Origin of the sequence: Burkholderia sp. Bp8984, assembly GCF_003853755.1 — a bacterium.
Taxonomy (GTDB): Bacteria; Pseudomonadota; Gammaproteobacteria; order Burkholderiales; family Burkholderiaceae; genus Burkholderia.
The window spans coordinates 1-55,676 of record NZ_QTQN01000010.1; the positions used below are offsets into that span (position 1 = coordinate 1).

The 55,676-nt window shown below is 67.7% G+C and carries 54 protein-coding genes, 1 pseudogene and 1 riboswitch (1 of these 56 running past the window's edge); of the genes and pseudogenes, 22 read left to right on the forward strand and 33 right to left on the reverse strand.

Annotation, left to right across the window (positions count from 1 at the left end):
* From glyA to DID98_RS12595, 3 genes and pseudogenes are all read right to left on the reverse strand, one after another.
* A pseudogene (glyA, locus tag DID98_RS12585) lies at positions 1–164 on the reverse strand (serine hydroxymethyltransferase); the annotation flags it as partial.
* 319 nt (positions 165–483) lie between these two features.
* Entirely contained in the window at positions 484–1,263 is a 780-nt protein-coding gene (locus DID98_RS12590) for an SDR family NAD(P)-dependent oxidoreductase (protein WP_124520784.1), read from the reverse strand.
* A 33-nt stretch (positions 1,264–1,296) separates the two neighbouring features.
* Complete coding sequence (locus DID98_RS12595) at positions 1,297–2,544, reverse strand: D-arabinono-1,4-lactone oxidase (RefSeq protein WP_124570799.1); 1,248 nt, start codon at positions 2,542–2,544, stop codon at positions 1,297–1,299.
* A 256-nt stretch (positions 2,545–2,800) separates the two neighbouring features.
* On the opposite strand from DID98_RS12595, the gene DID98_RS12600 reads away from it, so the two are divergent.
* Positions 2,801–3,805 (forward strand): helix-turn-helix domain-containing protein, encoded by a 1,005-nt coding sequence (locus tag DID98_RS12600; protein ID WP_124520788.1) that lies wholly within the window; start codon positions 2,801–2,803, stop codon positions 3,803–3,805.
* A gap of 177 nt (positions 3,806–3,982) precedes the next feature.
* Here the strand turns inward: DID98_RS12600 and DID98_RS12605 are convergent, their stop codons facing one another.
* From DID98_RS12605 to DID98_RS12655, 10 genes are all read right to left on the reverse strand, one after another.
* Positions 3,983–4,411: a hypothetical protein gene (locus tag DID98_RS12605; protein ID WP_044848324.1), complete on the reverse strand. Its 429-nt coding sequence runs from the start codon at positions 4,409–4,411 to the stop codon at positions 3,983–3,985.
* A 44-nt stretch (positions 4,412–4,455) separates the two neighbouring features.
* Entirely contained in the window at positions 4,456–6,306 is a 1,851-nt protein-coding gene (locus tag DID98_RS12610; RefSeq protein ID WP_124570800.1) for a S10 family serine carboxypeptidase-like protein, read from the reverse strand.
* A gap of 842 nt (positions 6,307–7,148) precedes the next feature.
* Positions 7,149–8,960 carry an ExeM/NucH family extracellular endonuclease gene (locus DID98_RS12620; protein ID WP_124523399.1) on the reverse strand — a complete coding sequence of 604 codons (1,812 nt, stop codon included), beginning with the start codon at positions 8,958–8,960 and terminating at the stop codon, positions 7,149–7,151.
* 213 nt (positions 8,961–9,173) lie between these two features.
* Positions 9,174–10,115: a copper resistance D family protein gene (locus DID98_RS12625; protein WP_124570801.1), complete on the reverse strand. Its 942-nt coding sequence runs from the start codon at positions 10,113–10,115 to the stop codon at positions 9,174–9,176.
* Positions 10,112–10,492: a copper resistance protein CopC gene (locus DID98_RS12630; RefSeq protein ID WP_124570802.1), complete on the reverse strand. Its 381-nt coding sequence runs from the start codon at positions 10,490–10,492 to the stop codon at positions 10,112–10,114. Before DID98_RS12630 ends, DID98_RS12625 begins: the two co-directional genes overlap by 4 nt.
* Before the next feature lie 14 nt (positions 10,493–10,506).
* On the reverse strand, positions 10,507–10,854 hold the full coding sequence (locus tag DID98_RS12635; protein WP_124570803.1) for a copper-binding protein: 348 nt from the start codon (positions 10,852–10,854) through the stop codon (positions 10,507–10,509).
* A 73-nt stretch (positions 10,855–10,927) separates the two neighbouring features.
* Complete coding sequence (locus tag DID98_RS12640) at positions 10,928–12,223, reverse strand: multicopper oxidase family protein (protein ID WP_124570804.1); 1,296 nt, start codon at positions 12,221–12,223, stop codon at positions 10,928–10,930.
* Between the two features lies 1 nt (position 12,224).
* Positions 12,225–13,721, reverse strand: coding sequence for a TolC family protein (locus DID98_RS12645; protein WP_124570805.1), 1,497 nt, complete (start codon positions 13,719–13,721; stop codon positions 12,225–12,227).
* Complete coding sequence (locus DID98_RS12650; RefSeq protein WP_124570806.1) at positions 13,718–14,023, reverse strand: hypothetical protein; 306 nt, start codon at positions 14,021–14,023, stop codon at positions 13,718–13,720. The genes DID98_RS12645 and DID98_RS12650 overlap by 4 nt, the downstream gene beginning before the upstream one ends.
* A gap of 94 nt (positions 14,024–14,117) precedes the next feature.
* Positions 14,118–14,504: a hypothetical protein gene (locus tag DID98_RS12655; protein WP_124570807.1), complete on the reverse strand. Its 387-nt coding sequence runs from the start codon at positions 14,502–14,504 to the stop codon at positions 14,118–14,120.
* Positions 14,505–14,770: 266 nt separating this feature from the next.
* Here DID98_RS12655 and DID98_RS12660 point away from each other — a divergent pair, with 266 nt between their 5' ends.
* From DID98_RS12660 to DID98_RS12670, 3 genes are all read left to right on the forward strand, one after another.
* Positions 14,771–15,442 (forward strand): heavy metal response regulator transcription factor, encoded by a 672-nt coding sequence (locus DID98_RS12660; protein ID WP_044848315.1) that lies wholly within the window; start codon positions 14,771–14,773, stop codon positions 15,440–15,442.
* Positions 15,439–16,854 (forward strand): heavy metal sensor histidine kinase, encoded by a 1,416-nt coding sequence (locus DID98_RS12665; RefSeq protein ID WP_124570808.1) that lies wholly within the window; start codon positions 15,439–15,441, stop codon positions 16,852–16,854. The genes DID98_RS12660 and DID98_RS12665 overlap by 4 nt, the downstream gene beginning before the upstream one ends.
* A 139-nt stretch (positions 16,855–16,993) precedes the next feature.
* Positions 16,994–17,169: riboswitch (yybP-ykoY riboswitch) on the forward strand.
* Between the two features lie 73 nt (positions 17,170–17,242).
* Positions 17,243–18,253: a sodium:calcium antiporter gene (locus DID98_RS12670; RefSeq protein WP_124570809.1), complete on the forward strand. Its 1,011-nt coding sequence runs from the start codon at positions 17,243–17,245 to the stop codon at positions 18,251–18,253.
* 144 nt (positions 18,254–18,397) lie between these two features.
* Here the strand turns inward: DID98_RS12670 and DID98_RS12675 are convergent, their stop codons facing one another.
* The 6 genes from DID98_RS12675 to gstA all read right to left on the reverse strand — a co-directional run bounded on the left by DID98_RS12675 (position 18,398) and on the right by gstA (position 25,972).
* Positions 18,398–18,766, reverse strand: a complete 369-nt coding sequence (locus tag DID98_RS12675) for a copper-binding protein (protein WP_124487019.1) — start codon at positions 18,764–18,766, stop codon at positions 18,398–18,400.
* Positions 18,763–21,969: an efflux RND transporter permease subunit gene (locus tag DID98_RS12680; protein ID WP_124570810.1), complete on the reverse strand. Its 3,207-nt coding sequence runs from the start codon at positions 21,967–21,969 to the stop codon at positions 18,763–18,765. The genes DID98_RS12675 and DID98_RS12680 overlap by 4 nt, the downstream gene beginning before the upstream one ends.
* Positions 21,966–23,480, reverse strand: coding sequence for an efflux RND transporter periplasmic adaptor subunit (locus tag DID98_RS12685; RefSeq protein ID WP_124570811.1), 1,515 nt, complete (start codon positions 23,478–23,480; stop codon positions 21,966–21,968). The genes DID98_RS12680 and DID98_RS12685 overlap by 4 nt, the downstream gene beginning before the upstream one ends.
* An 11-nt stretch (positions 23,481–23,491) precedes the next feature.
* Positions 23,492–24,781, reverse strand: a complete 1,290-nt coding sequence (locus tag DID98_RS12690) for a TolC family protein (protein WP_124520812.1) — start codon at positions 24,779–24,781, stop codon at positions 23,492–23,494.
* A gap of 91 nt (positions 24,782–24,872) precedes the next feature.
* Entirely contained in the window at positions 24,873–25,253 is a 381-nt protein-coding gene (locus tag DID98_RS12695) for a hypothetical protein (RefSeq protein ID WP_124520814.1), read from the reverse strand.
* Positions 25,254–25,339: 86 nt separating this feature from the next.
* Positions 25,340–25,972 carry a glutathione transferase GstA gene (gene gstA / locus DID98_RS12700; protein ID WP_124520816.1) on the reverse strand — a complete coding sequence of 211 codons (633 nt, stop codon included), beginning with the start codon at positions 25,970–25,972 and terminating at the stop codon, positions 25,340–25,342.
* A gap of 135 nt (positions 25,973–26,107) precedes the next feature.
* Between gstA and DID98_RS12705 the strand changes: the two genes are divergently transcribed.
* Complete coding sequence (locus tag DID98_RS12705; RefSeq protein WP_124487024.1) at positions 26,108–26,464, forward strand: helix-turn-helix domain-containing protein; 357 nt, start codon at positions 26,108–26,110, stop codon at positions 26,462–26,464.
* A 21-nt stretch (positions 26,465–26,485) separates the two neighbouring features.
* Positions 26,486–26,854 carry a hypothetical protein gene (locus tag DID98_RS12710; RefSeq protein ID WP_044848306.1) on the forward strand — a complete coding sequence of 123 codons (369 nt, stop codon included), beginning with the start codon at positions 26,486–26,488 and terminating at the stop codon, positions 26,852–26,854.
* A 124-nt stretch (positions 26,855–26,978) separates the two neighbouring features.
* Here DID98_RS12710 and DID98_RS12715 read toward each other — a convergent pair whose 3' ends face one another.
* From DID98_RS12715 to DID98_RS12725, 3 genes are all read right to left on the reverse strand, one after another.
* Positions 26,979–27,899 carry a LysR family transcriptional regulator gene (locus DID98_RS12715; RefSeq protein WP_044848305.1) on the reverse strand — a complete coding sequence of 307 codons (921 nt, stop codon included), beginning with the start codon at positions 27,897–27,899 and terminating at the stop codon, positions 26,979–26,981.
* A 135-nt stretch (positions 27,900–28,034) separates the two neighbouring features.
* Positions 28,035–29,495 (reverse strand): FAD-binding oxidoreductase, encoded by a 1,461-nt coding sequence (locus tag DID98_RS12720; RefSeq protein WP_124520818.1) that lies wholly within the window; start codon positions 29,493–29,495, stop codon positions 28,035–28,037.
* 263 nt (positions 29,496–29,758) lie between these two features.
* Positions 29,759–30,103 carry a cupin domain-containing protein gene (locus DID98_RS12725; RefSeq protein ID WP_124520820.1) on the reverse strand — a complete coding sequence of 115 codons (345 nt, stop codon included), beginning with the start codon at positions 30,101–30,103 and terminating at the stop codon, positions 29,759–29,761.
* Positions 30,104–30,301: 198 nt separating this feature from the next.
* Here DID98_RS12725 and DID98_RS12730 point away from each other — a divergent pair, with 198 nt between their 5' ends.
* From DID98_RS12730 to DID98_RS12740, 3 genes are all read left to right on the forward strand, one after another.
* A complete protein-coding gene (locus DID98_RS12730) occupies positions 30,302–31,210 on the forward strand; it encodes a helix-turn-helix transcriptional regulator (RefSeq protein ID WP_124520822.1) in 909 nt (302 codons plus the stop codon).
* A gap of 168 nt (positions 31,211–31,378) precedes the next feature.
* Positions 31,379–32,329, forward strand: a complete 951-nt coding sequence (gene speB, locus DID98_RS12735; RefSeq protein WP_124570812.1) for an agmatinase — start codon at positions 31,379–31,381, stop codon at positions 32,327–32,329.
* 22 nt (positions 32,330–32,351) lie between these two features.
* A complete protein-coding gene (locus DID98_RS12740) occupies positions 32,352–33,833 on the forward strand; it encodes an aldehyde dehydrogenase family protein (protein WP_124570813.1) in 1,482 nt (493 codons plus the stop codon).
* 126 nt (positions 33,834–33,959) lie between these two features.
* Here DID98_RS12740 and DID98_RS12745 read toward each other — a convergent pair whose 3' ends face one another.
* Positions 33,960–34,364, reverse strand: coding sequence for a nuclear transport factor 2 family protein (locus tag DID98_RS12745; protein ID WP_124570814.1), 405 nt, complete (start codon positions 34,362–34,364; stop codon positions 33,960–33,962).
* 409 nt (positions 34,365–34,773) lie between these two features.
* On the opposite strand from DID98_RS12745, the gene DID98_RS12750 reads away from it, so the two are divergent.
* Positions 34,774–35,364 (forward strand): GNAT family N-acetyltransferase, encoded by a 591-nt coding sequence (locus DID98_RS12750; RefSeq protein ID WP_044848062.1) that lies wholly within the window; start codon positions 34,774–34,776, stop codon positions 35,362–35,364.
* Positions 35,365–35,416: 52 nt separating this feature from the next.
* Here DID98_RS12750 and tam read toward each other — a convergent pair whose 3' ends face one another.
* The 4 genes from tam to DID98_RS12770 form a co-directional block, all read right to left on the reverse strand.
* Complete coding sequence (gene tam, locus DID98_RS12755; RefSeq protein ID WP_124487029.1) at positions 35,417–36,202, reverse strand: trans-aconitate 2-methyltransferase; 786 nt, start codon at positions 36,200–36,202, stop codon at positions 35,417–35,419.
* A gap of 120 nt (positions 36,203–36,322) precedes the next feature.
* On the reverse strand, positions 36,323–36,757 hold the full coding sequence (locus tag DID98_RS12760; RefSeq protein ID WP_124570815.1) for a GNAT family N-acetyltransferase: 435 nt from the start codon (positions 36,755–36,757) through the stop codon (positions 36,323–36,325).
* A gap of 82 nt (positions 36,758–36,839) precedes the next feature.
* The gene (locus tag DID98_RS12765) at positions 36,840–37,040 is read right to left on the reverse strand and encodes a hypothetical protein (RefSeq protein ID WP_124570816.1); all 201 of its coding nucleotides are present in this window, start codon (positions 37,038–37,040) and stop codon (positions 36,840–36,842) included.
* Between the two features lie 35 nt (positions 37,041–37,075).
* On the reverse strand, positions 37,076–38,395 hold the full coding sequence (locus DID98_RS12770; protein WP_124570817.1) for a DUF3422 family protein: 1,320 nt from the start codon (positions 38,393–38,395) through the stop codon (positions 37,076–37,078).
* A gap of 161 nt (positions 38,396–38,556) precedes the next feature.
* Between DID98_RS12770 and DID98_RS12775 the strand changes: the two genes are divergently transcribed.
* Positions 38,557–39,432, forward strand: coding sequence for a LysR family transcriptional regulator (locus tag DID98_RS12775; RefSeq protein ID WP_044848057.1), 876 nt, complete (start codon positions 38,557–38,559; stop codon positions 39,430–39,432).
* Here the strand turns inward: DID98_RS12775 and DID98_RS12780 are convergent, their stop codons facing one another.
* From DID98_RS12780 to DID98_RS12790, 3 genes are all read right to left on the reverse strand, one after another.
* The gene (locus DID98_RS12780) at positions 39,433–39,993 is read right to left on the reverse strand and encodes a hypothetical protein (protein WP_124520832.1); all 561 of its coding nucleotides are present in this window, start codon (positions 39,991–39,993) and stop codon (positions 39,433–39,435) included. It abuts the gene before it with no gap.
* 155 nt (positions 39,994–40,148) lie between these two features.
* Positions 40,149–40,499, reverse strand: a complete 351-nt coding sequence (locus tag DID98_RS12785; protein ID WP_124570818.1) for a hypothetical protein — start codon at positions 40,497–40,499, stop codon at positions 40,149–40,151.
* Positions 40,500–40,716: 217 nt separating this feature from the next.
* A complete protein-coding gene (locus DID98_RS12790; protein ID WP_044848054.1) occupies positions 40,717–41,634 on the reverse strand; it encodes a LysR family transcriptional regulator in 918 nt (305 codons plus the stop codon).
* 326 nt (positions 41,635–41,960) lie between these two features.
* Between DID98_RS12790 and fae the strand changes: the two genes are divergently transcribed.
* From fae to DID98_RS12810, 4 genes are all read left to right on the forward strand, one after another.
* The gene (fae, locus tag DID98_RS12795) at positions 41,961–42,485 is read left to right on the forward strand and encodes a formaldehyde-activating enzyme (protein ID WP_124520836.1); all 525 of its coding nucleotides are present in this window, start codon (positions 41,961–41,963) and stop codon (positions 42,483–42,485) included.
* Between the two features lie 41 nt (positions 42,486–42,526).
* On the forward strand, positions 42,527–43,549 hold the full coding sequence (locus DID98_RS12800) for an aldo/keto reductase (protein WP_124487033.1): 1,023 nt from the start codon (positions 42,527–42,529) through the stop codon (positions 43,547–43,549).
* Positions 43,550–43,587: 38 nt separating this feature from the next.
* Positions 43,588–45,039: an NAD-dependent succinate-semialdehyde dehydrogenase gene (locus DID98_RS12805; RefSeq protein ID WP_044848052.1), complete on the forward strand. Its 1,452-nt coding sequence runs from the start codon at positions 43,588–43,590 to the stop codon at positions 45,037–45,039.
* Positions 45,040–45,198: 159 nt separating this feature from the next.
* Positions 45,199–46,533: an MFS transporter gene (locus DID98_RS12810; protein WP_260426244.1), complete on the forward strand. Its 1,335-nt coding sequence runs from the start codon at positions 45,199–45,201 to the stop codon at positions 46,531–46,533.
* 157 nt (positions 46,534–46,690) lie between these two features.
* Here the strand turns inward: DID98_RS12810 and DID98_RS12815 are convergent, their stop codons facing one another.
* Positions 46,691–46,990 (reverse strand): type II toxin-antitoxin system RelE/ParE family toxin, encoded by a 300-nt coding sequence (locus DID98_RS12815; RefSeq protein WP_044848069.1) that lies wholly within the window; start codon positions 46,988–46,990, stop codon positions 46,691–46,693.
* Entirely contained in the window at positions 46,987–47,244 is a 258-nt protein-coding gene (locus DID98_RS12820) for a type II toxin-antitoxin system ParD family antitoxin (protein ID WP_124521000.1), read from the reverse strand. The genes DID98_RS12815 and DID98_RS12820 overlap by 4 nt, the downstream gene beginning before the upstream one ends.
* Before the next feature lie 221 nt (positions 47,245–47,465).
* On the opposite strand from DID98_RS12820, the gene DID98_RS35795 reads away from it, so the two are divergent.
* The 3 genes from DID98_RS35795 to DID98_RS12830 all read left to right on the forward strand — a co-directional run bounded on the left by DID98_RS35795 (position 47,466) and on the right by DID98_RS12830 (position 49,089).
* Positions 47,466–47,618 carry a hypothetical protein gene (locus DID98_RS35795; protein ID WP_185500415.1) on the forward strand — a complete coding sequence of 51 codons (153 nt, stop codon included), beginning with the start codon at positions 47,466–47,468 and terminating at the stop codon, positions 47,616–47,618.
* 126 nt (positions 47,619–47,744) lie between these two features.
* A complete protein-coding gene (locus tag DID98_RS12825) occupies positions 47,745–48,737 on the forward strand; it encodes a hypothetical protein (protein ID WP_260428066.1) in 993 nt (330 codons plus the stop codon).
* A gap of 85 nt (positions 48,738–48,822) precedes the next feature.
* Positions 48,823–49,089 (forward strand): hypothetical protein, encoded by a 267-nt coding sequence (locus tag DID98_RS12830; protein WP_124487036.1) that lies wholly within the window; start codon positions 48,823–48,825, stop codon positions 49,087–49,089.
* 86 nt (positions 49,090–49,175) lie between these two features.
* Here DID98_RS12830 and DID98_RS12835 read toward each other — a convergent pair whose 3' ends face one another.
* On the reverse strand, positions 49,176–50,051 hold the full coding sequence (locus DID98_RS12835) for a LysR family transcriptional regulator (protein ID WP_044848048.1): 876 nt from the start codon (positions 50,049–50,051) through the stop codon (positions 49,176–49,178).
* A gap of 275 nt (positions 50,052–50,326) precedes the next feature.
* Here DID98_RS12835 and DID98_RS12840 point away from each other — a divergent pair, with 275 nt between their 5' ends.
* The 4 genes from DID98_RS12840 to DID98_RS12855 all read left to right on the forward strand — a co-directional run.
* A complete protein-coding gene (locus tag DID98_RS12840) occupies positions 50,327–51,265 on the forward strand; it encodes a LysR substrate-binding domain-containing protein (protein WP_011356424.1) in 939 nt (312 codons plus the stop codon).
* 341 nt (positions 51,266–51,606) lie between these two features.
* Positions 51,607–53,031 (forward strand): aldehyde dehydrogenase, encoded by a 1,425-nt coding sequence (gene aldA / locus DID98_RS12845; protein WP_124520845.1) that lies wholly within the window; start codon positions 51,607–51,609, stop codon positions 53,029–53,031.
* Positions 53,032–53,158: 127 nt separating this feature from the next.
* A complete protein-coding gene (locus tag DID98_RS12850; protein ID WP_185500414.1) occupies positions 53,159–54,490 on the forward strand; it encodes a nitrate/nitrite transporter in 1,332 nt (443 codons plus the stop codon).
* Positions 54,487–55,676 carry the 5' portion of a mandelate racemase/muconate lactonizing enzyme family protein gene (locus tag DID98_RS12855; RefSeq protein ID WP_124570819.1) on the forward strand. It continues 28 nt past the right edge of the window, so the window shows 1,190 of its 1,218 coding nt (coding positions 1–1,190); the start codon lies at positions 54,487–54,489; its stop codon lies off the right edge, out of view. The genes DID98_RS12850 and DID98_RS12855 overlap by 4 nt, the downstream gene beginning before the upstream one ends.

Consider the following 55,676-nt stretch of genomic DNA (forward strand, 5'->3'; position numbering starts at 1 on the left):
TTGTTCGTGAGCTGCGAACCCTGTGCGGCCATCACGGCCGGGCTCGTGTAGTTTTCCGACGCGATCAGCTCGATGTGGTCTTCCTGGCGGCGGTTCTCGTCCTGAATGGCAGTCCAGAGTTCCGGATCGACGTTGGCGACGGTGCTGGTAGTGCGATTGAACATGATGATTGATCAAAAGAGAGTGATGGATTGACCCTGGTAGGCCGGACTTGCCCGGACCCGCGAAGTCGAGCGCCGGACCGGCGCTCGATGACGTCGACAACCATGCCGCCCCGCGACGCCGGCTGAACGGTGATTCGGCATTGCCATTCCAGCAGACGCAAATTCGTTCAGATAGAAGGATTACGACAATCCGCTAGGACACATCGCGCGGCGAACCGGCAAAAAAAATCGAAGGTCCGCATCGCTGCGGAACCTTCGACAGAACCTGCCGTTCCTGGGGGCTCGCGCCTGCCCTTCGGCTTCCCGCGAATATCGGGGCCTAAACCGCGGAGAAACAGTTGTCGACGAACAGATGGGTGCCGTTGACGAAGCTCGATTCGTCCGACGCCAGGAACAGTGCGGCCGCCGCCACTTCCGACGGCTCGCACAGCCGGCCTTGCTGCACTGCGATAGCCGCTTCGGTCGCGTCCACGCCCATCGCCTGCAGATCCCTCAGTTCGCGCATCCCGTGCGGGGTGCGGATGAACCCGGGCGCGAGCGCATTGCAGCGGATGCCGCGATCGCGGTATTCGACGGCGATCGCGCGCGCGAACATGTGGCATGCACCCTTGGTCGCGTCATACAGCACTTCGCCGGGCGTCGCGCAAACGGCCGAGATCGACGACGTGCAGACGATGCTGCCGCGCCCTTTTTCCAGCATCTGCGGCAGCACCGCCTGCGTCATCAGGAACATGCTCTTCACGTTCACGCCCATCAGCCAGTCCCATTCCGACTCCTCGATGTCGAGGAACGGTTTGACGATCAGCGTACCCGCGTGATTGAACAGGATGTCCGCGTTGCCGAACTGCTTGCAGGCCGCATCGACTGCGTTCCGCACGTCCGACTGCTTCGACACGTCGGCGCCGAGGCCGATCGCCTGCAAGCCGGCATCGCGCAGCCGCGACGCGAGCGTGTCGGCCGCGTCGCCGTCGCGGTCGATGATCGCCACCTTCGCCCCCTGCGCGGCGAACAGTTCCGATGCGGCGGCGCCGCACCCGCCCGCGCCGCCGCTCACGATGGCGACCTTGCCGGCCAGGCGCCCGTCGATCTTGACATTCATGAGTCGTTCTCCAGTCTGGTTCGTTCGGACCGCTCAGCTGAACAGCGTCCGAAGATGATCGTTGAGGAAATGGCCTTCAGGGTCCACGCTGCGGCGCAGTTCGCGGAACGCCTCGGCCTTCGGGAACCAGCGGTCCACGTCGTCGCGGTTCGTGAAGTGCAGCTTGCCCCAGTGCGGACGCGAGCCGTAGTCGCGCAGGATGTCGTCGACGTCCTTCAGGAACGGCCAGTAGTCGATGCCGTTCGGACCGCCCGAGCACGAAATCGTCACGCTGTCCTGATGATTGAACGGGCTGATCCACGCCGGATCGCCCTTCGTGAAGCGGTACTCGACCGGGAAGATGCAGTCGCGGTGCTTCGTGAGGATCAGCTCGCGCACGCGACGCAGCGCCTCCTTGCCGTGTTCGGCGGGCACCGCGTATTCGAGCTCGTGGAAGTTCGCGACGTAATGAATCGCGTAGACCTCGGAGCTGTACGCGATCTTCTCGTGCTCGCCTTCGTAGAACGTGCGCTCGTCGGTGATGTCCATCACCTTGATCTCGCACACGTCGTAGTCCTTCTTCGAATTCGACACCTTCGTGGTATCGGGCAGGCAGTACAGGTGACGGCTTTCGGACGTCGGGCACCAGAAGAACCCGAAATGGCGATGCTTCGCCGCGAGGTCGTCGTACTGTTCCATCAGCGCCTCGAAGTCCTCGCGCCACACGCGGTCGTGCAGCCAGAACGCGTCGGTCACCTGCAGCGTCAACTCCGACACCACGCCGAACAGGCCGAGGTTCACCTGGGTCGCGTGCAGCAGATCGAGGTCCTGCTGGTCGCTCACTTCCATGATCGAGCCGTCGGGGCGAACGATCCGCATCCCGACCACCTGCGACGACAGGTTGCCCAGCGTCGTCCCCGTGCCGTGCGTGCCGGTTGCGAGCGCACCGGCAATCGCCTGCGAATCGATGTCGCCCTGGTTGACGAGCGAGAAACCGATGTCCTTCAGATGACGCGTCACCGCATTGATCCGCGTGCCGGCCTTCACGGTGACGCGCTTGCGTCGCTCGTCGACCGCGACGATGCCCTGGTAGTCCTTCAGCGACAGCAGCAGGCCGCTCGTCGCGACGATCGGCGTGAACGAATGTCCCGATCCCGAGCATCGGACGTTCTTGCCCTGGCGCGTCGCGGCCTGCACCAGTTCGGCGATTTCCGCCTCGCTGGTCGGCGACGCCATGTGCGCGGCGACGCACGACTGATTGCCGACCCAGTTCCGCCAGAACCCGCCACGTGGAAGCTCCATCGACGTCTCTCCAGAAAAGTGCCGCCGGACCCGCGCCGGCAGCCGTGTTCGGTTCGTCCGGCAACGAAGCGGGATGCTCCCGGTGCCGGCGCGATGCGTTGTGTTCCGTTCATGCCAAAGGTATTGCGCCGGCCGGCTTTTCACTATCGGATTTCGGCAAGCGAGGGTTTTCTCCGGGAATCGGGCCGCCGGGGTTTTTGACCGGCGCGCGCAGCGGCTACAATGCGTCGATCCGGCCCGCCCCTTCCCGACTCCGATGACGCCGTCCGCCGATCCGAGCGATTTTTCCGGCGCCCCGCCGTTCGCACGCGCGGTGGCGTTCTGCGCGTTCACCGACGTGGAGGAACAGGCGCGGATCTTCGACGGCTGGCATCTCAACTACACGCAGATCTCGGGCGGCCGGTTTCATGGTTCGTCGTCCATCGTGTCGCTCGGCGGCATCCGGCTCCTGGTCGAAGACCTCGACAAGGTGATCCTGCAGCAGGGCGCGGTGCCGTCGGACCGCATCGCGGTGGCCGTGCCGCTGGAACTCGAAGGCCATGCGCGCATGTGCGGCGAGAAGAGCGGGCGCGACAGCCTCCATGTGTTTTCCAGCCAGCCGGTGTTCGAGTTCTATTCGCCCGACCGGCACGTGCTCGTGAACGTCGAGATCGAGCCCGACAAGCTGTCGACGGAGGCGATGCGCACGCTCGCCGCGTCGCTGCGCGCGCGCACCTTCGCGCCGCTGATCCCGATGACGCCCCAGGTCGCGGACCGCCTGCGCGACCTGCTGCGCCACACGATGGCCGCGGCCGCGAAGAGCACGCCGATCGAGGACGTGACGACGCAGGCGCGGATCGAATTGCTCGAACGGACCGTGCTGTATGCGATTTCAGAAGCAATGACGATGCCCGCGCCGGATGCGAACGCCCTCGCGACGCGGCCGACGAAGTACTGGTCGCTCGTCAACGCGGTGCAGGCGCGGCTGCAGGATGCGTCCACGTGCCCGCTGTCGATCGCCGAACTGTGCGTGCAGCTCGGCATCAGCCGGCGTACCGCGCAGTACGCGTTCAACGACACGCTCAACCTGAATCCGATCGCGTACCTGCGCGCGGTCCGGTTGAATCACGTTCGCCGCGAGCTGCGGCTCGGCGGGTCCGTGACGTCGGCCGCGACGAAGTGGGGCTTCTGGCACCTGAGCAGTTTTGCGCAGGACTACCGCGCGATGTTCGGCGAGTTGCCGTCGGCGACGGCGAGGCGCTACGCGCACCGGGAAGGCTGAGCGTCGATCGCGTGAAGCATGACGCGGCTTCGCGTTGCCCGCGCGTGAGCCGAACTTCGATGAAGAAAGCCGCGGCCGAACGTGCGCCGCGGCAGGTTGAAAGCAGGCCGCCGCCGCAGTCGAGCGGCCGGCCCCCACGGCACCGGCTGCCCTCCCGCGCGCGACCTCTCTACACCGTCACTCCTGCTGTTCCTGCTGCGCCTGCACCTGTCGCTGCTGGATGAACTGCCGCACGTCGCTCATCGTCACGCGACCGGTGTGTTTCGCATCGATCTCGTCGAAGTGCTTCGCGACGAACCCGAGCCCGCCGCTCTGCGCCTGCGCTTTCGTCACCGCCGCGCCGTTGCTCAGTACCGTGTTGCCGCCGAGCCGGGCATCGACGCGCTTCTGCGCCTGCTGCTGCAGCGTCGCGCCGGTCGACGGCAATACCGGTGCCACGCGGGTCGAAGGAAAGAACGGGCCGTCGACGCCGTGCCCACCGCGCGGCAGCTTCACCGGCGCCACTGCCTGCGGCGGCAATGCGTGGGCGCTGCTCATCACGGCACCGAGGACGATCAACGGGGACATGCGTCGCATCAAGTTGATTAGGGACATGATCACTCGCATTCGATGGATGAATAGAGGGTTCCTTTTCGCAAGGAGTCCGTTGTTTACGGTGCCGCTGCCAGCGTCGTCGCGGTGGTCGCGCCCGGCGAGGCGCCGGTCGGCGTGCCGGCCGGGTTCTCGTCCGGCCACGGCGGCGGCAGCGTGTGCAGCGTCAGCGCGGTCGGAATCCGCCGGCCCTGATAGAAGAGCTTCAGGTCGCGCTTCATCTGCGGACGGGCCACGTCATCCAGATACGTCATGTGCCCGCCCTGGAAGAAGTTCACCTGCAGCTTCGGGTTCAGCCCCTTCACCGTCTGCAGCCGCGCGAGTTGCTTCTCGGTGTTGAAGAACGGCGTCGCCAGGTCGTGGAGGCCGTTCTCCGCGAGCACCCGGAGCTTCGGATTGAGCTGCAGCGCGCCCAGCAGATCGGGGATCGTGTCGGGCATCGGCTGGCCGTCATGCGAGAAGTCCCACACCTGGATGATGTTGTCGTTCAGCGGCAGGTAGGTCGCGTTCGGCGCGGTGTAGCCGAGGTAGTCGGGCATCTGCGTCGCGAGCGCGTTGGTGAACGGCTGCGAGATCAGGATGTCCGACGGATCGCCGTCCGTTTGCAGCCGCGGGTCGGCATTCGGCAACGACACGCGTCCGTCGTAGCGGCCGATCGTCGTGCCGGGCACCAGGTTCGTGCCGAACGGATTCGCGTTGAAGTAGTCGCGCAGCGCGTGCTGCGTGAGGCTCGACGGCAACGACCACAGCGTCAGCGTCGCATCGCTCGGGAACACCGGCGTGCCGAGCGCGTCCGGAATGCCGAGCTGGCTCAGCACCCACGACTGCGAGTACTGCTGCAGCTGGTTGTAGATCAGCGTCGTGAACAACTCGGTCTGCAGCGCATACAGATAGGGATTGACCGGCGCCGGCGACACCTGGTTGAAGTACGCCGCGACCGCCGCATAGCCGGGCAGGTAGCCGGCCACGGTATCGGTCTCGAGCAGCAGCCCCTCGGTCGACTGCGTGATCGCGACCGCTTCCACCGCATCGGCGAAGTAGTTCAGGATCGCCGACTGCAGCACGATCCCCGTCAGGTGCACGCCGGCCGATTCGAGCGCCAGCGCGAGCATGTCGGTACGCGGCGTGCCGTACGATTCGCCGTACAGGTAGATCGGCGACGTGCCGCGGTTGTTGACGTTCAGGTAGCGCTGGATGAAGTCGCGCATGATGTTGACGTCCGCATCCGAACCCCAGTACTTCTGGTTGGTGTTCGGCAGCACGGCTTCCGACAGCCCGGTGCCCGGCGGGTCGATGAACACGAGGTCGGTCGTGTCGATCAGGCTTTCCGCGTTGTCGACGAGCGGATAGTTCGGCCAGTTGCTGCCGAACAGCGGATCGGGCGTGGCGACGCGCGTCGGCGCGAACGAGCCGAGCCGCAGCCAGATCGACGACGACCCCGGGCCGCCGTTGTAGACGAACGTGACGGGGCGCGGCTTGCCGTTCGTGCTCGGCACCGTGTACGCGACGTACGACATCGACGCTTCCGCGTTGCCGTTCGCGTCCTGCGCGGTCAGGTGGCCGGTGGTCGTCGTGTAGCTGACCGTCGTGCCGCCGGATTGCCACTGGTAATGCATCACCGCCGCCTTCTCCGAGACCTGCGCGGCCGCGAGGCCGTCGGTCGCGTTCATCGAATAGGCGACGGGGTCGACGTAAGGCTGGTTCGCCGCCGGCGTCTGGCTGCCGGCCGCCTGTTGCGCGCCGGCCTGCTGGCTGGCGGTGGCCTGCGCGAGACTCGATGCGCCGACCGACGACGAATCGTCGCCGCCGCAGCCCGCAAGCATCATCGTCACGACGGTCAATGCGCCTAGCCCGGCCAGCCGGCCGCGACGTGCGCGGCGGCTGCCGGTAATGCTCCGGTCTGGTTTCATGCCTCGATCCTTGTGTTGGGTCGGATACCGCTTCACACAGGCCGCCATCGCCGGCGAAAAACGCGCAGGCATACCCGCCACTCGCGTTGCACGGTCGGCAGACGGCGGTTGGGGAATGGACTTCTTCGAGAGACTGAACTTGATACAGACACAGCAAACTGCTGGCGGAGAATGATACGGGAACGCCGCCCCCTGGCAGTTTCGACGACTTATCGTATTACCAATATTTACGACATGACAAAAATAGGCGGTGCTGCGCCGCGTTGTCAAAGATCATTCCGATATTAAAAAATCTCTTATGATGCGAACGGCGGTCAGTGTCTGGTATTTGAAAGAAAAACGATTTTTCGAACCGGACACGTTGCGTGAATCATTTTTCCTGAAATGCCGTCCGTTTTGCGCAGATCTCGTAGCGCTTGGCTAGTATTGGAATCGCGCGCAAAAGCCCTTCAAATCGACAGGATTTTTCTTTCATTTTAATTATCCGAATTCGATTAGAGCGAATCATTGAATAAAGCCCGCCATCATCCATAAAATACCGATTCAGACTATTTGCATGAGGCACGGAGGAATTATTTACTCGGTGTCGGAATAAAACCATCGGATGCGCTGAACGGCATTGATGCGTAATACGCGGGTATTCGCAACGAAGAAGCGATCATTCGCGCCGTGCATTCCGGATCGGATTGCGGCGATCGAGAATCGGGCACGTGATGCGTGGAGGAGAGAGAGACCGGTGAGCGAGCGACAGCGCATGACATGACTTGCGCGCCGCCGCCGACTCAAGCGACGACGTGCGGCAGCGCCGCACGCCGTACTTCAGAGGTTCGACGTGGAGGAGATCAGCGCCCGCCGCCCGGCAGCGCGATATCGATCAGCACCGGATCGTGGTCCGACGAACGATACGCATCCGGCGCGTAGAAGGTCTTCTGCTGCTCGGCCGACTTGTACGCGAGCGTGTACTGCAGCGCGAGCGGCTCGTCCGCGTTGATGTGCCATTCGTGCACGGCCTTCACGTGCGATGCGAGCGGCAGCGACGCGAGCGCGTGATCGAGGTAGCCGGCTTCGCCGTTGTACACGTAGCTGTACGCATTGGCGCCGATCCAGCGCGACACGAGGTTGCGGTAGCCGCGCGATTCGAGCAGGCGGATCGGGTCTTCGTACGTGTAGCTGTTGAAGTCGCCGATCAGCAGCGTGCCCTGCCCCGCGACGCCCGTCGGCGTGCCGGCGAGCCAGTCGGCCAGCTTCGCGGCCGCGCGCGTGCGCGTCGGGTTCCAGCAGCCCTGGCCGTCGCCCTGGTCGAGATCGTCGTTCGCCGCGTCCGGGCAGTTCTTCGACTTCAGATGGTTGACCGCGATCGTCAGCGCCTGCTTGCCGCCGATCCGGCGGAACGACTGCGCGAGCGGCTGGCGGTTCTTGTCGTCGATCGCGAGCGTCGACGCGCGGCCGACGGGTTCGACCGTGCGGCTGTCGTAGATCATCGCGACCGCGATGGCGTCGCCGCCGAGGCGCGACGTGCCCGGGTCGACCACGCGCCAGTGGCTGCCGAGCTTCGCCGCGAGCTGGCGCACCGCGCTCAGTTCGCCGTAACCGTTGTTCTGGATTTCCATCAGGCCGATCACGTCGGCGTCGAGCGCCTTCAGCGCGCTGACGATCTTCGCTTCCTGGCGCTGGAATTCCGGGTAGCTCTTCGCGCCGCGGTTGTTCGGATCGTCGAAGCCGCCGCCGAGACCGTTGCCGTTGAAGTAGTTGAGGACGTTGAACGACGCGACGCGCAGGTTCGATTTCGGATCGCGCGCCGGGGCGTTGGCGCGCGGGTTCGAACGCGTGTCGAACGCCGGCGCGGCCGCGCCGGGCAGCGGCTGCACGCGCCATGCGCCATAACGCACCTCGAGCACGCCTTCGACGTCGCGCACGGTGTAGCCCGAGCGCAGCGTGTTGGCGGCCGACAGTTCGGGCGCCGGGTAAGGCACGGTCGCCGGGTTCTGCTTGTTCGAGCCGTCGTCGAGGATCAGCCGGTTGCGTGCGTTCGCATCGATCTGCGTCTGCGCCTGCGACGGCGGCACCACGCTCGTCGGCGTGTGCAGGCGGCCGTTGCTCAGCATCACGCTGCCGTAGCGGCCGAGCTCGTAGTTGTCGGTGACGGTGAGCGTCTGCGGCAGGCGCACGCGCATCCCTTCGTACGCGGCGAACGCGTTCGGGTTGTCGACCGGCAGCGTGAGCGTCGCGGGCGTGACCGTCTGGCCGTTCGCGCACACCGCGATCGCGCCCGACAGCGTCAGCTGCGTCTGCCCGTATTTTTCCTCGACCTTGCCGCTCACGTGCACGAGATCGCCGGCCTTCGCGCGCGCTTTCGGCGCATAGACGAACAGCCCTTCGGACACGCCCGGCTGGTTGCGGCGCTGCGCGTCGGCCTGCTGGACGAAGAAGCCGCCGAAGCCGTCCGTGCCGCCGAAATCGGCGGTGACGACCGCTTCGATCGACACGTTCTGGCCAGCCAGCGGCGACGGCGCGCCCGGCCCCTGGATGTCGGCGATCGGCGTCGTGCTGCCGCCGCAGTTCGGGCTGACGGGGGCGGCAGTGGCGGCGAAGACCGGTGCGGCAAGCGTGGGAAGCAGCAATAGCGGGGCAAACAGGCGGATTGTCGAGCGCATGACGGGGAATCCCGGTTGTGAGGATGGCGAAAGCTTAGCGGCGCTCGATGACAGTTGTTAGTAACCGGAAGACAGATGAACGTAATCTTCGACACCGCTGCGCGATGGCGATCGACCGGGCGCCCGCGGTCGAAAAGCGGGAAATCGCCTGACGAATCCCGTCCCCTGTTGCGACGATTTCCCGATGCCGGCTTCGCCCCGCCAACCGTGGAGCTAAACCGTCCCCGGCAACGCGCTCGACACGAGCACGGCAGCCACCATCAGCACGCCGGCCAGCACGACCGCCTCGATCCGCAGCACCGCGCCGAACCGGCGCAACAGGCCGGCCGGCGTCGCAGCGTCCGGGTCCTTCAGCGCCGCCAGCAGCTTCGGCATCTCGAAGAACCGGTTGTGCCCGCCGAGCGCCGCCGCGATCAGCACGAGCGCGAGCTTGAACAGCAGGATCTGTCCGTACGTCGACGCAAGCAGGTTCGCGGGCGTATCGACACCGCGCCAGCCGTTGTAGGCGCCGGTCGCGAACAGCACGATCAACGCATACGTCGACGCATCGGACAGCGACTGCACGAACGAAGCGCCGGTCGCGCGTTCGCTCGCGGGTATGCCGGCAAGACGCGGCATCACGCCGAACGCAGTCACGAACACGAGCCCGACCCACGCGCTGATCGCCAGCAGATGCAGCCAGTCGACCCACACCGGCACGCTGAACAGCCCCGCGTCGACCGGATGCCCGCCGTTGCTGCGCGAGAGTGCGATTCCCGCGAGCGCGGCCCACATCGCGAACGGAAAGCGCATGTCGTTCGCATCCCGAAGCAATGACAGCAGCACGACGACCGCCGTGAACACCGCACTGGCCAGCCACGCGTGGCCGAAGCCGGTGCCGGCGAGCATCGAGCGGACGGCCGGCCCGGCGTCCAGCATCGACACGTCGCTCATCAGCGCGCAGTGCGCCCAGAACGCGGTGATGCTCGCGAGCAGCGACACGACGGACGCGATGCGCAGCGTCGCGACGAGACGCCGCGCGATGCCTTGCTGCCACGCCGACTCGCCGCGCGCGAGCCAGTGGCTGCCGAGCAGCGCGCCGACGACGACGGCGAGTCCGGTGTTCTGGATCGCCACCGACACGAGCCTCAGGAGGCCGACGAAGCCCTCGTTCACCCCTTCACCCTGAACGTATAGGTACCCTTGGTGCGATGCGCGTCGGCCGTCATCGCCACCCACTGCACCGTGTACGCGCCGGGCGCGAGCTTCGGGATCGCGACGGTCATCACGCGCGGGTTCGACGCATCGACTTTCGCCTTTTCGTGCGCGACGGCGTTGCCGCTCGCGTCAGACACCTTCACCAAGCTGAACGCCGGTTCGAGGTCTTCGTTGAACGCCAGCCGCAACGTGTCGGGCGCGATATCGACCGTGCTGCCCGTCACCGGTGCGGCGCTTTCCAGCTTGCCGTGCGCGAATGCCGCGGCCGGCACGGCGGCGGCGATCGCGCCGGCCGCGGCGAGGGCGGCCAGCCGCCCGAGAGTGATGATCTTCATGGTCATCCCCGTCATCACGGTTTCTTCAGCTCGACGACGGTCAGCGCGCCGCTCACGTCCTCGGCGACGAAGTCGACCTTGTCGCCCACCTTCACCTGCGACAGCATCGCCGGATCCTTGACCTTGAACACCATCGTCATCGCATCCATCCCGAGGTTGTCCAGCGGACCGTGCTTGATCGTCAGCTTGCCGGTGCCCGCATCGATCTTGCGGATCTCGCCGTGCGACATCCCGCGCTTCGCGTCGGCGCCCTGCATCGCGCCGCCGCTCATGTCCATGCCGGCCATGTCGCCAGCCGCGTACGACGCGGCGGAAAACGCCAGCATGCAACCCGTTGCAATCGAAACCAGTCCCTTCTTCATCGTGCGTGCTCCTGAGTGAATGAAACGAAAACCGGCGGCCGCATCGTCGTGGCCGCCGCATGCGGCCTGCCGCTCAACCGTCCGGCAATTCGCCGGTGTATTCGTACGCGACGGTGCCCTTCGGATGCCGGAACCAGCCCGGATCGCGATAGTCGCTGCGGCCGAGCCCCTGCCGCACCTTGCAGACCGTGAACATGCCGCCCATCTCCAGCGGCCCGAACGGGCCGGTGCCCGTCATCATCGGCAGCGTGTTGTCGGGCAGCGGCATCTCCATGCCGCCCATCGCGCCGCCGGTGCTGCCCATCGCCATGTAGTCGGGCACGAGCTTGCCGATCTTCTGCGCGAGATCCTTCTGCGGCACGCCGATCAGGTTCGGCACCTGGTGACCCATCGCGTTCATCGTGTGATGCGACTTGTGGCAATGGAACGCCCAGTCGCCCGGACGATCGGCGGTGAACTCGATCGCGCGCATCTGGCCGACCGCGACGTCGGCCGTCACCTCCGGCCAGCGCGCCGCCGGCGGAATCCAGCCGCCGTCGGTGCCGGCCACCTCGAAGCTGTAGCCGTGCAGGTGGATCGGATGGTTCGTCATCGTCAGGTTCCCGAAACGAATCCGCACGCGGTCGCCCGCCCGCACCGGCAGCGGGTCGATGCCCGGGAACACGCGCGAGTTGAACGTCCACATGTTGAAGTCCGTCATCTCGTTCACGCGCGGCGTGTAGCTGCCCGGATCGATGTCGTACGCGGCGAGCAGAAAGACGAAGTCGCGATCGACCGGCATCGTCGCGCGATCCTTCGGATGCACGATGAACATGCCCATCATCCCCATCGCCATCTGCACCATCTCGTCGGCGTGCGGGTGATACATGAACGTGCCGTGCGCCTCCAGCTGGAACTCGTAGACGAAGGTCTTGCCGGGCGGGATATGCGGCTGCGTGAGGCCGCCGACGCCGTCCATGCCGTTGGGCAGCCGCAGCCCGTGCCAGTGGATCGTCGTGTGCTCGGGCAAGCGGTTCGTCACGAAGATGCGGACCTTGTCGCCTTCGACGGCCTCGATCGTCGGGCCCGGCGACTGGCCGTTGTAGCCCCACAGGTTCGCGTTCATCCCGGGCGCCATCTCGCGCACGACGGGTTCGGCCGTCAGGTGGAACTCCTTCCAGCCGTTCTTCATGCGCCACGGCAGCGTCCAGCCGTTCAGCGTCGCGACGGGCGTGTACGGGCGGCCGTTGGGCGGCACGAGCGGCGGCTGCGTGCCGGCCTTCGCCATCGTGGGCGCTTCGGGCAGCGATGCCGCGCCGGCCTTGCTGACCATCGCCGCACCGAGCAGCGCGGCACCCGAGCCGCTGAGAAATTGTCGACGGGACACCATGTCAATGACCTTCCGGATGCGTTGCGGGCGCTGGTTGCGCCACGGGTGAAGAAGCCGGCCGCGACGCAGCGTCGGGCGTGGATGCGGCGGGAGCGTCCGCGCGCGGCGTTGGCTGTGTTGCTTGCCCAGTCGGCAGCCGGCCGCCGACGGCCGCCTGCAGATCGGTTTCGGCGAGCCAGTAGTCCTTCAGTGCATCGATGTAGCCGTTCACCGCGCCGACCTGCTCACGCGCATCGGCCAGCAGCTCGAACACGCTCGCGAGCATCCCGTTGTAACGCAGCAGCAACTCGTCCGAGATCGTCCTGCGCAGCGGCACGACTTCGTCGCGATAGTGCTTCGCGACGTCGTAGCGCGTCGTGTATGCCGCATACGATTCGCGCACTTCCGAGCGCGCGTTGATGGCCGTCTGCGCGAGCCGGTTCGCCGACTGCATGTAGACGGCCTCGGCCCGCGCGACCTTCGCGCCGCCCCAGTCGAACAGCGGAATCTCCACGCTGATCTCGTAGCCGTGCTCGTGCCCCTTGTCGGTCTCGTAGTTGTTCACGTAGCCGAGATCGACCGCGTTGACGAAGCGTGTCGCCTTGCTGAGCCCGAGCGACGACGCGACGCCCTGCGTCCGCAGCTTCGCGGCCTGGATGTCGAGGCGGTTGTGCATCGCATAGCGCTCGAGATCGGGCAGATCGGGCAGATCGGGGCGTGCCTTCGGCAGGTCGGGCAAGCGCTCGGGCAGCGCGTACCGCGTGCGCTCGCCCCACAACCCCATCGCGCGCGTGAGCTTCTCGCGCGCGGCCACGGCCTGCTGTTGCGCCTTCGCCTGCTGCGCGACCGCGTCCGCATGGAACGCCTGCTCGCGTGCGTAGTCGAGCCGGCTGGAATTGCCGGCCTGCCGCATGCGCTGCGCGAGTTCGGCGGCCGCGCTCGCAGCATCGCGCACCTGTTGCGCATAGTTCGCGGCCTGTTCGGCGGCGACGGCTTCGACATACGCACGGCGCGCGTCGGCCGCGACCTTCAGCATCGCGTCGGCGGTTTCGAGCTTGGTCTGCTCGAAGCGGCGGCGTTCGATGTTCGTCGCGAGCGGCAGCGTCAGCAGCGCGAACACGTTGGCCGAGAACGTACGGCCGAGACTCAGTTCGCCGTCGCCGGCCCGCGTGCGGCTGAACGAGAAGCGCGGGTTCGGCAGCCGGCCGGCCTGCACGAGATCGGCCTCCGACAGCCCGAGTTCCGCATACGACGCCTGCAGGCCGCGATTGTTCAGCAGCGCAAGTTGCACCGCGTCGTCCATCGACAGCGGTTTCGCGAGCAATTCCTTCGTCCGCTGGTCGACGGCTTCGCGGTCGGCGTCGGTCCTGACGATGACCGCGTCTTTCCCGATGCGCTCCGATGCGGCGGACGACACGGCGTCGAAGCCGCCGTCCTTCGAAAACGTCGTGCAGCCGGCGAGAAATGCCAGCGCGAGCACGGTCGCGCCGATTCGCGGTGAAATCGCAAATCGCGTCATTGCCCGGCCCCTCCGTGCGTCGAATGGGCTGCGCCGCCCGCCGGGTTTCCGGGCTTCGCGTGTCCGGTCGCGGGTCCCTTCGTGGGTGCCTTCACGGGCCGCTCCATCACGTCCCGGTTCAATTGCTTCCAGCCGGGGCCGGCGTCGTCGCGATACGGCACGTAGCCATCGAACGCGGACGTCGTCGTGACGTCCGGCACCGACGCTGCCGCATCGGCCGGATCGGGAAAGGCGGTTTGCGCGGGCGCGAGCGACGGCACGAGACTCGCCGCGCCAAGCAGCGCCGCAATGATCAATCGCATGGATGTTTCTCGTCGTGAGTCGTGAGTCGTGCGGCGGACGTCGTGCGTTCGCCGGCACCGTTTGTGGATCGCGGCCGGTGGCCGCGGGCAGGGACTAGACGGAAATCCGGCGCGGCGGCCTGTCGATGCCGCCGGTCAGGAACGACACGACGACGGTCGAAGGCGCGAAAGAGACGATCGCGGTACCGATGTCCGACGTAACGGGTACCGCAGGCACCGCCGCCATGCCCGTGCCGAAACAGCAGGATCCGCAGGCGGAACAAGGCGTCGCATGCCGCGAGTGGTTGTCGTGCTCATGCGGTTCGCCGTGCATGCGCTGCATTGCAGGCGACGCAGCGGGCACAGCGGCGCTCGCCCCAGGCTCCGCATGCGGCACCGCAGCGACCGCGCCCGCGCACTGCATCGACCCGGCCGCGAACGACTGGATCGGCACGCACAGCGCCAGCAGCACGACGAGGATGAATTTGCGCCAGTACGACATGGATGCGGAATCAGGCAGACAATGACCGGATGAACGGGAGCGGCACCGCGACGGCGCGCTCCGGACACAAGACGGCCGCAGCTTATCGCCGCCGGCGTGACGACGACATGGCCGAAACATGACCGGATTTTCATGAAGGGCGGCACGACATCGCACGCGCGCCGGATGACAATTCCGTCATCCGCCGGTCATCTTTCGCGCACGCGCGGCGCCGTAAGCTCACGCGTTACACTGACCGGCTGGAATCACCCACGGCCTGCACCACCATGCGGATACTGATAGTCGAAGACGAACCCAAGATGGCGTCGTACCTCCGCAAGGGGCTGACGGAGGCGAGCTACACCGTCGACGTCGCCGAGAACGGCCAGGACGGGCTGTTCCTCGCGCTGCACGAGGATTTCGATCTCGTCGTGCTCGACGTGATGCTGCCGGAACTGGACGGCTTCGAGGTACTCCGGCGCCTGCGCGCGCAGAAGCAGACGCCGGTGCTGCTGCTGACGGCCCGGGAGGCGATCGAGGACAAGGTCACGGGGCTCGAACTGGGCGCCGACGATTACCTGCTCAAGCCATTCGCGTATGCGGAGTTCCTCGCCCGCATCCGCTCGCTGCTGCGCCGTGCGCCGCGCAATGCGCGCGAGATCCTGCAGGTCGCCGATCTGGAAGTCGACCTGATCAAGCGCCGCGTGCGACGCGCCGACACCCGCATCGACCTGACCGCGCAGGAATTCGCGCTGCTGCAGCTGCTCGCGGAACGCGAGGGCGAGGTGCTGACGCGCACCTTCATCACGTCGCAGATCTGGGACATGAATTTCGACAGCGACACGAACGTCGTCGATGCGGCGATCAAGCGCCTGCGCGCGAAAATCGACAACGCGTACGAGAAGAAGCTGATCCACACGATCCGCGGCATGGGCTACGTGCTCGAGGATCGCGCGTGACCGGCGGCCCCGCCCCCTATTCGCTGCTCCGGCGCCTGACGCTCGCGTTCGCGGCCGTGGCCGCGCTCGTGTTCGCGCTGACCGGCGCGTACCTGTATCGCTCGCTGTCCGCCGAATTGACCCGGCGCGACGACATCGAGATCGCCGGCAAGCTCGACCAGTTCCTGCAGCTCGCGCGGGCGAGCGGCTCGACCGCCGCCCTGCGCGCCGACCCGGCCGTCTTCCATGAAGTGCTGCTGTCGCATCCGGGCGTCTATCTCGGCATCTACGACGGCGCGAACCGCCCGCTCGTCGAACACACCGACGCGGCCGGCCACACCCTCGCGTCAGTGATCGCGCGGCCGCAGCCGGCCGGTGCAGCGGGCGCGGCCGCCAGCCCGTTCACCTGCGCGCCGCCCGGCATCGGCCCGTCGCGCTGCGTGCGTGCACGCGCCACGCTGCCGTCGGGCGAAACCGTCCAGGTCGCGGTGGCGCGCACGGCGGCCGATCGCCAGTCGCTGCTCGAAAGCTATCGCGTCGACATCTGGCTCGCGGCCGCGCTCGGCGCGCTGCTGGTCGGCGCGCTCGGCTACGCGGTCGCGTCCCGCGGCCTGCGTCCGGTCGAGAGCCTCGGCCGGCAGACGTCGCGCATCGAGGCGCACAACCTCAACGCGCGTCTCGACGCACGCGGCGGCCCGGTCGAGTTGCGCGAGCTCGCCACCTCGGTCAACCGGATGCTCGACCGGCTCGAGCGCGCGTTCGTGCGGCTGTCGCAGTTCTCGTCCGACCTCGCGCACGACATGCGCACGCCGCTCGCGAACGTGATCAGCGCGTCGCAGGTCACGCTGTCGCGCACGCGCACCACCGAGGAATACGAAGCGCTGATCGATTCGAACATCGAGGAATGCGAACGGCTGCAGCGGATGATCGAGAACATGCTGTTTCTCGCGCGCACGGACAACGCGCGGCAGCACCTGAAGACCGCCGAACTCGACGCCGGCAACGAACTGCGCCGGCTCGCGTCGTATTTCCAGGCGCTGGCCGACGAGGCCGGCGTGCGGCTCGACGTGCGCGGCGAAGCGCCGGTCGCCGCGGACGCGACGCTGTTCCGCCGCGCCGTCAGCAACCTCGCGTCGAACGCGCTCGAACACGCGGAAGCCGGGTCGACGATCGAGCTGGCCGTCTCGACCCGGCCCGGCTTCGCGGTCGTCGAAGTCACGAACCGCGGCGTGGCGATTCCGCCCGAACAGATCGAGCGGATCTTCGAGCGCTTCTACCGGATCGATTCATCGCGGCACGGCGCGGCGCGCAACGCGGGGCTCGGGCTCGCGATCGTCAAGTCGATCGTCGAACTGCACCGCGGCAAGGTCGAGGTCGTGAGCCAGGGCGGACGCACGACGTTCGCGCTGTATTTCCCGGCCGGCGCTGCGTGACACGCGCGTGACGCCGCCGCGCGCGCACACCGATTGCTTCCTGGAATTGCATGTGCGTCCGTCGGAAGGCGGCTTACCATCCCGAATGAAGCGGCATGACCGCACACGCTTGCCGAAAGCGGCCGGCTCGGCTAGACTGCCCTTCGTCTTTGGGGAGTAGCCTGCTTTCCATCCCCGGAAAGCGAATGCGTCAACACACTCGGCCTGCGGCCGTGGCGTATTCGGCCGTATCGGTCTGGCGAGACCATCGACGCATCGCGTCGTTCCTGGTCGGACGTCGGCAGATGCGTCATGGTTCGTCCACGTCCGACCACGGAGTCCCCATGTTCCTCCTGGCTTCCCTCTCGCGTTTCGCCACTGCCCGCCTGCCTGCCTGCGGAGGTGCCGCATGACCTTGATGCTCGTCGAACTGGCGTTCATGCTGATCGTCATCCTGGTCGCGGCCGAACTCTTCACGAATGCGCTCGAACATCTCGGCGAACGGCTGAAGATTTCCGAAGGCGTGACCGGTTCGCTGTTCGCCGCCGTCGGCACCGCGCTGCCCGAAACGATGGTGCCGCTGCTCGCGCTCGCGGGCGGCACGTCGAACACGGCGGTCAACGAGGAGATCGGCGTCGGCGCGATTCTGGGCGCGCCGCTGATGCTCGCGACGCTGACGACCTTCCTGATGACGCTCGCCGTGATCCGCTCGCGCGGACTGACCGGCACGATCGCGCCCGAGCGGACCGGCTTCGTGCGCGACCTGAACTACTTCATCGCCGCATTCGCGCTCGCCACCGTCGCGATGTTCGTCCCGCATCACGTGTGGGCGGTCCGCGCGCTGCTCGCCGCGATGCTGGTCGGCGTCTACGTGATGTACGTCGTGATGACGTTCCGCGCGTCGACCCGGCTCGTCGATGCCGGGCACGGCACCGAGGCGCCGCACGCGATGTTCCTGTCGCGCGTCGGGCTGCCGACCAACCTCGCGACCATCGCGCTGCAGCTCGCGCTCGGCGTCGCGCTGCTCGTCGGCGGGGCGAAGGGCTTCATCCACGGCGTCGAAGGCGTGTCGCACCTGCTCGGTATTTCCGCGCTGCTGCTGTCGCTGATCATCGTGCCGATCGCGACCGAGTTGCCGGAAAAGGTCAACAGCGTGCTGTGGATCCGCCGCAAGAAGGACACGCTCGCGTTCGGCAACATCACCGGCGCGATGGTGTTCCAGGGCACGCTGCTGCCGGCGATCGGCATCATGCTGACGCCGTGGGAGCCGCGCCCCGAGGTGCTGACCGGCGTGGTCATCACGCTCGCGGCGGCGGTGTGGCTGCGTGTCAATGCGCGTGCGCGCGGGCTCGCGATCTGGGCGCTGCTGGCGAACGGGGCCGGGTATGTCGGCTATCTGTTCGTGACGCTGACGCGCTGAAGACGCTGAATGCACTGAACACGCTCGACGGCGCGGATCGAGCGCGTCGCCCGACAGGCGTACGCCCCCCGAACGCGACCGTCGTCACCGCACCGCGCTTGACGACGCTCGCGGCGGGCGGCCATGCCACCCGCTTCCCCGCGCTTACGACGCCTTCACGAGCCTGACGATCGTCAGCGTGCCGTTGACGTTCTCGACGCGGACCTTCACCTTGTCACCCGCGTGGACCTCGGCGAGCATGGCCGCGTCCTTCGCCTTGAACGCCATCGTCATCGGCGGCATTCCGACGTTCTCGAGCGCGCCGTGCTTCAGCGTGATCTTGCCGCTCGCGGCATCGACCTTCTTCACTTCGGCATCGGTCAGCGCGGCGTGCGACTCGGCCGCACCGCCCGACGACATCTTCATGCCGGACATGTCCATGCCCGGCATGTCGCCCGCGGCCAGCGCGGGAACAGCGAACACGCCGGTCGCGAAAACGGCAGTGGCGGTGGCGATCAATTGATTCATCTTCATCGAGACTCTCCAGTGGGGGTGGACGGCACGTTCATGCCGTGAGGAACTGCATCGGATTGCCGCTGACGGCTCGCGCCTCGCGCACGACGGCGCTGCAGCAGAAGCCACGCGGCGGGAATGACGAACATCGACAGCAGCGGCGCGGTGATCATGCCGCCGACCATCGGCGCGGCGATGCGCTGCATCACTTCGGAGCCGGCGCCGTGTCCGACCATGATCGGCACGAGGCCGGCCAGCACGACGGCGACCGTCATCGCTTTCGGCCGCACGCGCAGCACCGCGCCTTCGCGAATCGCGTCGAGCAGCACGGCATCGGTCAGCGGCGCGCCGGCGTCGAGGCGGCGCTGCAGCGCGCCCTTCAGGTACAGCAGCATCACGACGCCGAACTCGGCGGCCACGCCCGCCAGCGCGATGAAGCCCACCGACGTCGCGACCGACACCGCGTGGCCCAACGCCCAGACGAGCCAGAAGCCGCCGATCAGCGCGAACGGCACCGTGGACATCAGCAGCAGCGCATCGGCCGCGGAGCCGAACGTGACGAACAGCAGCACGAAGATCACGACGAGTGTCACCGGCACCACGGTGCGCAGCGTCGCCGCCGCGCGTTCGAGATACTCGAACTGTCCCGACCACGCGATCGAATAGCCGGGCGGCAATGCGACCTGTTGCGCAACGACCTGCCGCATCGCACGGACTGCCGTACTCAGATCGGTGCCGCGGATATCGACGTACACATAGCCGGACAGCCGCGCGTTCTCGCTGCGGATCATCGGCGGCCCGTCGGCGATCGCGATGCGCGCGACGTCGCCGAGGCGGATCTGCGCGCCGCGCGCGGTGACGACCGGCAGTTGCCGCAGGTTCTCGAGCGAATCGCGGAGCTCGCGCGGATAGCGCAGGTTGATCGGGAACCGCTCGCGCCCCGCGATCACTTCGCCGACATCCTCGCCGCCGATCGCCGACGACACCACCGACTGGATGTCGGCCACCGACAGCCCATAGCGCGCGGCCGCGAGCCGGTCGACGTCGACGTCGAGGTAGCGGCCGCCGTTCAGCCGTTCCGCGAGCGCCGACGTGACGCCCGGTACCTGTTTCACCGCCGACTCGACCTGCGTCGCGATCGCGTCGATCCCCGCCAGGTCCGGCCCGGAAATCTTCACGCCGACCGGCGTCTTGATGCCGGTGGAGAGCATGTCGAGCCGGTTGCGGATCGGCGGCACCCACACGTTCGACAGGCCCGGCACCTTCACCGTGCGATCGAGTTCGTCGACGAGCTTCTCCGGCGTCATCCCCGGCCGCCATGCGCTGCGCGGCTTGAAGCGGATCGTCGTTTCGAACATCTCGAGCGGCGCGGGATCGGTCGCCGTATCCGCGCGCCCCGACTTGCCGAACACCGTGTCGACCTCGGGCACGGTCTTGATCAGCCGGTCGGTCTGCTGCAGCAGTTCGCTCGCCTTGTCGGCCGAGATGCCCGGCAGCGCGGTCGGCATGTACAGCAGATCGCCTTCGTCGAGCGGCGGCATGAACTCGCCGCCGAGACGCGACAACGGCACGGCCGTCAGCAACAGCGCGGCGATCGCGACGCCGATCGCGCGCCACGGGCGCCGCAGCGTCGCTTCGAGCAGCGGCCGGTACACGCGGGTCAGCACGCGGTTGATCGGGTTCGCGTGCTCGGGCGGAATGCGGCCGCGCACGAGATACCCCATCAGCACGGGCACCAGCGTCACCGACAGCGCGGCCGCGGCGGCGATCGTGTAGGTCTTCGTGAACGCGAGCGGCGCGAACAGTTTGCCTTCCTGACCTTCGAGCGAAAACACCGGCACGAACGACAGCGTGATGATCAGCAGCGAGAAAAACAGCGCCGGCCCGACCTCCGCGGCCGACGTCGCGACGAGTTCCCAGCGCCGCGCCGTCGTGATCGGCTCGCCGGGATGCGCGTGGCCGTATGCCTCCAGATGCTTGTGCGCGTTCTCGATCATCACGATCGCCGCATCGATCATCGCGCCGATCGCGATCGCGATGCCGCCCAGCGACATCAGGTTCGCGTTCACGCCCTGGTAGCGCATCACGATGAACGCGGCCAGCACGCCGAGCGGCAGCGACAGGATCGCGACGAACGCGCTGCGCAGGTGGAACAGGAACACCGCGCAGACGATCCCGACGATCAGGAACTCCTCGATCAGCTTGTCGCGGAGGTTGTCCACCGCGCGCTCGATCAATTGCGAGCGGTCGTAGGTCGTGACGATGTCGACGCCGGGCGGCAGCGATCGCTTCAGGTCGGCGAGCTTCGCCTTCACCGCGTCGATCGTCGTCAGCGCGTTCTTGCCCGAGCGCATCACGACGACGCCGCCCGCCACCTCGCCCTGCCCGTCCAGCTCCGCGATCCCGCGCCGCATCGCCGGGCCGACCTGGATGCGCGCGACGTCGCCGAGCAGCACCGGTGTGCCCGCGTCGTCGGTGCGCAGCACCACGTGCCGGAAGTCGTCGAGCGTGCGCAGGTAGGCGGACGAACGCACCATGTACTCCGACTCGGCCAGCTCGACGACCGCGCCGCCCGATGCCTGGTTGGCCTTGCCGAGCGCGTCCGCGACCGCCGCCTGCGTGATGCCGTACGCGCGCAGCTTGTCCGGATCGAGCACGACCTGGTACTGGCGCACCATCCCGCCGACGCTCGCCACTTCCGACACGTCCGGCAAGGCCTTCAGCTCGAACTTCAGGAACCAGTCGTTGAGCGCACGCAGTTGCCCGAGGTCGTGACGGCCGGTGCGATCGACGAGTGCGTACTCGTACACCCAGCCGACCCCGGTCGCATCCGGCCCGAGCGACACGGTCGCGCCCGCGGGCAGGCGGCTCTGCACCTGGCTCAGGTATTCGAGCACGCGCGAACGCGCCCAATACGGGTCGGTGTGGTCGTCGAACAGCACGTAGACGAACGCGTCGCCGAACGACGAGTACGCGCGCACGGTCTTCGCGCCCGGCACGCCGAGCAGCGTGGTCGTCAGCGGATAGGTGACCTGGTCCTCGACGACCTGCGGCGCCTTGCCCGGATACGACGCCTTGACGATCACCTGCGTGTCCGACAGGTCGGGCAGCGCATCGAGCGGCGTCTGCCGCAGCGCATGCGCGCCCCACGCCGCGATCAGCACGGTGGCGAGCAGCACCAGGAAGCGGTTGCGGACGGACCAGCGAATCACGTGCGCGATCATCGCGTGCCTCCCTGCGGCTCGACCTTCGTCAGCCGGTAGCCGTCCTCGCGCTGCACGAACGCGAAACGCACCGTCTGGCCAGCCTTCACGTCCGGGAACGCGTGTGCCGACGGCTTGCCGAACGCCATCGTCATCGCGCCCCAGCCGAGTGCCGGCACCGGCTGATGCGAGAACGTGATGTCGTCGTCGGTGACTTGCTCGACCTTGCCGGTGGTTTCATACACCGGCGCGGCCGCGGCGGCCGGCGCTTGCGCCGCGCTCGCGCTCGCCGCGCCTTCCAGCCGCGGCAGCACGCTTTTCAGGCTCGCTTCCGAATCGATCAGGAACTGCCCCGATGCGACGACCGTATCGCCTTCGCTCAACCCGTCGAGCACTTCCGTGTCGCCGCCGACGTCGTTGCCCACCGTCACCGGCACAGGCCGGAGCCGGCCGTCGCCCGTCTTCACGATGACGATCGTGCGCTTGCCGGTCGCGATCACCGCTTCGGACGGCACCAGCAGGCGCGACACCGCCTTCCGCGCCGCGACATGCACGCGCATCAGCATGCCGGGCGTGAGCCCGAGCGCCGCATTGTCGACCTCCACGCGCGCCTGCAGCGTGCGGTTGCCCGTGCTGATGCCGGGCAGCACTTCGCGGATGCGGCCGGTGAAGTGCCGCGCCGGATCGCCCGCGAACGTCGCGTCGACCGCCATCCCCGGCTGCACGTTCAGCGCGAGCGCTTCCGGCACCTCGACGATGAGCCAGAGCGTCGACAGCCCCGCGATCTTCGCGAGCGTCTGTCCCGGCGCGACCATCGCGCCGTCCCGCACGTTCAGTTCGCTGACGACGCCGGTTTCCGGCGCGCTCAGCACGACGTGCGTCTGCGCGCGGCCGGTGCGATCGAGCGCGGCGATCATCGCGTCGGGCATCGACAGCGCACGCATCCGCGCGCGCGACGCATCGAGCAGGCTGCCGTCCATCCCGCCCCGCTTGAGCGCGAGATATTCCTCCTGCGGCGCGAGCCATTCCGGTACGAACAGCGACGCGATCGGCGCGCCCTTTTCGATGCGCTGCATCGGCGCCCGTGCGTAAAGCCGGTCGATGTAGCCGGTGACGCGCGACTGCACGACGTCCGCGCGAGATTCGTCGAATTGCGTGGTGCCCACCGCATCGAAACCGTCCGCCGTCTGCTGCCGGCGCACGGTCGCATAGCGGATGCCGAGGTTCTGCTGCAGGCCCGGATCGATCCGGACGCCCCGTGCATCGCCGCCCTCGTCCGCATAGACGGGCTGCAGTTGCATGTCCATGAACGGCGATTTCCCCGGTTTGTCGAAGTGCTGGTTCGGCACCATCGGGTCGTGCCAGTACAGCACCTTGCGTCCTGCCAGCGAATCGGGCGTGCCTGCCGCCGCGACGGCAGCCGTTGCCGCGCCGCCCGATGCATGGCGCATGCCCGCGACATAACCCGCGCCGAGCAGCGCCGCGCCCGCGCATGCCAGCAGCACCGCACGCGCCAGTGATTGCTTCGTCATGAGGTTCTCCTTCACTGCGCGGCGGCCATCGTCGACGGCACGACCTGATATTCGAGCTGCGCCCAGGTCCGCGACACGTCGCGTCCGAGCTCGAGCACCTGCAACTGCGCGTCCAGTTGCGCGCGCCGGGCGGCGAACGTGTCGGCGAGCGAACCGGTGCCGGCCCGGTAGGCGGCCGTGGCGAGCTGCACGCGCTGCCCGGCGGCGGGCAACAGCGATTCGCGCAGGGTCGCGAGGCGTTCGCGGCCGCTTGCCAGCGTCTCGGACTGCGTACGGATATCGGCTTGCACCTGACGCAGCGTGTCCTCGTACATCAGGCGCGCCTTCGTCGCGAGCGCGGCCTTTTCGGCGACGTCGCGGTTCTGCCGGTTCTTGCGATCGAGCGGCAACGGGATCGTGACGCCGACGGACACCATGTTCGAATACGCGCCGCCGCGCTGCTGGTACGCGATCTCCCACGTCCAGTTCGGGCTACGCTCGCTGTCGGCCACCGCGGCGTCGGCCTCGGCGACCGCGATGTCGTCCGCGGCGGCGACGAGCGCCGGTTGCGACACGCGCAGTTCGTCCGGCGGCAACGACGCCACGAAGGATTCGGGCGCGGGCGGCGTGCCCGTCACGTCCGTGACGGGCGCAGCCGTCCAGCGGCCGAGCGCGATGAGTGCGGTGCCATAGGCCTGCCGCGCGTCGAGCACCTGATCCTGCGTTTGCGCCAGCATCGCGCGAGCCTGGACGACCTCGCCCGCGCTCGCCTTCGCGCCGCGATACGACGCCTGCGTCGCGTCGAGCTCATGCCGCATGTGATCGAGCAGCGCCTGGCGAAGCGCGAGCGCCTGCTTCGCGTAGATGGCGTCGAGCCAGGCCGCGGCGGTCCGCTGGCGCACCGTGGCCAGCTGCACGAGATAGTCCGCGAGTTCGCGGCCGACTCGCTCGTCGGCCAGCGCCGCGCGCAGCCGCCGCTTGTCGCCGGACACCCATTCCTGCTCGATGCCGATGCGGCGCATCGTCATGAAGTCCTGGCCGACGGTGAAGCGCTGCCCGCCGTTGACCGGCAGGTTGTCGATGCCGGCCTTGAGCATCGGGTCCGGCAGCTGGCCGGCCTTGACCGCCGCTTCCGAACTCGCGCGCACCGAAGCCTGCGCGGCCTGCATCGACGCGGAACGTTCGGTGGCGGACTGCAGCGCGGCGTCCAGCGTGACGGGCGACTGCTGCGCATGGACGCCCGCCGCCAGCAGCGCCGCCCAAAGCACGGGCGCGCGCCGGCACGCACGCCGCATGCGCGGTGTGCAGAAATCGAATGACATGGTGTAACCCCAAGTCGGAACCCGAATGGATTCCACGTCCCGAACACGGGACGAACCTCACCGCCTCGGCGGTGAACCGGTCAAATCGGGATCAGCTGATGCGGGGCGGGCGCCACAACCCGTTCGGGTCGCGGATCGGGACGGACTGCGCGTAGTGGAAGACGATCGTGCTGGCGAATGCAGCGGGACGGCTCACGTCGGCGCGGGCGGCCGGGTGATAGAGACTGCCGAACTGGCATTGGGCCGTCACCTTGCAGGCCATGCCCTTCGCCTTGGCCTTCGTGGTGTCGGTGGGCGACGCTTTCATCGAATCGCAGCCGCTCATGTCGGCGGACATGCTCATGCCCGCGTTCGCTTCCATCGACATCGTGTGCTGCATCGGACATTCACCGGTCAAGCCGCTGGCTGCCAGCCCGCTGATGGGCAGCACCGCGCAAAGCAGCAGCAGGACGAAGGTCCGAAGCAGTTTCATGGCGGCGATTATAGCGCGGCGGTTTGCGGTATGGCGCGGCGACGTGAGCGGCTTCTTACGGTGTCCGGCGCCGCCCCCAAAACGCGCTAGCGTGCCAGCCTGTCCGCGGCGAGCACCTGCTGCACGGCCGGCCGCGCCCGCACCCGCTCGTACCACGCGCGCAGGTTCGCATGGCGGCTCAGGTCGATGTCCGCGTTGTACACCGAGCGCATCCAGTCGGCCTTGCCCCAGCCCGTCAGCGCGAACAGGTACGCATCGGCGACGGTGAACGTGTCGCCCGTCACATACGGGTTGCCGTCGAGCTGCCGGTCGATCCACGCGAAGCGGCTGTCGAGCTTCTGCCGCACCGGGTCGACGTATTGCCCCGCCTGCACCGCGTAAAGCAGCGGGATGAAGCCCTTGTGGATCTCGGTGCCGAGGAAGTTCAGCCATTCCATCAGCCGGTAGCGGGCGAGCGTGCCGTACGCGGGCGCGAGCCGCGCTTCGGGGCGCCGGTCCGCGAGATACTGCGCGATCACCGGTCCTTCGCGCAGCATCGTGCCGTCGTCGAGTTCGAGCAGCGGCACGCAGCCGAGTTCGGTCACATCGTAGTAATTGCGTCCGTCTTCAATGACGTGTTTGCGCGCGTCGACCTTGATGACCTGCGCGTCGATGCCGCTTTCGCGCAGCACGATGCAGATGGCCTGCGAACAGCTGCCGGGAGCGTGATAAAGCTTCATGCGTTTCCTTGATTGGGTGGTTCGACTATCGATTCGCCGCGACGCGGGCGCTAATATCTCGCATCGGCGCGGCGCTGAGAAGAAGGCAGTCGTTTGTGCCGTAGTCACAAAAAAGTTACCGACAGGGTCAGCGGCATGAAGACGAGTGCGACAGGATGTTCCGTGGAAGAAGCGATGCGCATGCTCGGCGGCCGCTGGCGGCTGCTGCTCGTGTCGTATCTGCTCGACGGGCCGAAGCGCTTCAGCGACCTGCGCCGCGACATGCCCGGCATCTCGCAGCGGATGCTGACGCTCGATCTGCGCGCGCTCGAGGACGCCGGCTTCGTGCGGCGCACCGTGTATCCGGAAGTGCCGGTGCGCGTCGAGTACGATCTGACCGCGGACGGCGACCGGCTGCGGCCCGTCGTCGAGGTCATGCGCGCATTCGGGCTGTGGCTGAAGGCGCGCGATGCGCATTGCGAGGTCGACGCGCAAGCCGCGCTGCCCCGATAACCCCTTACCGAGAGAAACATCATGGAACTACACGCTACCGTCGGCGCGGCCACGTCCGATGTCGACGACGACGAAAGCTTCGCGAACATCTATTGCCACGACGCGGCGCAGAACTATTGCTTCTCGCTGCTGCGCTTTCCGGAGGAAACGTCGATCGAGGTGATGGTGCTCGACCAGCTCACCGCGCACGTGAACGACCTGTCGGTGCGCCTCACGGGCGACACGCTCGACGTCGAACTCGACGAGCGCACCGCCGCGCGGCTCGACGGCAACACGCATTACGTGATTCATCTTGCGCCCGGCGAACACGATCCCGTCGCGCTGCGCGCCGCGCTGAAGGAAATCTTCGACGGCAAGAGCGGATATCGCGACGACAGCGCAAGCGCGTAACGCGACCCGCCCGATACGCGTTCACATCCCGCGCGTTCGCCCGCCGCCCGCGACACGCGTTTCGCGATTCCTGCCGCTGCGCCTCGCGCCTGCGGGGGCGGCGCGACCTCGCGGGCGGCACGCGCTATGCAGCCAGCGCGGCCGCCTTGATGTTGAACGCGCGCAGCAAGTCCTCGCGGAACGCATCGACGATCGGCTTGCCGCTCGCGTTGCGCTTCATCGCGAGATGCAGCGGCACATCGAAGCCGAACGTCGCACGGCCGACGGCCTTCACGAGCCCACGCTGCTCGAACGGCTCCGCGTAATGCGCGGGCAGGTAGCCGAGATGGCCGCCCGACAGGATCAGGATCGTCGCGGCCTCGATGCTGTCCGCGCTCGCGGTCACGCGCCGCTCCGGCAGCGGACACTGTTCCTCCGGCACCGGATAGGTACGCCACACCCAGTCGTGCGCCTGCAGGTCGTCCATCGACACCGGCCGCGACACATGGAACAGCGGATGGCCGCGACCGCAGTAGATCACCTGCTCCTCGGTAAACAACGGCGTGTAGTCGAGCCCCGGCACGCGATGCCAGAAATACCCGATCGCGAAATCGAGCTGGTTGTTGACGAGGCCCTCCTCGAGTTCCTGCGGCGATGCGACCTTCATCGAGAACGTGACGGCCTGGTCGCGCTTGCGGAACGTGCCGATCGCGTCGGCGACGCGCGCGTTCTCGACGAGCGGCGCCTGCCCGATCAGCCCGATCGACAACGTGCCGACCAGCTTGCGGTCGATGTCGCGCACGCGCGCGACGAACTCCGACGTCGCCGCGACCAGCGTGCGCGCCGTGGCCGCGAAGCGTTCGCCCTTCGATGTCAGCCGAAAGCCGCCGCGACCGCGGTCGCACAGCTTGAAGCCGACACGCGCTTCCAGCGCGGAGAGCTGCGTGCTGATGGTCGACTGCCGCACGCCGAGCGATGCCTCGGCGGCCGTGATGCCGCGTGCGTCGACGACGGCCAGGAAGACCCGGATGAGCCGGAGATCGAGATCGGTGGTATTCGAAAACATGCTTCAAGCCGCTGCGCTTCTCGCGCGTTGCCGGGCCGGCACGACACCGGCCGCCCGCGCCGATGAACCTGACCGGACGCGCGCCGTCATCGGCAACGGCACGCGCCATACCCGTCGTTCGTGAACGACCGGCGCTTACATCGGGAAGCCCATCGCCTTGAGCCCGTTGATCCACGCACGCTTCCAGCCGCCTTCGGCGTCCGCGCCGTCGAATGCGTGGAACGTGATCTTCGCGGCGACCCAGCGCATCGGCTCGGGCGGGATGTAGCTCGGGCTCTGGTTCGCGATGTCGAGCTTGCGCTCCGGGCTGTCGCGGTCGAACAGGATGTTCAGCCCCATGAACGCGCCGAACCGGCTCGCCGCGACGCCGAAGCCCGTGTAGCCGGCGACGAACACGGCCTTGCCGCCGAGATAGCGCTTCGCGAACACCGAGCCGCGCGAGCAGTAGTCGATCGGGCCGCCCCACGCGTGCGAGAAGCGCACGTCGGCGAGTTGCGGGAAGGTCCGGTAGAACGCCTCCGCGAGCCGGTAGTAGGTTTCGCGCCGGCCGTCCTGGTGCGGTTCCGGGTCGCCGTCGAAGTGATAGCTGACCAGCCCGCCGAAGATGATGCTGTTGTTCTTCGTCAACCGGAAATAGTTGAGCTGCGTGCGCGTGTCGTACACGCCCTGGCGGTTCTTCCAGCCGATCCGCGCGAGCTGTTCGTCAGTGAGCGGCTCGGTCGCGAGCACGTGATCGCGCACCTGCATCACGCGGCGATTGATATCCGGAATGCCAACCTTTGCGGTGCCGCTGCCGAACACGACACGCGGCGCGCGCACGCTGCCGTTCGGCGTCGTCACGTACACGGTGCCGCCTTCGTCGGTGACGGTCGTGAGCGGCGTGTGCTCGTACAGCTTCACGCCGAGCGACAGCGCCGCGCGCTTGAGCCCCCACGCGAGCTTCGCCGGATGCACGATGCCGCTGCGGTTGCGCGACCACAGCGCGCCCGCGAACAGCGGCGAGTTCAGTTGCTCGAGCGTTTCCTCGCGGTTCAGCAGCACGACGTCGTGCCCGTATTCGCGATGCAGGTCGTAGTCGCCCTTCAGGTGCGCGAGGTGCCCGGGGTCCACCGCGACCGTCATCTCGCCGTTCCACTCGATGTCGGCGTCGATGGCGTAGCGCTTCAGCGTGTCCTCGAAGCCGTCGAGGTTGTGGTGGCCGAATGCCTCGAGCTGCGCGATGTCGTTCGGGAACACGCGCACCGCGTTCGGCAGCCCGTGCATCACCGACGTCGAGATGATCCCGCCAGCGCGGCCCGACGCGCCGTGCGCGACCTTGCCGGCCTCGATCAGCACCACGTTCAGGTGCGGCATCTGTTCCTTCGCCTGCACGGCCGTCCACAGCCCGGTGAAGCCGCCGCCGACGACCAGCAGGTCGGCCGTCACGTCGCCGACGAGTTCCGGCTCGGCGGCCGGCGCGGCCGGGTTGTCGAGCCAGTACGGGAACAGTTTCGTATTCGCGAGCGCCTCGGCGGCGCCCAGTGCGACCGGCGCGTGACGCGCGGCGTGCGCGTGAGCCGGTGCGGCTTGTGTTGCTTCGTTGACTTCCATTTCCATGATCCCAGCCATCCCACCTGATCGCGGCCCGCGCGTGCGATGCGTGCACGGCGTGCCGAATTCGCCGAATTCAGCGATTGCGCCGATTACTTCTATCGCCGCGGTTGCCTCGGTCGCGCCGACGGCGACGATCGGCGCGATGCACCGCAAGCCGCGACGCGCGCCTTCGACACCCGCGCGACGGACGTCGCCTGCAGTCGATCGAAAACGCCGCCGCCGGGCCTCGCGTCAACCTGACGACGACGCCACGGCGGCCGCTCACATCACGACTTCTCGAGCAGCACGTAGAACTTCTTCGCGTCCTCGATCGTTTCCCAGCGGCCCGCGAAACCGGCCGGCAGCAGGTAGCCCTGGCCCGGCGTGAATTCCTTGCGGTTGCCTTCGACATCGGTCAGCGCGATCCGGCCCTCGACGAGCCACACCGCTTCGTCCGCCGCGGTTTCCGGGAACTCCACGGAGCCGACCTTGCCTTCCCACCAGCCGATGAGGTAGCCGCCGCTCTTGCCTTCGGCCGCGCGCCAGTCGCTTTCGTCCATCCCGAAGTCGAGCTTCGTGAATTCGCCCACGCCTGCGCCCAGCGGCAGGATGTCCTTGATCAGTTTGGTCATTTGAATCTTTCGTCTCTCGATTGAAAAAAGCAGAGACAAAGTTACTCATTTACACTGCCCCGGTATGCCCCCCTGCGGGGGGGACAAACCGCGTTTTCCGCGGCGCGCAGGGTCGCAGGACTCCGTACCGTATTTCCCCCTAATGACGTTTTTGACTTCGGACGCTAGAATCGCCGCCGCTTTTCACCGGGGAACCGCATGCTGCTCAACGTGAACCCCTTCCACCGCGACACCGACCGCTTCAACGTGTCGTTCAAGGCGCTGGGCGAGCTGATCGAGACGGTCGGCACGCCGCACTTCGTGCCGCGTCTCACGCAACTGCTGAACGACGTCGTGCCGCTCGACGTCGCGCACGTCGAGCGCTCGCGCGTCGACGGCACGATGCCCACCGGCTACCGCTGCGAATGGATCGGCAGCAGCGGCATCGGCACCGCGACCGCCGACATCTCCGACGTGATGACGCTCTACTACGAGCGCTTTCTCGACAGCGACCCGCTGTTCGCGGGGCTGCGCGGCAAGACGGGCACGATGCTGGTCGTGCGCGACATCGCGGCGATCCCACCCGGCGAATTCCGCCAGCGGCTGTTCGACGACGTGCATATCGGCCATGAATGCGTGCTCGCGCGCGGCACCCGCTATGCGCAGCATTCGATCGCGCTGGAACGCGGCCGCGACCGCCCGCCGTTCACGCTCGCCGAAATGAACCGCTTTCGCAGCATCAGCGACGTGCTGTTCCCGCTGCTCGAGCTGCACGCATCGACCACCGCCGCGCGGCGCATCGCGCACCCGACGCCCGACGTGCATCCGCTCGCGCAGTTCGACGCGCGGATCGCGGCCGACGGCGTGAAGCTGTCGAAGCGCGAATACGAAACCTGCAAGCACCTGATCTCCGGCAAGACCGTGCCGGAAACCGCCGACATCCTCGGCGTGCGCGTCGCGTCGGCCGAGTCGTACGTGAAGCGTGCGTTCGCGAAGCTCGGGGTGCGCACGAAGCGCGAGCTGGCTGCGTGGGGCTCGGCCGTGCCGGCGTTTCCTGTGGCCGCAACGCGTGACCACGCAGGCAACGACGGCGACGACGCCGGCACGCCGCCCGCGATCGCCGGCTGATCCGGTCGCCCGCAGCCGGTCGCCCGCAGCCGGTCGCGCCGCGTCGATGCGGCGGCGCCGTTCGCATCGAGACCCGTCGATGTAAACGTTGCGACTTCAAGATCTTCGCGCCCGCGTTCTCCTCTACCATCGGCCGATCGCTTTTCACCATAAAGAGGAGACGGCCCCATGCACCGCGAACTGAACCAGCCGATGGGCGGCAACGAGATGCCGCGCTTTGGCGGCATCGCCACGATGATGCGCCTGCCGCAGGCCGACACGACCGACGGCCTCGACGTGTGCTTCGTCGGCGTGCCGCTCGACCTCGGCACGTCGAACCGCTCGGGTTCGCGCTTCGGCCCGCGCCAGATCCGCACCGAATCCGTGCTGCTGCGCCCGTACAACATGGCCACGCGCGCGGCGCCGTTCGATTCGCTGCAGGTCGCCGACATCGGCGACGTCGCGACCAACCCTTATGGCCTGAAGGATTCGGTGCGCCGCATCGAGCACGCGTATGACGAGATCGTCGCGCACGGCTGCCGGCCGATCACGCTCGGCGGCGACCACACGATCGCGTGGCCGATCCTGCGCGCGCTGCACAGGAAATACGGCAAGGTCGCCGTGGTGCACGTCGACGCGCACGCGGACGTGAACGACACGATGTTCGGCGAGAAGATCGCGCACGGCACGCCGTTCCGCCGCGCGGTGGAAGACGGCCTGCTGCAATGCGACAAGGTCACGCAGATCGGCCTGCGCGGCACCGGCTATCACGCGGACGATTTCGACTGGTGCCGCCAGCAGGGCTTCACCGTCGTGCAGGCGGAGGAATGCTGGAACCGGTCGCTCGCGCCGCTGATGGCGCAGGTGCGCGAACGCGTCGGCGACACGCCTGTGTATCTCAGCTTCGACATCGACGGTCTCGATCCGTCGTTCGCGCCCGGCACCGGCACGCCGGAAATCGGCGGCCTGTCGGTGCAGCAGGGTCTCGAGATCATTCGCGGGATGAAGGGGCTGAACATCGTCGGCGCGGATCTCGTCGAAGTGTCGCCGCCGTACGATCCGACCGGCACCACCGCGCTCGTCGGCGCGAACCTCGCATTCGAGATGCTCTGCGTGATGCCGGGCGTCGCCTACCGCTAATCCGATCGACAGGAACACGTTCATGTCCACCGCCGAGCTTTCCCCTTCCGCCGCGGCCATCGTGCTGCCCGCCGCGCGCATCGCCGGCCAGCCCGTGCGCACGCATTCCGACGAAGCCGGCGCGCCGATCTTCGATGCGTCGACCGGCGCGACGATCGGCTGGCAGGAATTCGCGACGGCCGCGCACGTCGACGCCGCGGTCCGCGCCGCGCGCGACGCGTTCGCCGGCTGGCGCGACACGCCGCCCGCCGAGCGCGGCCGCCTGCTCGCGACGATCGCCGAGCGCGTCGAAGCCGACCGCGAGCGGCTCGCGGCGCTGCAGATGCAGGTGAGCGGCAAGCCGCCTTTCGAGGCCGAAGCCGACGTCGGCGATGTCGCCGCGACGTTCGCGTATTACGCGACGCTGTGCGGGAACCCGGCGCTGTTCGAGGCCGAGCCCGTCGCGTTGCCGAGCGACACCGTCGCGGCCGAACGCTTCCACGACGCGGTCGGCGTCGCCGCGCTGATCGTGCCGTGGAACTTCCCGATGGTCACGACCGCGTGGAAGCTCGCGCCCGCGCTCGCGGCCGGCTGCACGGTCGTGCTGAAGCCGTCGGAACTGACGTCGCCGGCCGAGCACGCGCTGCTCGACCTGATCGCCGAAGCCGGCGTGCCGGACGGCGTCGTCAACGTCGTGAACGGCGGCGCCGAGGTCGGCGCGGCGCTGACCGCGCATCCGCTGATCGACAAGATCTCGTTTACCGGCAGCACGGCCGCCGGCCGCAAGGTCATGCGGGCCGCAGCCGAGGACATGAAGCGCGTGACGCTCGAACTCGGCGGCAAGTCGTCGCTGATCGTGCGCGACGACGCCGATCTCGACGCCGCGGTGTCGCTCGCGGTCGCCGGCGCCTTCACGAACGCGGGCCAGATGTGCTCGGCCACCGCGCGCATCCTCGTGCACGACAGCCTCTATCGCAGCTTCATGGCCGCGTTCGAGACGGCCGTGCGCGCGCTCGTCGTCGCGCCGCCTGCCACCGCGGAGGTCGCGATGGGGCCGATGATCTCGGCCGCGCAACGCACGCGCGTCGAGGCGATGCTCGCGCAAGGCATCGCGGCGGGCGCGCGCGTCGCGTTCAGCGGGCGCGTCGCCGAAGCCGGCGGCAACGGCTTCTTCATGGCGCCCGTCGTGGTCGCGGAGCCGCCCGCCGACAACCTGCTGTGGACCGACGAGGTGTTCGGCCCGGTCGCGTGCGTGAAGTCGTTCCGTACCGACGACGAGGCGATCGCGCTCGCGAACGACACGCGCTACGGGCTCGTCGCGACCGTCGTGACGCGCGACGCGGAAGTCGCGAAGCAGTTTCAGGCACGCGTGCGTGCCGGACTCGTGTGGATCAACGCGCCGCAACTCATCTACCCGCATGTGTGCTGGGGCGGCTTCGGGCTCAGCGGGATCGGCCGCGAACTCGGCGTGACGGGCCTGCGCAGCTACCAGGAACTGCGCCACGCGATGCGCGCGATCGATTGACCTGGGCGGCCGTTCAGGCCGCCGGCGGCACCATCCCCGGCGGGCCGGCGCGGCACCGCGGGCCATGCCGGCCGCGCGGGATGCCGAAGCCGCCGGGCAAAGCGGCCCGGCGCATCTTCGGCACCGTCACCGTCGATGCGCGGCCGCTTCGGCCTCCGTATCGTGATACTCGACGAACGCCGCGATCTTCCCGCTTTCGATCGTGAGCAGGTGCACCCAGTCGTCCTCGTAAGTGCGCCCGGTCGAATGGACACGCCAGCGTTGCGTGCCGAGCACGACGACCCGGTTGCCGCTCGCGATGAACTCGAGCGGCTCGAAGCGTTCCGCGGTCTGCGTCGACGCAAGCGCCGCGAAGAACGCCGCGACCGCCTGCGGCCCATGCCGTCTGCCGACGAACGGAACGACGTCGGCCGGCCCCGGGATGAACCAGTCGACGCTGTCGGACAGCGTCCGCAGAATGCCCTCGATATCCGCGCGGCCGAACGCCGCGTATGCCTGCTGCACGAGTTGCACGTTGTCTTGCTCGCTCATCGCTCCCTCCCGTCATCGCAGGTTCGCCGCGTCGCGGCGCGGAATTCCGGCCGCGGACAATTCAGCATAGTCGAACCGCGAAGCGGCCCCCATGAGGGTCTCCGGCAATCGGGCCGTGTGGATTCCGTATGAGCAATCCGTTGCGTGGTCGCATCGCCCTGCCAAATGAAGCAATGCGCCGACGAATACGCGGCATGGCCGCGATCGGCGCTCCGCCACGAGACGAGATGCGGATGAGTCCGCGCCGATATCCCGCATAATCGGGCGTTGAGCGCCGCCGCGGGAAGAGACATCGTGCGAGCGCATCAATTCAAAACAGGAACGGGTGCGATCCGGCTCTCGCTGCAAGGCGCCGCCGCCCGCCCCGGGGGAAGACCAGGCAATCCCGCTGAAGACAGGACACCGACACATGGACCGAGCCGAGCACATCAGCATCGAACAGGCGGTCGATCTGCCCGCCGACGAACTGAACGGATGCGACTTTTCGTTCGAGATCGCGTGGGAGCTGAATGCGCCGTACCAGGATCTGCTCGATTTGCGCGCGCTGCCCGTGCAGCGCAAGGACTACGGCTTCGATCCGGCCGGCTGGGCGCGCGAGGCGTCCGGCGGCACCGCGCTGTTCCGCGCGAGCGCGGGCGGGCGCCTCGCGGGATTCGTCGCGATCACCGAAAGCTGGAACGGGATGGCCGAGATCGCGGAACTCGCGGTCGATCGCAGCTGCCGGCGGCAGGGGATCGGCCAGTTCCTGCTCGCGGCCGCGGAAGCGTGGGCGCGCAGCCGCGGGTTCGGCTTCATGCGGCTCGAAACGCAGGCGAACAACGTCGCGGCCTGCTGCACGTACGCGCGGGCGGGCTTCGTCGTGGGCGGCCACGACCGCTTCCTGTACGCCGACGGCGCGAACGACGGGGAAGTCGCCCTCTTCTGGTACAAGGATCTGCGCGACGGGCAAAGCGCGAAGAGCCGGACGGTCGATCCGGAATCGATGCGGCCGCTGTCCTGACCGACGACCCGCCGTCGCCCGCTCCGGTCCTGCTTGCGCCCCTGCTTTCGCCTTACTTCCGCGTCGCGACGATGAACAGGCGCGGGAACGGCAGCAGCACGGTGCCGTCGTCGAGCGACGGGTAGCCATCCGGACCGGCGAGCGCATCGCGATAGCGCGCGACGAACGCGTCGCGTTCGCCTTCATCGAGTGCCGCGAGGAACGGCCGCAGCGCGCTGCCCTTGAACCATTCGACGACCGCGTCGGCGCCGCCGCGCAGCGGATGGTAGTAGGTCGTGCGCCAGACATCCACCCGCGAACACGAGGGCGACAGCAGCGCGTAGTAATACCGCGCGTCGAACCGCTCGGTGCGCGCCGCGCCTTTGAGCTTGTCCGCCCAGGGCCCGCCCGCGGCGACCGCGCGCATCAGCCGGTGCGCGGGTTCGTCGAGGTTGTCGGGCATCTGCACCGCGAGATGGCCGCCCGGCGCGAGCCGGCCGACGAGCGACGGAAACAGCGTGTCGTGCGCCGGCACCCATTGCAGCACCGCGTTCGACAGGATCAGGTCGTAGCCGCCCGGATCGTCCCACGTGGAGACATCCGCGAGATCGAAACGCAGCGCGGGCAGGCGCTTGCGCGCGGCCGCGATCATGTCCGGCGACGCGTCGATCCCGCGCACCGTCGCGTCGGGTGCGCGCGCGATCAGCGCTTCGGTCGAATTGCCGGGCCCGCAGCCGATGTCGAGCGCGGTATGGATCGGCGTGTCCGGCACGGCGGCCAGCAGGTCGCGGACAGGCCGCGTGCGTTCGTCTTCGAATCGCACGTACTGTCTGGCGTATTGATCGAGTGGCGTTGTCACGATATGCCTCCGGGTCGGCGTGGACGGCGTCGCGCTACCCGTCGCCGTCGATGCAGCACATGCTGCGATCCCGCCGGTCTTCGGTAGCGACGCCGGCGCGGTGACGTCAGGCTACCTCGCTCAAAGCGTCTTGACCATGAACACGCGCGCCGTCCCTTCCGGCTCGCACGGCACCTCGCCGAACGCCTCGTAACCGTGCTTCCGGTAGAAGTCCGGCGCCTGGAACGTAATCGTGTACAGCACCGCGCGGGCACACCCGCGCCGCTTCGCTTCCGCTTCGGCCTCGCGCAGCAGCCGGCTGCCGAAACCGCCGCCACGCAGCGATTCCGGCAGGTAAAAGAGGTCGATGAAGAAGAGGCCCAGCGACGTCCGGCCGGTGAGGCCGCCCACGACCTCGCCGGTCGCGGGATCGGTCACGTAGACGTCGAGCGCCGCCGTGTCGGATCGGCCCGTCATCGCGTGGTTGAACTCGGCGAGCTTGCGGCTGATGAGGTCGCGTGCGGCCGGCTGCTCGATGTCGGTCAGTTGAAGCGAAACGGCGGGATGCGCGTTCATTGCGTGAAGGTGTACGTGAAGGGGCCGCCGGGCCTGCAGCGTCCACGGCGGACGTCGTGAATCGACGCGAAACGACCAGGCGTCAGTTGTACCCGAGAATCGCCACCGCCGCGACATCCGGCCGATCGATCGTGCTGCCGACGAGCGACGTCATCGGCTCCTGCAGCACGGCCTGATACGACGTCACGCGCACCTCTTCCGGCGCGCCCGCGTCATCCCGAACGGGTTCGTCGAATGCGTCGTAGCCAGTGAAAAATCCCGCTTGCGTTTGCGTAAAAGTCATCTCCACTCCTTTCGATATGTCGTCGATGTTCTGATTCAATTTGCCTGTTTCAACGCCGCCGCTTGCACGGTTGCGCCGCCATGCGCGGCCTCCGACCGCGCGAGCTGCGCGCGCGTGCGCCGCGTGATGTGAATCACCGCGAACACGACCGGCGCGATCAGCAGGCCTTCCGCGAGTTCGGGATCGACCGGCAGGTTCATCACGTGCAGCGCCTTGAACGCCGCGGTCGCGAGCGACAGCACGTAGTACGAAATGGCCGCCACCGACAGCCCTTCGACCGCATGCTGCAGATGCAGCTGGTTGCGCGCGGTGCGCTCCATGCCCGCCAGCAAGCGCGTGACGTCCTTTTCCTGCGCGAGATTCACACGCGTGCGCAGCAGGTCGACCGCGCGCGCGATCCGCGCGGCGATCTGCTCGTGACGCGCCCACACGCTGCGGCAGGTTTCCATCGCCGGCGCGAAGCGCCGCTCCATGAACTCCGCGATCGTCGGCATCCCTTCGATGCGCTCCTCGCGCAGCTCGTGGATACGCGCCAGCACGAGCTTTTCGTAAGCACGCGACGCGCTGAAGCGGCCGCCGGACCCCGACAGCGCTTCGACCCGCACCGCGAGATGCGTGAGCTTCACGAGCAAGGCCGCGTCGTCGCCGTCGGCGCCGCCCGCGTCCATCCGCTGCATCAGCGCGTGCAGCGCCGCGTGGATCTCGTCGAGCTCGCGGCTCATCCGCCGTGCGACCGGCAACGCGAGCAGCGCCATCATCCGGTACGTCTCGATTTCATGGAGGCGTTGCAGCAGGCGGCCGCCCTGCTCCTCGCGGAAATCCTCGTCGACGACGAGAAAGCGCATGAAGCCGTCGTCGCGCACGTGCCAGTCGCAGAACACCTTGCCGCCGCCGAGCACGTTGCTGCCGACGAGCGCGGGCCCGTCGATCCAGCGGCGCAGGTCGCCGCACACGAGCCGCGCGGCATCGCCCGACAGCAATTCCATGCGCACCGCGACGAAGCGGATGCCCGCGAGCCGTGCGAACCAGGCGGCCGGGATCCCTTCGATCGCGAGATCGTCGAAATAACCGGTGTCGCGGCGCGGCGCGACGAACGTGAAGGTCGAGAATTCGGTGTGGCGCTCCCACTTCAGGTACCAGCCGCCCGGCGATTGCACCGCGTAGTGGGTCGCGCCGTCCTGCGGCGCGGCAATGCCGGTGTCGCGGCACAGCGCGTGCAGCAGCGTTTCGTGGATGTCGGGCTGGCCGTCCGCGTAGATCGCGTAGTGCGTGAGCGACACGGCCTCGGCGAGCCGCAGGAACGGCCGCGCATGCAATTCCGCGGCCAGTGCGGCACGCAATGGATGATCCATCATCGGTACACCACTCTTCCCTGTTCGGCGCTGCGTGCCGGGCACGCCGGCGTGATCGCCGCACCGCATCGAACGATGCGGCCGGCTCGATGCCACTATGGCAGACACACAGCGACAATAAAAACGCATAATGCTGATCGTTACGTTCAGTTTTCCTGATACCGATGAAGATGCTCGATCACGACGTGCTGGCCACCGTCGTCGCCGTCGCGGAAACCGGCAACATGACCCGCGCCGCCGAAGCGGTGAACCGCTCGCAATCGGCCGTGAGCATGCAGATCAAGAGCCTGGAAGACGCGATCGGCCGGCCGCTGTTCGTGCGCAAGCCGCGCAGCATCGTGCTGACGCGCGAAGGCGAGGTGCTGCTGGGATTCGCCAGACGAATGCTGGCACTGCGCGACGAGGCGTGGGCGGCCGTGGTGCGGCCGGAAGTGACGGGTAAGGTGGTCATCGGCGTGCCGGACGACTATGCGTCGTCGCTGCTGCCGTCGGTGCTGAAGAAATTTTCGGCGACCTATCCGAAGGTCGAGATCCAGGTGATCGGGCTGCCGAGCAGCGCGCTCGCGCCACTCCTGAAGGACGGCACGGTCGATCTCGTGTGCGGCACGCGCATCAAGGGGCTGTCCGGCGACTTCATCCGCCACGAGCCGATGGCGTGGGCCGCGATGACGAACGGGCCGCGCGTATGGGAAGAACGGCCGCTGCCGATCGCGGTGTTCATGCCGGGCAGCGTCGCGCGCGAGAACGCGATCCGCAGCCTCGAACGCGCGAAGCTGCCGTTCCGCACTTCGTATGAAAGCCCGAGCCTGCTCGGGCTGCTCAGCATGGTCGAGGCCGGCCTCGCGGTCGCGCCGCTCGCGCGCTGCGCGATTCCCGCGCAACTGTCGATGCTCGGCCGCTCGCACGGGCTGCCCGATTTGCCGCCGCTCGAACTGATTCTCGCGCGCAGCACGAAATCGAAGCGCCCGCCGTGCGACTTTCTCGCGGAACAGCTGATGGAAGACCTGCAGCGGCAAACCGGGCAGACCGGCGACGCGTGATCAGCGCGTCGCGCCGAACCCGGCCGCGCCCAGCGCCGCATTGACGTTCGCGGCCACCCGATCGACGAGCGCTTCCAGCGTATCGCCGCATACCTGCGCGTGTTCCGGCGCGACGTGCTCCGCGCGTTGCCAGCCCCACTGCGCGCCCGACACGACCGACAGCGTCGCGCCGAAGCGGTTGCCATGGCGGCGGCCGAAAGTGCTCACGCGCCGCCCGGCCACGTAGTCCTGCTCGGGCAGGCAGAGCCGGATCTCGACCGCGACCTGGTCGCGATCGTTGACGCGCGCGGCGGGGCTCACCGACGCTGCGAACACCTTGCCGATCCGCCAGGTCACGAAGCTCTCCCAGGCCTCGAGCGGCCCGCCGGCCGCGTCGACCCGCTCGGTGTCCACCGACCACTGGTGCCGGTCGGGCACGACGATCGCCTGATGCAGCAGCATTTCGGCCACGCGCACCGTCGTCACGAGCTGACGCGCGAGTTGCTGGCCGGACGGCAGCAACGCCGTCCGTAACCGGCCGCTCGTCGGCCGCGCGACAGGTACGGCTTCCAATAGATCCATGACTCCTCCGTATTCGTGATCGGCGCCGCGCACGCAGCATCGCGCGCCGGTTCGCCGCCTGCGGGCGGACGACACGGCGACCGGCGATCGGGCGGCGGATCGGACAAGCCATCAAGGAACGAACGACAACCCACGAGCAACAAGCGTTCCCGGCTTTACCATCCGGTCGGCCCGACATGCAACCGGCACGCGACCGGCCCGATCACCGCATCGGCCTGCTGCGCGATCAACATGTGCAGCGTGAAATCCAGGTCTTCCGGCGCGATGTCGAAGTGCACGTGGACCACGTCGCGCACGGCACGCGCGCTGACGACATACACGCCGAGCGGGGAATGCAGCAGCGCCGCGAGCCGGGCGTGCGCGCGCTCGCCGGAATCGGCCGTCAAGGTGACGGGCAACTGCAGGCGCGGGCGCGGCGGCGGGAACGGAATGACATTGCCGGGTGCGCCGGCGCGCAACTGGCGGCCGGCGACATCGCAGGCGGGAACGGGATGAATGAAGGTCATGGAGCGGACGGAGGCCGTCCCGGCTGTTCGACACGTCCCCAGCTTAGAAGAGACCGGATAAACGTCGTGCAAAAAAACGGGCCGCCCGTGCAAAAAACGGCACGGGGGACACAACACGACACCGAGCTGCGGCGGGCCGCGCGGTCGTCATGCGCGCGTTGCGGCCGCGCGCCGCGGTTCGCGTCAATCTCACCCGCGTTTGCGCCGCCCCGCCCCGCTAAGCGAACGCTTCGAGCGACGCGCGCCGCCGCTCGTCGACCATCGATTCGATCAGCGAAACCAGATCGTCGGTCAGCGGATCGCAGATGCCCGGCGAGCGATGCAGTTCGAGATCGGCCGCCGGCAGCGGCGGCAGCCCGTCGGTCTCGTCGAGCACGCGCCAGTTCTCGGGCAGCGTGCAGCGGTCGATCATCGTCACGGCCGCGCCGTGGTTCACCGCGATCTTGATGCCGGTCGGGCTCTGGCTCGTATAGACGACGTGATACGGCCGCTCGGCCGTCGCGAGCGCCTGCAGCCCGCGCTGCCGGTAGCAGCACGTCTCCGGAAACAGCGCGAGCGGCACCGACGCCTGCGGGCCGAGCGCGAAATCGCGGTGCGCGGCCCACACGACCTCGTGCCGGCCGAGCAGCCGCCCGCCCGCGTTCGGCCCGTGCCGCACGACGAGCGCGACGTCGAGCTCGCCGGCCTGCAGCCGTTCGAGCAGTTCGAGCGAGGTGCGGCAATGCACGTGGAAGCGCGCGCCCGGCCGCATCGCATAGAACGACTTCAGCAGGTCCGGCAGCCACAGCTCCGCATAGTCCTCGGGCAGCCCGAAGCGCACGACGCCGCGGTCGCTGCTCGCCTGCTTCAGCGCAAGGATCGCGTCGTTCTGCACCTGGATGATGCGGCGCGCATGGATCAGGAAATTCTCGCCGTCGCGCGACAGTTCGAGCCGCCGGCTGTTGCGCATGAACAGGTGCGTGTCGAGCCGCTCCTCGAGCGTGCGGATGCGCAGGCTGATCGTCGATTGCGTGCGATGCAGTTGCCGGGCCGCAGCGGTGAAGCCGCCGCTCTCGACGACGGCGACGAATGCGCGGATCAGCTCGGGATCGAGCGAACTGAGCTTCGACCAATCGGGCCTTTGAATGGCAGCCATCGGAATTACTCGCTTTCGAAAAAAGAAGGGAAGACGAAAGATAGGGCTCGGAGCACGCCGATTGTTGTCCGGAAGCGCCTGGCCCTCCAACCCCTGCCCGGGTATGACAAACCCGGAGCCGGTTCGCGAATGCCCACCCGCCGATCCCGCCCCGCCCGCCGTCACGACGCCGGCCGAGGCCCGCCCGGCTGGCCTCCGCGCGCCGGGCCCAGGGCATTCCCGGAGACGACGAAAACTCATAGCCCGATCAGAAAACATCGATTCACCGGCCGCGCCGCGGCCAACCAAAATCGCCTCACACCCAACCTCATCGACGAGACACCGCAATGACCGCATCTCAACCCAGGCAGCTTTACATCGGCGAAGGCTTCGAAGGCCCCGGCGTCAACCTCGCGCACATCAACGTGCTGGTCGGCCCGCGCAACGGCCCGGCGGGCCAGGCGTTCGCCACGGCCCTCGCGACGCCGTCGGCCGGCCATGCGCCGTTCGTCGTGATCGCGCAGCCGGGCGTGCCGACCAAGCCGCTCACGCTGTACGTCAACAAGGCGCAGATCGCCAACGATTTCCACGGCAACGCCACGTGGGGCGCGTCGCAGGCCGGCATCGCGAAAGCGGTGGCCGAAGCGCTCGAGAACGGCACGCTGCCGCCCGAGGCGGAGAACGACTGGGTCGTCGTGTCGGCGAACTGGGTGAACCCGCAGACCGACGATCTCGATGCCGTGTTCGAGAACAACTATCGCGCGTGCCGCAACGCGATCGTCGCCGCGATGGAAGGGCTGCCGCATCGCGATGCGGTGTTCGCCGCCGCGCGCGACGTGTCGAACCCGTTCTACACCCCGAAGAAAAACTGACGACGACAAGCGGCCGACACAAGGCCGCACCTGGAGGAAACATGGAATACGTCCGCCTCGGCCAGTCCGGCCTGAAGGTGTCCCGCCTGTGTCTCGGCACGATGAACATGGGCACCCCCGAATGGAAGCCCTGGATCTTCGACGAAGCGCAGAGCGAGCCGATCGTGCGCCGCGCGCTCGACGCCGGCGTCAACTTCATCGATCTCGCGGACTTCTATTCGACGGGCGTCGGCGAGGAAGTGGTCGGTCGCATCCTGAAGCGCAACGCGCGCCGCGAGGAGCTCGTCGTGACGACCAAGGTCGGCTACGACATGGGCAGTTATCCGAACGCGGGCGGCCATTCGCGCAAGCACGTGCTCGACGGCATCGACGGGTCGCTGAAGCGGCTCGGGATGGATTACGTCGACATCTTCATGCTGCACTTCTTCGACGTGAACACGCCCGTCGAGGAAACCATGAGCGCGCTGCACGACATCGTGCGCGCGGGCAAGGCGCGCTATATCGGCGTATCGACGATGTACACGTGGCAGTTCGCGAAGATCATGCAGGCTTGCGAACGAAACGGCTGGGACAAGCCGATCAACATGCAGCTGCAGCTGAACCTCGCGTATCGCGAGGAAGAGCGCGAGATGGTGCCGTACTGCATCGACCAGGGCGTCGGCGTGTCGGTGTTCAGCCCGCTCGCGCGCGGCCTGCTGACCTGCGAGCCGCAATCGACGCGCAACCAGACCGACTTCTTCACCGCGCAGATGTATGGCGACGCTGCGTCGCTCGCGATCGCGGAATCGGTCGCGAAGGTCGCGAAGCGCCGCGGCGTACCGCCCGCGCAGATCGCGCAGGCGTGGGTGCTGAGCCGCCCCGGCGTCGCGAGCATGCTGGTCGGCGCGGATTCCGTCGCGCAGTTCGACAGCGCGCTCGGCGCGCTCGAAACGCAGCTCACCGAAGAAGAACTGCACGAACTGGAACGCAACTACACGCCGTGCGACCTGATCAACGACTACACGGCCGGCAAGCGCATCGCGCGCGCGTCGCGTCCGGCGCAGGGCAGCTTCGCAACGGACTGAAGGGCTGCGGCTCCGACGCACTGAAGGAACGACACACCATGAACGAATTTCTGAGGACCGGCCATTACATCGGCGGCGAATGGCACGAATCGCATGGCGCGAGCGATGCGACCTATCCGGTGCTGAACCCCGCGACCGGCGAGACGATCGCGAAAGTCGCGAAAGGCGGCGCCGACGACACGCAGCGCGCCATCGACGCGGCCGCGCACGCGTTTCCCGCGTGGCGCGCGCTGACCGCGAAGGAGCGCGGCGCACGCGTGAAGCGCTGGGGCGAGCTGATGCTCGAGCATCGCGATGCGCTCGCCGAGCTGCTGACGCGCGAGCAAGGCAAGCCGCTCGCGGAAGCGCGCGGCGAAGTCGCGTACGCGGCGAGCTTTCTCGAATGGTTCGCGGAAGAAGCGAAGCGCATGTACGGCGACGTGATCCCGAGCCCGAAGCCGGATTCGCAGATCGTGGTCACGCGCGAGCCGGTCGGCGTCGTCGCGGCGATCACGCCGTGGAACTTCCCGCTCGCGATGATCACGCGCAAGGCCGGCCCCGCGCTCGCGGCCGGCTGCACGATGGTGCTGAAGCCGTCCGAGGAAACGCCGCTGTCGGCGTTCGCGCTCGCAGTGCTGGCCGAGCGCGCGGGCGTGCCGGCCGGCGTGTTCAACGTCGTGTCGGGCGACGCGGTCGCGATCGGCGAGACGCTGACGAGCTCGTCCGTCGTGCGCAAGCTGTCGTTCACGGGCTCGACGCGGGTCGGCAAGCTGCTCGCGAAGCAGTCGGCCGACACGCTGAAGAAGCTGTCGCTCGAACTCGGCGGCAACGCGCCGTTCATCGTGTTCGACGATGCCGATCTCGATGCGGCGGTCACGGGCGCGATCGCGTCGAAGTTCCGCAACACGGGCCAGACCTGCGTATGCGTGAACCGCTTTCTCGTGCAGGACGGCGTGTACGACGCGTTCACGCGCAAGCTGGCGGACGCCGTGCGCACGCTGCGCGTCGGCAACGCGCTCGCCGGTGAGGTCGACCAGGGGCCGCTGATCAACGAGGCGGCGCTCGGCAAGGTCGAGCGGCACGTGGCCGATGCAACCGCGAAGGGCGCGCACGCGCTCACCGGCGGCAAGCGCCACGCGCTCGGCGGCACGTTCTACGAGCCGACCGTGCTGACCGGCATGACGCCCGACATGCTGATCGCCGAAGAGGAAACCTTCGGTCCCGTCGCCGGCTGCTTCCGCTTCACGACCGAGGAAGAGGCCGTCGCCGCGGCCAACGACACGCCGTTCGGGCTGTCCGCGTACTTCTACACGCGCGACCTCGGCCGCGCGTGGCGAGTGTCGGGTGCGCTCGAGAGCGGGATGGTCGGCGTCAACGACGGGATCATCTCGACCGAAGTCGCGCCGTTCGGCGGCGTCAAGCAATCGGGGCTCGGCCGCGAAGGCTCGAAGTACGGCCTCGACGAATACGTGGAACTCAAGTACACGCTGATGGCCGGCCTCGGCCGCTGACCGCTCCACGCGGTCGCCCCGCGCCGCGCGCCGCCCGGGCGCGCGGCGCCTTGCAGGGCGCTCGCGGGCATTCCTGCCCGCGCAGGCCGCTGCATCGCGCATGACAATCCAGGAGGCAGCTTGACCCCAGCCAACGTTCAATCCGGCACCGCGCGCGCGTTGCCGCTGTCGCGTGGCGCCGAGGCGCCGCACCGCCCCGTCGCGCTCGACGACGTGCCGCTCAACCGTTTCCACGTGAAGATCGCCGGCCTCACGTTCGGCGCGCATTTCACCGAAGGCTACACGCTCGGCACGATCGGTTATGCGCTCGCCGCGCTCGGCAGGCAGATGCCGATCGACGCGTTCTGGATGGGGATGATCGGCAGCTCGGCGCTGATCGGCATCTTCTTCGGCAGCCTCGTGTTCGGCTGGCTGTCCGACCGGATGGGCCGGCAGAAGATCTTCCTGACGAGCTTCGTGATCATCACGGCGGCCGCGTTCGCGCAGTTCTTCGTCACGTCGCCGCTCGAACTGTGCGTGCTGCGCGTGCTGATCGGCTTCGGGATGGGCGGCGACTTCACCGTCGGCCACGCGATCCTCGCCGAATTCTCGCCGCGCAAGCATCGCGGTGCGCTGCTCGGCTCGTTCAGCGTGATCTGGACGCTCGGCTATGTCGCCGCGAACGTGCTCGGCCTCGCGTACGGCGACGCCGCGCCCGACGCATGGCGCTGGCTGCTCGCGTCGGCTGCATTGCCTGCGCTGATCGTGCTGGTGCTGCGGATCGGCACGCCCGAATCGCCGCGCTGGCTGCTCGGCAAGGGCCGCGTGCAGGAAGCGCGCGCCATCGTCGCGAAACATTTCGGGCCGCACGTGACGCTCGACGGTTCGGCCGAACCGCAGGCGAATGCCGGCTTCGCGCGACTGTTCCGGCGTGACCTGATCCGCCGCACGCTTTTCAACTGCGCGTTCTTCGTGTGCCTCGTGATTCCGTATTTCGCGATCTACACGTTCCTGCCGACGATCCTGAAGACGATCGGCCTCGCCGAAGGCTTCGGTGCGGACCTGCTGCTGAACGCGTTTCTCGTGCTGGGCGCGCTGATCGGCATCTGGCTGACGATCCGGCTGTCGCGACGCGGCTTCCTGATCGGCTCGTTCGCGGTGACGTGCGCGTCGCTCGTCGCGCTCGCGGTGCTGCCGTCGGCGGCGGCCGTCGCGATGATCGTCGCGTTCGCGATCTTCACGCTGACGATGTCGGCGTTCAGCAACCTCGTCGGCGTGTTCCCGCCCGAGTGCTTCCCGACCGAAGTGCGCGCGAGCGGCGTGGGCCTCGCGATCGCGTGCAGCCGGCTCGGTTCGGCGATCGGCACGTTCCTGCTGCCGGCCGGCATCGCGACGCTCGGCTTTCACGCGACGATGTTCGCGCTCGCGGGCGTGTTGCTGGTGGGGATGATCGTGTCCATCGCGTGGGCGCCGGAGACGAAGCATCTGACGCTGGAGGAAGCGTCGGGGCATTGACGAGGGTGGCGGGCTGCGTGGCCGCCGGCTTCATCGCGCGCGAGGCTTTTGCCTCGACTCGCCGCCGATGCGCGCCGGCGACACCGAGCGCGATTCTGTCGCACCCGGTCGTGGGCGGGCTCGCTCATTCCGGGCGCGATGAGATGCTCGCGTTCGCTCAGAACAGAATCGACGCGTAGTCCCTCGCGCCGTGCAGGACGTGAAGGATGTCGATCCGCGTCGGCGGATCGCCGACGACTCGATAGAAGATCTGGTAGTTGCCGTACACGCGGTGCCGCACGCCGTAACGCTCGAAGCGCGGCACCAGCGGAAACGCCAGCGGCATCGCGGCCAGACTCATGCACTTGTCGCGAATCTCCCGCACGAACGTCACGGCACGTTGCGGGTTGTCGCGTGCAATGTAATCGGCGACCGCTTCGAGTTCGGCAATCGCAAAATCGGACAGGCGCACGATCAGGCCTGCCGATCCGCCTGCGCCCGATACTTCGCCTCGAGACGATCGAAGACTTCCGCCGCCTCGGCGCCGCGCCCTGCTTGCGCATCGGCCAGGCTGCGCGCGATCACCGCGTCCAGCGCGTTCAGTTGCGCCTCGCGATCCTGGATCAGGCGCACGCCTTCGCGCAGCACTTCGCTCTTGGACCCGTAACGCCCCGATTCGACCAGCTTCGCGACATAAGCCTCCAGTTGCTGGCCCAGTTCCGCACTGATCATGTCGACCTCCCGAACGGATTGAATTCGATCCATGAAGCGTATCCCGGTTATCAACTATTATCAAGAAGACGATCTCCAGAGGGGCAGCGCGAATGCTTTCACATCCGATCGGCCGGATGAACGGAACCTCATTCCGACAGGCTGCTGCGGCGCCGGCATTCATCCGGTTTTCGCCTTCACTCGTGAAGCCTTGCCGAACGCTCACCATGCGGACACCGATCATGATCGAAGACATCGTCACGCCACAACCCGGCCTGAAGGTCTATGCGTCGGACACCGACGTCCTCGCCGCGCACCAGGCCGCACTCGCGCGCCATTTGCATCCGCTCGTGTCGATCGACCTGTCGGCGATCGATCCGTATTGGGAAGGCTGAATCTACCCGCTCAGCCCGGTCGAACCTTATGACGGGGTCGTCGGACAGGACACGGCCGCGCACCACAACGACTATCTGCGCGCGAACTGGATCGGGTTCCGGCTCGACGAAAACAACCGCTATACGTTGCTCGGCGACCCGCGCTACTTCTATCCGGAGAACCCGCCCGACACGTACGGCGCAGGCTTTCGCAAGAAACTGGACGCGCATTACACCGGGCAACAGGCCATACGAGCCGGTCGGCCGCGCGGCGCTGCTGACGTTCGACTGGTCGTAAGGCCGGCGGGACGGCGGGCGTTCCGTCTCGCGGTTGGCCGTTCGGCGGACTCGGCGCGGCGGATTCGCGGCGATATGCTGGGGTTTTCCATTCTTCCGGCCGCCATGTCTACCCAACCCGTCGATCTCAGTCATACGTTGCCGTACGAGAAGGCATTTTTCGACGGTCACTTGGCGATCGAGCGTAACGATCTGGACATCTCCGCATTGCTTGGTATGGATGACGAAGTTCCTGACGGGTTGCTCGCTTCGTTATGCGGCGCGCCGTCCGGATCGGACGTACAGGCCTATCTCGACAGTGCGGGCAGACTGACGTTCTCCGTCACACACCCGACGTTGATCCAATCGGAAAACCGGATATCCGTCTTCCAAACTGGCGACTCGCAGGTACTCGAACTTCGCTCAATCGATCTGGTCGACAGCGCAGCCGCCGGGCTCGGCGCGGCTATGCTCTGGAGAATCGTTCGAGCATGTGATACGTTGGGCATCGCCCGGATCACCGCCTTCGCGATCGGCGGCCGCAAAGCGCCGCCGGAGTCGGGCGGCCAGCGGCTCTACGGATACTACGCGTGGCCGAGGTTCGGCTTCGACGCTTCCATTCCTGGCGCGCACGCAGACGAAGCCGCGCTGTTCCAGTTCTTTCGGGGATACCCGGTCGGGCTGGCCGATGGCTCGCCTCGATCACTACGCATGCTTTATACGACTCGAATCGGACGAGACTTCTGGCGAGCCGCCGGATCACATCGGTGGATGACATTCGACGTTGCATCGCATGGCGCATCCGTGCTGGCGCTACGCGATTACTTGATCGAGAAGGGGATTTACGATGCCAGAAAAGCATAGCCCGATAACCCGATTCCGGATTGCGCGGCCGTCAGCGGCACGCAGGCGCACGACGAACGGGAATCGTGTCGTCCGGCGCGCGGAAATGCGACGACTCCTTGAAGAATTCCTCGCATACGAACTCCGTCGCAATCTCGCGCGTGCGTCCTCCGCCGAACTGGCCGCACCGCCGATCAGCACGCCCGCCGCGCCGCTGCCGAGAACCGTCTTCAACGTGGGACGCATCGATCCGTCGAAGTGCAAGTTACCCATCATTTCGGAAGCCGAGGCCAGAGCCATCGGGGGCCGCGAAACGTTCATGCACTTCGGCCTGGACCCCGATTTGTATTCCTCGGCTGGTGACACTCTCTGACAGAATCGACGACAGCGACCGGGGCGATCCGCACGACCTCGTGACAACGGGTATCGGCACACGATCATGTCGCCCCGACCGCGCCCCTACCCCTTCCGCCCCGCCTGCCCCCGCAACCACGCGGCAAACGCAACCACGTGCTCGACCGCGATACTCTCCGGCTCGACATCGAGCCAATAGCCGAACGGTCCGATCGGCTGCACCGGCGACAGCCGCACGAGGCTGCCCTCGGCGATCTCCTCCTCGATCATGTTCAGGTCGACCACCGCGAGCCCCGCGCCCTTGCGCGCCGCGCGGATCGCCTGTTCGAGCGTGGAAAACTCGATGCCGTCGGCGATCCGCGCCACCGGCACGCCGGCCTGCTCGCACCAGTCGGCCCATAGCGTCAGGCGCTTGCCTTCGTGCAGCACATGCAGCGACGGCAGCCGGCCGAGCAGCACGTCGAGCGCATCGCCGCGATAACGCGGCGCGCCGACGAGCGCATGCCGTTCCATCATCAGCAGCTCCGACTGCATCCCCGCGCGCGCCGCGCGCCCGAAGCGGATGTGGCAATGGCAGTCGTCGGCCGGCTCGGTGCGGATCGACAGCTCGACGTCGGGCAGCGCCTGCGCGAGCGTGCCGAGCCGCGGCGAAAACCACTGCGTCGCGAACGTCGGCGGCAGCGACACCGTCAGGCGCCGCTTCGCACCCGGCCGCGTGGCGGCGACTTCGTCGACGCCGCGTTCGATCGTATCGAACGCCTGCCCGATGAACGGCAGCAACCGCTGGCCGGCATCGGTCAGGCGCACGCCCTTGTGATCGCGCTCGAACAGCCGCGCGCCGAGCGCCTCCTCGAGCAGCCGGATCTGCCGGCTCACCGCCCCCTGCGTCACGCACAGCGAAACCGCCGCACGGTTGAAGCTCAGGTGACGCGCGGTCTCCTCGAAAAATCGCAGCGCGATCAACGATGGCAGGCGTCGCATGATGTGTGTCCCTTTCGTTCGTATCGTTCGTATCGTTCGTATCGTTCGTATCGTTCGTATCGTTCGTATCGTTCGTATCGTTCGTGCTGTTGCGGGCCGGCGCCCCCGACCATCCTGCGGGCAGCCTGGTCGCAACGAGGCGCGCCAACCGCCGTGCCGTAAAAGCCCCTGTGGCCCGCGCCCTCCGTCGCATCCATTCATCGTCCCCGCGCCCGCGCCGCCCGCCTACAATAAGCATCCCGCACCAGACACGACACCGCCCCGTGAGACGCAAGATGCCGGCGCTGAACGCGCTGAAAGCCTTCGAGATGGCCGGCCGCACCGGCAGCTTCACACGCGCGGCCGAGCTGCTCAACGTGACGCAGAGCGCGGTGAGCCGTCAGGTTCGCCAGCTCGAGGGCCAGCTCGGCGAAACCCTGCTCGAGCGCCGCCATCACCAGCTCGAACTGACAGCGGCCGGCCGCGTGCTGCTGCGCGCGCTGCAGCAATCGTTCGACAAGATCGAGCTGACCGTTCGCAGCCTGCAGGAAAAAACCCACCTGAACCGCCTGCGCGCGAACGTGCCGCCCACCTTCGCCGCGCGCTGGCTGATGCCGCGGCTCGGCCGGCTGCGCGACGCGCATCCCGAATTCGAGCTGAGCCTCACGACCCGCATCCACGACAGTCTCGGCGAATCGCGCGTGCTCGACTGCGCGATCCGCTTCGGCGACGGCGAATGGGACGGCTTCGATAACGCACTGCTGATGCAGGAGCAGCATATCGCCGTCTGCGCGCCCGCGCTGTATGCGCGGCTGCGACAGGACGGCGCGCCGATCGACCTGAACCGCTTCACGCTGCTGCACGTGCTCGCCACCGACGACCAGCGCTACCTGACCTGGCAGCACTGGCTGAAGGCCGCCGGCATCGCCGACGTCGACACGCGCGGCGGCTACGAATTCGACCTGCTCGACCACGCGATCCGCGCAGCGATCGACGGCCTCGGGATCACGATCGCCGATCGCCACATGGTCGCGCGCGAACTGGCGACCGGGCAGCTGATGCAGGTGCTCAACGTGCACGTCGACGGCCACCAGTCGTACTGGTTCGTCACGCGGCCCGAGCAGACGAACCTGCCGCACATCGTCCAGTTCCGCGACTGGCTGCAGCAGGAAGTGTGGCTCGCGAAGCGCCATCTCGAACCGTCGTCGCCGCTGCCGCAAGTGCCGCTGGCCTAGCACACGATCCGCGCCCCAAGCGTAGCCGACTGCCTCGCCCCGCGCCGCGCCGAAGCGTCAACCGCGGCCGACACCTTACCGGCTCCCGCTCGCGCGCGCATCCGGATCAGTCGAAAAATGCGGCCCCGCCGCCGCCCGTCCCGCTCCCGGCCCCCGCCACGGCAGCCTTGCCGGACGTGCGATTCCGGCCGATCGGTCGAGTAACGTGCATTTTTCTCATGCTCGACGCGAAAATAAGTCGTTTGTCGTGTGTTAAACGCATGAAGAGAATGGCCTCTGTCCCGTACCGCGCGTGTCGCCACCCGAAGCGATCCGCCCGCATTCATCGGAGGAGTCACTTCATGCGCACCGAACGCAACTACGTGAACGGCCGTTTCGTCGCCCCGGAAAGCGACGCGTTCATCGTGGTCCACAATCCCGCCACCGAAGCGCCGTTCGCGCACGTGCCGGCCGCGACGCCGGCCGACGCGCTCGCCGCCGTCGACGCCGCGGCCGCCGCGCAGAAGGCGTGGCGCAAGCTGCCGAGCGCCGAGCGCGCCGTGTACCTGCACCGCTTAGCCGACGCGCTGACCACGCGTGCCCCCGAAATCGGCGCGGCGCTCGCGCAGGAATCCGGCAAGAGCATCGAGGACGCGTCGAACGAGGCCGTCTACGCGGGCCAGATCACGCGCTATCACGCCGAGTGGGCGCGCCGGATCGAGGGCGAGATCATCCCGAGCGACACGCCCGACGAGAACCTGTTCCTGCAGCGCGAGCCGATCGGCGTCGTCGCATGCCTGATCCCGTTCAACTATCCCGTCTACACGCTGCTGCGCAAGGTCGCGCCCGCGCTGATCGCCGGCAATACCGTGGTCGTGCGGCCGAGCAACCACACGCCGGTGTCCGCGTTCGAGATCGCGAAGGCGGCCGACGAAGCGGGCTTCCCGCCTGGCGTCGTCAACATCCTGACGATGGATCACGCGACGGCCGAAGCGCTGTGCACGCACCCGGCAGTCGGGATGATCACGCTGACCGGCAGCGTGAACGCGGGCCGCAAGGTGCTCGATTACTGCAAGGCGAACATCGCGAAGCCGTCGCTCGAACTCGGCGGCAAGACGCCCGCGATCATCGAGCCCGACGCCGACCTCGAACGCGCGGCCGCCGCGCTCGTCGCGTCGAAGACGACCCATTGCGGCCAGCTCTGCACGGCGATCGAGCGCGTGTACGTGCACGACAGCGTGCACGACCGTTTCGTCGCGCTGCTGAAGGAGAAGATGGCCGCCGTGCGCATCGGCGACCGTGCGCAGGACGCCACGCGGATGGGCCCGCTCGTCAGCGCATCGGCGCGCGCGCACATCCACGGGATGGTCGAACGTGCGATCGCGGCGGGTGCGACGCTCGAAACCGGCGGCGCGATTCCCGACGGCCCCGGCTTCTTCTACCCGCCCACGCTGCTCACCGGCGTGCGGCAGGACATGGAGATCGTGCAGGAGGAAACCTTCGGCCCGATCATGCCCGTGCTGCGCTACACGACGATCGACGAAGCGATCGCGCAGGCGAACGACCACCAGTTCGGCCTGTCGTCGGTGCTCTATACCGAGCGCTACCGCACCGCGATGACCGTCGCGAACGCGATCGAGGCCGGCGAGCTGTACGTGAACCGCACGCCGGCCGATCCGTACCAGGGCTTCCACGCCGGCTGGAAGCGCTCGGGCCTCGGCGGCGACGACGGCAAGCACGGGATGCTTGAATTCACGCAGACGCGCCTCGTCGTCATGAAGTACTGACACCGCCGCACCCAAGCACCGTTTCCGGCGCGCGCGCGACGACACCCGCCGCGCGCCGCCCTGACCCACCAGAACATAAAAAACCTGCAGGCATCCGCCTCAAGGACGCCTGATGGAGGAAGACATCATGCCGACCCAACCGTCGACGCCCGCCGCGTCGCTCGCGCTGCACGACGACGCTCACGCGTCGCAGCATTCCCGCGCGCAACGCTACCTGCAACTGCTGCTGCTCGTGATTGCCGCGGGCGCGATCTACCCGATGCTGTATCTGCGGCAGGTGTACCAGCCGACGATGCTGCAGTTCTTCCATATCGACGACGTGCAGCTCGGTTACCTGTATTCGTCGCTCGGCACGATCTTCCTCGTCAGCTACCTGCCGAGCGGCTGGCTGGCCGACCGCCTGTCGCCGCGCTGGCTGATCTGCTTCTCGCTGCTCGCGACGGGCGCGCTCGGGCTCGTCTACGCGACCGGGCCGTCGTTCGACACGCTCGTGCTGATCTTCGGCGGCTGGGGGCTGACCACCGGCCTCACGTTCTGGGCCGCCGTGATCAAGCGCGTGAACATGATCGCGGGCCCCGACGAACAGGGCCGTTTCTTCGGGCTGCTCGACGGCGGCCGCGGGCTCGTCGAGGCGCTGCTCGCGACGATCGCGATCACGCTGTTCGCCTACGTGACGCAGGCGCGCGGCGGCACCGATGCGGCCGGCTTCACGCTCGTCGTGCATCTGTACGCGTTCTTCTGCATCGCGCTCGGCGTGCTGCTCGCGCTGGTGAAGGATCCGGCGGGCGCGGGCGATCGCAAGGCCGTGACGGAACGCCGAAAAGGCAGCGTGCTGACCGACCTGAAGACGCTCGCGGCGATCCCCGAGCTGTGGCTCGTCGCCGCGATCGTGTTCTGCGGCTACCAGGTGTTCTGGGCGACCTACAGCTTCTCGGCCTACCTGCACGAAGGCAATTTCGGGCTCAGCGCGACGGCGGCCGGCTTCATCACGACGCTCAAGCTGTGGATGCGCCCCGTCGGCGGCATCGGCGGCGGCTTCCTCGGCGACCGCGTCTCGAAGGTGTCGGTGCTGTTCTGGGCGCTGGTCCTCGCCGCGCTGTCGCTCGTCGGGCTGATCGCAGCACCCGCGCATAGCCCGCAGGCGATGCTCGTCGTGCTCGTGCTGTTCATCGGCATCCTCACCTATGCGATCCGCGGCCTCTACTGGTCGCTGCTCGACGACTGCAAGGTGCCGACGCATTGCGCGGGCCTCGCGATCGGCCTGATCTCGGTGCTCGGCTATTCGCCCGACGTGTTCGTGCCGCTGATCAACGGCTACGTGACGCATACCTGGCCGGGCGCGCACGGCTACCAGCTCTATTTCGGCTACATCGCTGCGATCGCGCTCTGCGGCGCGGGCGCGGCCGCGTTCCTCAAATACCGCCTCAACCGCCTTTCCCGTATCCAGGAGTCCGCATGAAGATCGTTTCGCTCGAAACCCATATCGTCGCCGTGCCGCCGCCGCATGTCGGCGGGATGTACTGGATCTTCGTGAAGCTGAAGACCGACGACGGCATCGAAGGCGTCGGCGAGATCTACTCGGCGACGTTCGGCCCGAAGGCGATGGCGCCGATCATCGACGACGTGTTCGAACGCCACCTGCTGAACCGCGACCCGCATCACGTCGAACGGCTGTTCCGCCAGGCCTATTCGAGCGGCTTCACGCAGCGACCGGATCTCACGATGATGGGCGTCGTCAGCGGCCTTGAAATGGCGTGCTGGGACATCGTCGGCAAGGCCGCCGGCAAGCCCGTGTACGAACTGCTCGGCGGGAAGATCCACGAACGGCTGCGCTCGTACACGTACCTGTACCCGAAGAACGCGAAAGGCGAATACGACTACGACGATCCCGACCTCGCGGCCGAATGCGCGGCGCAGAACGTGAAGCTCGGCTTCACGGCCGTCAAGTTCGACCCGGCCGGCCCGTACACGGCCTACTCGGGCCACCAGCTGTCGCTCGAAGTGCTCGACCGCTGCGAGACGTTCTGCCGCAAGGTGCGCGAAGCCGTCGGCAGCAAGGCCGACCTGCTGTTCGGCACGCACGGGCAGATGGTGCCGTCGTCGGCGATCCGGCTCGCGAAGCGGCTCGAGAAATACGACCCGCTGTGGTTCGAGGAGCCGGTGCCCCCCGGCCAGGAAGAGGCGATCGCGCAAGTCGCGAAGCACACGTCGATTCCGATCGCGACCGGCGAGCGCCTGACCACCAAGTACGAATTCCACAAGCTGCTGCAGGCGGGCGGCGCATCGATCCTGCAGTTGAACGTCGCGCGTGTGGGCGGCCTGCTCGAAGCGAAGAAGATCGCGACGCTCGCCGAAGTGCACTACGCGCAGATCGCACCGCACCTGTACAACGGGCCGGTGGGCGCGGCCGCGAGCATCCAGCTCGCGACCTGCACGCCGAACTTCCTGATCCAGGAAAGCATCATGACGTGGGGCGGTTTCCACGCCGAAGTCGTGAAGACGCCGATCCGCTGGGAAGACGGCTACATCGTCCCGTCGAACGAGCCGGGCCTCGGCATCGAGCTCGACATGGACGTCGTGAGGCGCCACACGCCGTACACCGGCGAACGGCTGCACCTGCAGATGGGCGAACACCCCGTCGACGT

What these genes read in the sequence shown, in the direction of transcription:
- DID98_RS12850 (WP_185500414.1), top strand. Translation starts at nt 53,159, where the DNA reads ATGCCGACCCAACCGTCGACGCCCGCCGCGTCGCTCGCGCTGCACGAC.
- DID98_RS12760 (WP_124570815.1), bottom strand. Translation starts at nt 36,757, where the DNA reads ATGAACGCGCATCCCGCCGTTTCGCTTCAACTGACCGACATCGAGCAG.
- DID98_RS12780 (WP_124520832.1), bottom strand. Translation starts at nt 39,993, where the DNA reads ATGGATCTATTGGAAGCCGTACCTGTCGCGCGGCCGACGAGCGGCCGG.
- DID98_RS12835 (WP_044848048.1), bottom strand. Translation starts at nt 50,051, where the DNA reads ATGCGACGCCTGCCATCGTTGATCGCGCTGCGATTTTTCGAGGAGACC.
- DID98_RS12800 (WP_124487033.1), top strand. Translation starts at nt 42,527, where the DNA reads ATGGAATACGTCCGCCTCGGCCAGTCCGGCCTGAAGGTGTCCCGCCTG.
- DID98_RS12595 (WP_124570799.1), bottom strand. Translation starts at nt 2,544, where the DNA reads ATGGAGCTTCCACGTGGCGGGTTCTGGCGGAACTGGGTCGGCAATCAG.
- DID98_RS12720 (WP_124520818.1), bottom strand. Translation starts at nt 29,495, where the DNA reads ATGGAAATGGAAGTCAACGAAGCAACACAAGCCGCACCGGCTCACGCG.
- DID98_RS12640 (WP_124570804.1), bottom strand. Translation starts at nt 12,223, where the DNA reads ATGGTGTCCCGTCGACAATTTCTCAGCGGCTCGGGTGCCGCGCTGCTC.
- DID98_RS12770 (WP_124570817.1), bottom strand. Translation starts at nt 38,395, where the DNA reads ATGATGGATCATCCATTGCGTGCCGCACTGGCCGCGGAATTGCATGCG.
- DID98_RS12620 (WP_124523399.1), bottom strand. Translation starts at nt 8,960, where the DNA reads ATGCGCTCGACAATCCGCCTGTTTGCCCCGCTATTGCTGCTTCCCACG.
- DID98_RS12695 (WP_124520814.1), bottom strand. Translation starts at nt 25,253, where the DNA reads ATGAAACTGCTTCGGACCTTCGTCCTGCTGCTGCTTTGCGCGGTGCTG.
- DID98_RS12680 (WP_124570810.1), bottom strand. Translation starts at nt 21,969, where the DNA reads ATGATCGCGCACGTGATTCGCTGGTCCGTCCGCAACCGCTTCCTGGTG.
- DID98_RS12590 (WP_124520784.1), bottom strand. Translation starts at nt 1,263, where the DNA reads ATGAATGTCAAGATCGACGGGCGCCTGGCCGGCAAGGTCGCCATCGTG.
- DID98_RS12765 (WP_124570816.1), bottom strand. Translation starts at nt 37,040, where the DNA reads ATGACTTTTACGCAAACGCAAGCGGGATTTTTCACTGGCTACGACGCA.
- DID98_RS12805 (WP_044848052.1), top strand. Translation starts at nt 43,588, where the DNA reads ATGAACGAATTTCTGAGGACCGGCCATTACATCGGCGGCGAATGGCAC.
- speB (WP_124570812.1), top strand. Translation starts at nt 31,379, where the DNA reads ATGCACCGCGAACTGAACCAGCCGATGGGCGGCAACGAGATGCCGCGC.
- DID98_RS12715 (WP_044848305.1), bottom strand. Translation starts at nt 27,899, where the DNA reads ATGTTTTCGAATACCACCGATCTCGATCTCCGGCTCATCCGGGTCTTC.
- DID98_RS12775 (WP_044848057.1), top strand. Translation starts at nt 38,557, where the DNA reads ATGAAGATGCTCGATCACGACGTGCTGGCCACCGTCGTCGCCGTCGCG.
- DID98_RS12710 (WP_044848306.1), top strand. Translation starts at nt 26,486, where the DNA reads ATGGAACTACACGCTACCGTCGGCGCGGCCACGTCCGATGTCGACGAC.
- DID98_RS12830 (WP_124487036.1), top strand. Translation starts at nt 48,823, where the DNA reads ATGCGACGACTCCTTGAAGAATTCCTCGCATACGAACTCCGTCGCAAT.
- DID98_RS12670 (WP_124570809.1), top strand. Translation starts at nt 17,243, where the DNA reads ATGACCTTGATGCTCGTCGAACTGGCGTTCATGCTGATCGTCATCCTG.
- DID98_RS12630 (WP_124570802.1), bottom strand. Translation starts at nt 10,492, where the DNA reads ATGAAGATCATCACTCTCGGGCGGCTGGCCGCCCTCGCCGCGGCCGGC.
- fae (WP_124520836.1), top strand. Translation starts at nt 41,961, where the DNA reads ATGACCGCATCTCAACCCAGGCAGCTTTACATCGGCGAAGGCTTCGAA.
- DID98_RS12705 (WP_124487024.1), top strand. Translation starts at nt 26,108, where the DNA reads ATGAAGACGAGTGCGACAGGATGTTCCGTGGAAGAAGCGATGCGCATG.
- DID98_RS35795 (WP_185500415.1), top strand. Translation starts at nt 47,466, where the DNA reads ATGATCGAAGACATCGTCACGCCACAACCCGGCCTGAAGGTCTATGCG.
- DID98_RS12645 (WP_124570805.1), bottom strand. Translation starts at nt 13,721, where the DNA reads ATGACGCGATTTGCGATTTCACCGCGAATCGGCGCGACCGTGCTCGCG.
- DID98_RS12740 (WP_124570813.1), top strand. Translation starts at nt 32,352, where the DNA reads ATGTCCACCGCCGAGCTTTCCCCTTCCGCCGCGGCCATCGTGCTGCCC.
- DID98_RS12730 (WP_124520822.1), top strand. Translation starts at nt 30,302, where the DNA reads ATGCTGCTCAACGTGAACCCCTTCCACCGCGACACCGACCGCTTCAAC.
- DID98_RS12675 (WP_124487019.1), bottom strand. Translation starts at nt 18,766, where the DNA reads ATGAAGATGAATCAATTGATCGCCACCGCCACTGCCGTTTTCGCGACC.
- aldA (WP_124520845.1), top strand. Translation starts at nt 51,607, where the DNA reads ATGCGCACCGAACGCAACTACGTGAACGGCCGTTTCGTCGCCCCGGAA.
- DID98_RS12750 (WP_044848062.1), top strand. Translation starts at nt 34,774, where the DNA reads ATGGACCGAGCCGAGCACATCAGCATCGAACAGGCGGTCGATCTGCCC.
- DID98_RS12840 (WP_011356424.1), top strand. Translation starts at nt 50,327, where the DNA reads ATGCCGGCGCTGAACGCGCTGAAAGCCTTCGAGATGGCCGGCCGCACC.
- DID98_RS12660 (WP_044848315.1), top strand. Translation starts at nt 14,771, where the DNA reads ATGCGGATACTGATAGTCGAAGACGAACCCAAGATGGCGTCGTACCTC.
- DID98_RS12790 (WP_044848054.1), bottom strand. Translation starts at nt 41,634, where the DNA reads ATGGCTGCCATTCAAAGGCCCGATTGGTCGAAGCTCAGTTCGCTCGAT.
- DID98_RS12605 (WP_044848324.1), bottom strand. Translation starts at nt 4,411, where the DNA reads ATGCGAGTGATCATGTCCCTAATCAACTTGATGCGACGCATGTCCCCG.
- DID98_RS12785 (WP_124570818.1), bottom strand. Translation starts at nt 40,499, where the DNA reads ATGACCTTCATTCATCCCGTTCCCGCCTGCGATGTCGCCGGCCGCCAG.
- DID98_RS12745 (WP_124570814.1), bottom strand. Translation starts at nt 34,364, where the DNA reads ATGAGCGAGCAAGACAACGTGCAACTCGTGCAGCAGGCATACGCGGCG.
- DID98_RS12650 (WP_124570806.1), bottom strand. Translation starts at nt 14,023, where the DNA reads ATGCGATTGATCATTGCGGCGCTGCTTGGCGCGGCGAGTCTCGTGCCG.
- gstA (WP_124520816.1), bottom strand. Translation starts at nt 25,972, where the DNA reads ATGAAGCTTTATCACGCTCCCGGCAGCTGTTCGCAGGCCATCTGCATC.
- DID98_RS12600 (WP_124520788.1), top strand. Translation starts at nt 2,801, where the DNA reads ATGACGCCGTCCGCCGATCCGAGCGATTTTTCCGGCGCCCCGCCGTTC.
- DID98_RS12820 (WP_124521000.1), bottom strand. Translation starts at nt 47,244, where the DNA reads ATGATCAGTGCGGAACTGGGCCAGCAACTGGAGGCTTATGTCGCGAAG.
- DID98_RS12685 (WP_124570811.1), bottom strand. Translation starts at nt 23,480, where the DNA reads ATGACGAAGCAATCACTGGCGCGTGCGGTGCTGCTGGCATGCGCGGGC.
- DID98_RS12725 (WP_124520820.1), bottom strand. Translation starts at nt 30,103, where the DNA reads ATGACCAAACTGATCAAGGACATCCTGCCGCTGGGCGCAGGCGTGGGC.
- DID98_RS12610 (WP_124570800.1), bottom strand. Translation starts at nt 6,306, where the DNA reads ATGAAACCAGACCGGAGCATTACCGGCAGCCGCCGCGCACGTCGCGGC.
- DID98_RS12690 (WP_124520812.1), bottom strand. Translation starts at nt 24,781, where the DNA reads ATGTCATTCGATTTCTGCACACCGCGCATGCGGCGTGCGTGCCGGCGC.
- DID98_RS12655 (WP_124570807.1), bottom strand. Translation starts at nt 14,504, where the DNA reads ATGTCGTACTGGCGCAAATTCATCCTCGTCGTGCTGCTGGCGCTGTGC.
- DID98_RS12635 (WP_124570803.1), bottom strand. Translation starts at nt 10,854, where the DNA reads ATGAAGAAGGGACTGGTTTCGATTGCAACGGGTTGCATGCTGGCGTTT.